The 57,671-nt window shown below is 58.5% G+C and carries 46 protein-coding genes, 1 tRNA gene, 1 pseudogene and 1 riboswitch (1 of these 49 running past the window's edge); of the genes and pseudogenes, 24 read left to right on the forward strand and 24 right to left on the reverse strand.

The window, feature by feature from the left end; genetic code table 11:
* Nucleotides 1-246: 246 nt before the first annotated feature.
* Nucleotides 247-1,296 carry a porin gene (locus G5154_RS16990; protein WP_005344614.1) on the reverse strand — a complete coding sequence of 350 codons (1,050 nt, stop codon included), beginning with the start codon at nt 1,294-1,296 and terminating at the stop codon, nt 247-249.
* 401 nt (nt 1,297-1,697) lie between these two features.
* Here G5154_RS16990 and dinG point away from each other — a divergent pair, with 401 nt between their 5' ends.
* The 3 genes from dinG (at nt 1,698) to G5154_RS17005 (ending at nt 5,648) form a co-directional block, all read left to right on the forward strand.
* Nucleotides 1,698-3,770 carry an ATP-dependent DNA helicase DinG gene (gene dinG, locus G5154_RS16995; protein WP_216979049.1) on the forward strand — a complete coding sequence of 691 codons (2,073 nt, stop codon included), beginning with the start codon at nt 1,698-1,700 and terminating at the stop codon, nt 3,768-3,770.
* A 140-nt stretch (nt 3,771-3,910) separates the two neighbouring features.
* Nucleotides 3,911-4,570: a DUF2057 domain-containing protein gene (locus G5154_RS17000; protein WP_005344612.1), complete on the forward strand. Its 660-nt coding sequence runs from the start codon at nt 3,911-3,913 to the stop codon at nt 4,568-4,570.
* A 181-nt stretch (nt 4,571-4,751) separates the two neighbouring features.
* A complete protein-coding gene (locus tag G5154_RS17005) occupies nt 4,752-5,648 on the forward strand; it encodes a histone deacetylase (RefSeq protein WP_421243973.1) in 897 nt (298 codons plus the stop codon).
* Between the two features lie 136 nt (nt 5,649-5,784).
* On the opposite strand, the gene ylqF is transcribed toward G5154_RS17005, so the two are convergent.
* Nucleotides 5,785-6,735, reverse strand: coding sequence for a ribosome biogenesis GTPase YlqF (gene ylqF / locus G5154_RS17010; RefSeq protein ID WP_005334061.1), 951 nt, complete (start codon nt 6,733-6,735; stop codon nt 5,785-5,787).
* A gap of 323 nt (nt 6,736-7,058) precedes the next feature.
* Between ylqF and G5154_RS17015 the strand changes: the two genes are divergently transcribed.
* The 8 genes from G5154_RS17015 (at nt 7,059) to G5154_RS17050 (ending at nt 15,736) form a co-directional block, all read left to right on the forward strand.
* Nucleotides 7,059-8,456, forward strand: a complete 1,398-nt coding sequence (locus G5154_RS17015) for an alkaline phosphatase (protein ID WP_421251211.1) — start codon at nt 7,059-7,061, stop codon at nt 8,454-8,456.
* 11 nt (nt 8,457-8,467) lie between these two features.
* Nucleotides 8,468-9,859, forward strand: coding sequence for an alkaline phosphatase (locus G5154_RS17020; protein ID WP_421251212.1), 1,392 nt, complete (start codon nt 8,468-8,470; stop codon nt 9,857-9,859).
* 72 nt (nt 9,860-9,931) lie between these two features.
* On the forward strand, nt 9,932-10,618 hold the full coding sequence (locus tag G5154_RS17025) for a hypothetical protein (RefSeq protein WP_421251244.1): 687 nt from the start codon (nt 9,932-9,934) through the stop codon (nt 10,616-10,618).
* Between the two features lie 82 nt (nt 10,619-10,700).
* Entirely contained in the window at nt 10,701-11,438 is a 738-nt protein-coding gene (locus G5154_RS17030) for a substrate-binding periplasmic protein (protein WP_160881551.1), read from the forward strand.
* Nucleotides 11,439-11,683: 245 nt separating this feature from the next.
* Nucleotides 11,684-12,079, forward strand: a complete 396-nt coding sequence (gene rnk / locus G5154_RS17035) for a nucleoside diphosphate kinase regulator (protein WP_005334070.1) — start codon at nt 11,684-11,686, stop codon at nt 12,077-12,079.
* A 193-nt stretch (nt 12,080-12,272) separates the two neighbouring features.
* Nucleotides 12,273-12,863 (forward strand): transcriptional regulator UhpA, encoded by a 591-nt coding sequence (uhpA, locus tag G5154_RS17040; RefSeq protein ID WP_005334071.1) that lies wholly within the window; start codon nt 12,273-12,275, stop codon nt 12,861-12,863.
* A complete protein-coding gene (gene uhpB, locus G5154_RS17045) occupies nt 12,860-14,380 on the forward strand; it encodes a signal transduction histidine-protein kinase/phosphatase UhpB (RefSeq protein ID WP_421251213.1) in 1,521 nt (506 codons plus the stop codon). The genes uhpA and uhpB overlap by 4 nt, the downstream gene beginning before the upstream one ends.
* Before the next feature lie 21 nt (nt 14,381-14,401).
* Nucleotides 14,402-15,736 carry an MFS transporter gene (locus G5154_RS17050; protein WP_421251214.1) on the forward strand — a complete coding sequence of 445 codons (1,335 nt, stop codon included), beginning with the start codon at nt 14,402-14,404 and terminating at the stop codon, nt 15,734-15,736.
* 92 nt (nt 15,737-15,828) lie between these two features.
* Here the strand turns inward: G5154_RS17050 and G5154_RS17055 are convergent, their stop codons facing one another.
* Nucleotides 15,829-16,962 (reverse strand): GGDEF domain-containing protein, encoded by a 1,134-nt coding sequence (locus tag G5154_RS17055; RefSeq protein ID WP_421251215.1) that lies wholly within the window; start codon nt 16,960-16,962, stop codon nt 15,829-15,831.
* A gap of 519 nt (nt 16,963-17,481) precedes the next feature.
* On the opposite strand from G5154_RS17055, the gene G5154_RS17060 reads away from it, so the two are divergent.
* The 3 genes from G5154_RS17060 to G5154_RS17070 all read left to right on the forward strand — a co-directional run bounded on the left by G5154_RS17060 (nt 17,482) and on the right by G5154_RS17070 (nt 20,068).
* Entirely contained in the window at nt 17,482-18,282 is an 801-nt protein-coding gene (locus tag G5154_RS17060; protein WP_005334079.1) for a transporter substrate-binding domain-containing protein, read from the forward strand.
* A gap of 99 nt (nt 18,283-18,381) precedes the next feature.
* On the forward strand, nt 18,382-19,341 hold the full coding sequence (locus G5154_RS17065; RefSeq protein WP_100646278.1) for an amino acid ABC transporter permease: 960 nt from the start codon (nt 18,382-18,384) through the stop codon (nt 19,339-19,341).
* Nucleotides 19,325-20,068 carry an amino acid ABC transporter ATP-binding protein gene (locus G5154_RS17070; protein WP_064338276.1) on the forward strand — a complete coding sequence of 248 codons (744 nt, stop codon included), beginning with the start codon at nt 19,325-19,327 and terminating at the stop codon, nt 20,066-20,068. Before G5154_RS17065 ends, G5154_RS17070 begins: the two co-directional genes overlap by 17 nt.
* 108 nt (nt 20,069-20,176) lie before the next feature.
* Here G5154_RS17070 and G5154_RS17075 read toward each other — a convergent pair.
* Nucleotides 20,177-20,969 (reverse strand): annotated as a pseudogene (locus G5154_RS17075) (substrate-binding periplasmic protein).
* 182 nt (nt 20,970-21,151) lie between these two features.
* On the opposite strand from G5154_RS17075, the gene G5154_RS17080 reads away from it, so the two are divergent.
* Nucleotides 21,152-21,991 carry a sterol desaturase family protein gene (locus G5154_RS17080; RefSeq protein WP_421251216.1) on the forward strand — a complete coding sequence of 280 codons (840 nt, stop codon included), beginning with the start codon at nt 21,152-21,154 and terminating at the stop codon, nt 21,989-21,991.
* Nucleotides 21,992-22,103: 112 nt separating this feature from the next.
* Here the strand turns inward: G5154_RS17080 and G5154_RS17085 are convergent, their stop codons facing one another.
* The 9 genes from G5154_RS17085 to tadA all read right to left on the reverse strand — a co-directional run bounded on the left by G5154_RS17085 (nt 22,104) and on the right by tadA (nt 33,225).
* Nucleotides 22,104-23,519: a basic amino acid/polyamine antiporter gene (locus tag G5154_RS17085; protein WP_421251217.1), complete on the reverse strand. Its 1,416-nt coding sequence runs from the start codon at nt 23,517-23,519 to the stop codon at nt 22,104-22,106.
* A gap of 9 nt (nt 23,520-23,528) precedes the next feature.
* On the reverse strand, nt 23,529-24,431 hold the full coding sequence (locus G5154_RS17090) for a homocysteine S-methyltransferase family protein (RefSeq protein WP_421251218.1): 903 nt from the start codon (nt 24,429-24,431) through the stop codon (nt 23,529-23,531).
* Between the two features lie 292 nt (nt 24,432-24,723).
* Nucleotides 24,724-25,266 (reverse strand): hypothetical protein, encoded by a 543-nt coding sequence (locus G5154_RS17095; protein ID WP_335864892.1) that lies wholly within the window; start codon nt 25,264-25,266, stop codon nt 24,724-24,726.
* A 19-nt stretch (nt 25,267-25,285) separates the two neighbouring features.
* The gene (locus tag G5154_RS17100) at nt 25,286-26,605 is read right to left on the reverse strand and encodes a hemolysin family protein (RefSeq protein WP_270904540.1); all 1,320 of its coding nucleotides are present in this window, start codon (nt 26,603-26,605) and stop codon (nt 25,286-25,288) included.
* Between the two features lie 190 nt (nt 26,606-26,795).
* On the reverse strand, nt 26,796-27,506 hold the full coding sequence (gene phoU, locus G5154_RS17105; protein ID WP_005334097.1) for a phosphate signaling complex protein PhoU: 711 nt from the start codon (nt 27,504-27,506) through the stop codon (nt 26,796-26,798).
* Nucleotides 27,507-27,591: 85 nt separating this feature from the next.
* Nucleotides 27,592-28,410: a phosphate ABC transporter ATP-binding protein PstB gene (gene pstB / locus G5154_RS17110; protein ID WP_005334102.1), complete on the reverse strand. Its 819-nt coding sequence runs from the start codon at nt 28,408-28,410 to the stop codon at nt 27,592-27,594.
* 133 nt (nt 28,411-28,543) lie between these two features.
* Nucleotides 28,544-30,193, reverse strand: coding sequence for a phosphate ABC transporter permease PstA (gene pstA, locus G5154_RS17115; protein ID WP_421213057.1), 1,650 nt, complete (start codon nt 30,191-30,193; stop codon nt 28,544-28,546).
* 32 nt (nt 30,194-30,225) lie between these two features.
* The gene (locus G5154_RS17120; protein WP_139406433.1) at nt 30,226-32,463 is read right to left on the reverse strand and encodes an ABC transporter permease subunit; all 2,238 of its coding nucleotides are present in this window, start codon (nt 32,461-32,463) and stop codon (nt 30,226-30,228) included.
* Nucleotides 32,464-32,667: 204 nt separating this feature from the next.
* Nucleotides 32,668-33,225 (reverse strand): tRNA adenosine(34) deaminase TadA, encoded by a 558-nt coding sequence (tadA, locus tag G5154_RS17125; RefSeq protein WP_371167952.1) that lies wholly within the window; start codon nt 33,223-33,225, stop codon nt 32,668-32,670.
* 249 nt (nt 33,226-33,474) lie between these two features.
* Here tadA and G5154_RS17130 point away from each other — a divergent pair.
* From G5154_RS17130 to aceA, 4 genes are all read left to right on the forward strand, one after another.
* Nucleotides 33,475-33,551: transfer RNA gene (locus G5154_RS17130), tRNA-Pro, on the forward strand.
* Nucleotides 33,552-33,775: 224 nt separating this feature from the next.
* Nucleotides 33,776-33,916 (forward strand): hypothetical protein, encoded by a 141-nt coding sequence (locus G5154_RS17135; protein WP_005334106.1) that lies wholly within the window; start codon nt 33,776-33,778, stop codon nt 33,914-33,916.
* Nucleotides 33,917-34,604: 688 nt separating this feature from the next.
* Entirely contained in the window at nt 34,605-36,212 is a 1,608-nt protein-coding gene (aceB, locus tag G5154_RS17140; protein WP_139406429.1) for a malate synthase A, read from the forward strand.
* A 73-nt stretch (nt 36,213-36,285) separates the two neighbouring features.
* Nucleotides 36,286-37,599, forward strand: coding sequence for an isocitrate lyase (gene aceA / locus G5154_RS17145; protein WP_139406426.1), 1,314 nt, complete (start codon nt 36,286-36,288; stop codon nt 37,597-37,599).
* Between the two features lie 106 nt (nt 37,600-37,705).
* On the opposite strand, the gene hda is transcribed toward aceA, so the two are convergent.
* The 3 genes from hda to upp form a co-directional block, all read right to left on the reverse strand.
* Nucleotides 37,706-38,407 (reverse strand): DnaA inactivator Hda, encoded by a 702-nt coding sequence (hda, locus tag G5154_RS17150; RefSeq protein ID WP_013723920.1) that lies wholly within the window; start codon nt 38,405-38,407, stop codon nt 37,706-37,708.
* A 102-nt stretch (nt 38,408-38,509) separates the two neighbouring features.
* Nucleotides 38,510-39,529, reverse strand: coding sequence for a DUF2066 domain-containing protein (locus tag G5154_RS17155; protein WP_139406423.1), 1,020 nt, complete (start codon nt 39,527-39,529; stop codon nt 38,510-38,512).
* Nucleotides 39,530-39,679: 150 nt separating this feature from the next.
* Complete coding sequence (upp, locus tag G5154_RS17160; RefSeq protein WP_005334115.1) at nt 39,680-40,306, reverse strand: uracil phosphoribosyltransferase; 627 nt, start codon at nt 40,304-40,306, stop codon at nt 39,680-39,682.
* 177 nt (nt 40,307-40,483) lie between these two features.
* On the opposite strand from upp, the gene purM reads away from it, so the two are divergent.
* Together purM and purN are read left to right on the forward strand one after the other, a co-directional pair.
* Nucleotides 40,484-41,521 (forward strand): phosphoribosylformylglycinamidine cyclo-ligase, encoded by a 1,038-nt coding sequence (purM, locus tag G5154_RS17165; RefSeq protein WP_021231046.1) that lies wholly within the window; start codon nt 40,484-40,486, stop codon nt 41,519-41,521.
* Nucleotides 41,518-42,156: a phosphoribosylglycinamide formyltransferase gene (gene purN / locus G5154_RS17170; RefSeq protein ID WP_421251219.1), complete on the forward strand. Its 639-nt coding sequence runs from the start codon at nt 41,518-41,520 to the stop codon at nt 42,154-42,156. The genes purM and purN overlap by 4 nt, the downstream gene beginning before the upstream one ends.
* Nucleotides 42,157-42,378: 222 nt before the next feature.
* On the opposite strand, the gene G5154_RS17175 is transcribed toward purN, so the two are convergent.
* From G5154_RS17175 to G5154_RS17195, 5 genes are all read right to left on the reverse strand, one after another.
* On the reverse strand, nt 42,379-43,140 hold the full coding sequence (locus tag G5154_RS17175; protein ID WP_216954095.1) for a Nif3-like dinuclear metal center hexameric protein: 762 nt from the start codon (nt 43,138-43,140) through the stop codon (nt 42,379-42,381).
* 141 nt (nt 43,141-43,281) lie between these two features.
* Entirely contained in the window at nt 43,282-44,625 is a 1,344-nt protein-coding gene (locus tag G5154_RS17180) for a sigma-54-dependent transcriptional regulator (RefSeq protein ID WP_108614389.1), read from the reverse strand.
* Nucleotides 44,622-45,656 carry a sensor histidine kinase gene (locus G5154_RS17185; RefSeq protein ID WP_337072999.1) on the reverse strand — a complete coding sequence of 345 codons (1,035 nt, stop codon included), beginning with the start codon at nt 45,654-45,656 and terminating at the stop codon, nt 44,622-44,624. The genes G5154_RS17180 and G5154_RS17185 overlap by 4 nt, the downstream gene beginning before the upstream one ends.
* A gap of 106 nt (nt 45,657-45,762) precedes the next feature.
* Nucleotides 45,763-47,184, reverse strand: coding sequence for a sigma-54 dependent transcriptional regulator (locus G5154_RS17190; protein ID WP_421251245.1), 1,422 nt, complete (start codon nt 47,182-47,184; stop codon nt 45,763-45,765).
* A 268-nt stretch (nt 47,185-47,452) separates the two neighbouring features.
* The gene (locus tag G5154_RS17195) at nt 47,453-48,331 is read right to left on the reverse strand and encodes a DUF2726 domain-containing protein (protein WP_421251220.1); all 879 of its coding nucleotides are present in this window, start codon (nt 48,329-48,331) and stop codon (nt 47,453-47,455) included.
* 197 nt (nt 48,332-48,528) lie between these two features.
* Between G5154_RS17195 and G5154_RS17200 the strand changes: the two genes are divergently transcribed.
* The 3 genes from G5154_RS17200 (at nt 48,529) to ppx (ending at nt 52,668) form a co-directional block, all read left to right on the forward strand.
* Nucleotides 48,529-49,044, forward strand: coding sequence for a glycine cleavage system protein R (locus G5154_RS17200; protein WP_005344548.1), 516 nt, complete (start codon nt 48,529-48,531; stop codon nt 49,042-49,044).
* 74 nt (nt 49,045-49,118) lie between these two features.
* Complete coding sequence (gene ppk1 / locus G5154_RS17205) at nt 49,119-51,188, forward strand: polyphosphate kinase 1 (protein ID WP_005344546.1); 2,070 nt, start codon at nt 49,119-49,121, stop codon at nt 51,186-51,188.
* On the forward strand, nt 51,178-52,668 hold the full coding sequence (gene ppx / locus G5154_RS17210) for an exopolyphosphatase (protein ID WP_421251221.1): 1,491 nt from the start codon (nt 51,178-51,180) through the stop codon (nt 52,666-52,668). The genes ppk1 and ppx overlap by 11 nt, the downstream gene beginning before the upstream one ends.
* A gap of 65 nt (nt 52,669-52,733) precedes the next feature.
* Here ppx and mgtE read toward each other — a convergent pair whose 3' ends face one another.
* From mgtE to G5154_RS17225, 3 genes are all read right to left on the reverse strand, one after another.
* On the reverse strand, nt 52,734-54,083 hold the full coding sequence (gene mgtE / locus G5154_RS17215; RefSeq protein ID WP_421251222.1) for a magnesium transporter: 1,350 nt from the start codon (nt 54,081-54,083) through the stop codon (nt 52,734-52,736).
* A gap of 122 nt (nt 54,084-54,205) precedes the next feature.
* Nucleotides 54,206-54,375, reverse strand: a riboswitch (M-box (ykoK) riboswitch).
* A 176-nt stretch (nt 54,376-54,551) separates the two neighbouring features.
* A complete protein-coding gene (gene flgL / locus G5154_RS17220; RefSeq protein ID WP_421243988.1) occupies nt 54,552-55,760 on the reverse strand; it encodes a flagellar hook-associated protein FlgL in 1,209 nt (402 codons plus the stop codon).
* Between the two features lie 4 nt (nt 55,761-55,764).
* Nucleotides 55,765-57,671, reverse strand: partial view of a FlgK family flagellar hook-associated protein gene (locus tag G5154_RS17225; RefSeq protein WP_421243989.1) — the 3' portion only. 97 nt of this gene lie beyond the right edge of the window; the window shows 1,907 of its 2,004 coding nt (coding positions 98-2,004); the start codon falls outside the window, past its right edge; its stop codon occupies nt 55,765-55,767.

Raw genomic sequence — 57,671 nt, forward strand, 5'->3', positions numbered from 1 at the left:
AGCAGGAAGCAGGAAGCAGGAAGCAGGAAGCAGGAAGCAGGAAGCAGGAAGCAGGAAGCAGGAAGCAGGAAGCAGGAGAGATTAACCGAGACAGATGGTTTGCCAAAGCTCACTTAACACAGCAATCCAGCGATTTATCATGGCGCCAATACGTTGTCGCCAAAAAAGAAAATGGCCGAGAAATTATCTCGGCCAATCGTAGCCTGGTCAAAGACTCAAGCCTGGATATTACTCATGTGCAACTTATTAGAAGTTGTACTGCAGAGCAACAGTCCACTCGTCGTCATGCTTCTCGATACCCTGGATCTTGTACTCGGTGTAAGCTTTCAGCTTCGGAGTGAAGGCGTACTGAACACCCAGCAGAGTTTCGTCAACCAGATCCTTGTAAGTAGAACCGGCAGCTTGAGCGTTGGCCTTGCCTTCTTTGAAGTTGTAGCCAGCCAGGAAGGTCCAGGCGTCTACGTTGTAAGATGCAGCCAGCTCGTAGCCACGGCCGTCATCTTTCATACCCAGGCTCTTGTTCTTAACTTGGCTTTCGGTGTAAACACCAGCAAAGTAGAAACCATTGATAGCGTAGTGCGCGCCAACAGCCCACTCGTCTTTCTTACCAGTGTTGCCGTTAACTTTGTTCTGCAGATCAGAGTAGGCATAACCGGCATTGAAGCCCAGGCCGAAGTCGAAGTCGTAACCAGCGGCAGCTGCATAGGCTTTCTTACGCTTAACATCGGAACCGAAGATTGCATCTTCTTTAACTTTCTGACCTACGTCGGTGATCTTGACAGCTACGTCGTCGTTGGTCTGGTAGGAAACCTTGCCTTTGAAACCACCAAAGGTGTTGGAGTAGATAACCTGGCCTTCTTGACGACCGTCATAGAAGTTACCTGCATCACCCCATTCGTTGAAAATATCGGTCGGCTCCAGCACGTCGTAGAAAGCGGTGTCGGTCTGACCAAAGATGATTTTACCGTACTGGGTGCCGTCAAAACCTGCATAGATATGACGAGCGTCGAACTTGCTAGACTTACCGTCGCTGCCCTTGTCAGAGTTTTCAGCAGCTACTTGCCACTCGGTCTTGGCAATACCGGACCATGTGTTGTTCAGAGCAACTTTACCGGACCAACCCAGACGGGAGGAGCCAATCAGCTCGCCGTCGGTATCATCGTGTTCACCGTAGTAGTTAGCTTGTACACGACCGTATACGTCGAAAGTGGTACCGTCTTTGTCATAGATCACTGCTGCGTTAGCGGCGGATGCAAACAGAGCCGGAATAGCAATAGCCAGAATTGTCTTTTTCATAGTTTCCAATGCCTACTGTAATTAAACACTAAGTTAAGTTGTTGTTATTCCCTGTGTTAGCGATGTTCTTTGCATCACTATGCCGCCGAGACTAGCACCGGATTTTTTGAACCGCAATGAAAAAACTTGGAACTTTTTATGGAAACCATAGTCATGGAGACAAAAATGTGAGCCAGATCTCACCTAAAAAGCAGCTAAAAGGGAAACGTTTGCAATCTATTTAGCTGCTTTTTTGAACTTAAACGGTGTGTTTTGTATGCGCATGAAGCCAGATGCCTGATAAACCCCCAAGGTTGTCTAAGTAGCGAGAAACCATTGTGAGAATGGATGTCTCCTCGACCTCTCCAAGGGGTTACGGGTATCCTTGTCTTCCGATTAACTCCCAAGCTGACTTTATCTTTATGCTCTCGACTCGCCTCAAAGCCATCATCCGTCAGACTTATCGCCAGATTGCGGATGAATTACCCGGTTTTGTACCGCGCAAGGAGCAGAATTTTCTGGTAGCCGAAATCGCCAAGACGTTAACCGGGGAGTACGATAAACAGCGCCGCATTCTGGTTGCCGAAGCCGGCACCGGCATCGGCAAATCACTCTCCTATGCACAAGGCGCTATTCCGGTAGCTCGCCTTACCCAGAAGAAGCTGGTGATCTCCACCGCCACCGTGGCGCTGCAAGAGCAGCTGATCCACAAAGACCTCCCCTTCTACCACCGCCACAGTGAGCTGCCGTTTCGTTTCATGTTGGTCAAAGGACGCCAGCGCTACTGTTGCGAGCATCTGCTGGAGCAGGCAGCCAGTGGTGCCGAGATGGCCAACTTTGAGCTCGACTTTGGCAGTCTGAGCAAATCCAAGCCATCTGACAGCGACAAAGATCGCTACCAGGCCCTGTGGCAGGCCTACACCAATGGCAAATGGGATGGGGATCGGGACAACTGGCCAGAGCCCATTCCCGACACTTGCTGGGATCGCATCGCCGCCGACCGTCATACTTGCAACAAAGCGCTGAGCCATCACCAGCACTGCCCCTTTCATCGCGCCCGCAACGACATGGATAGCGCCGATGTACTGGTGGTCAACCATGCGCTGCTGCTTTCCGATCTCACCATGGGCGGAGGTATCATCCTGCCCCCCCCAGATGAATGCATCTATGTACTGGATGAAGCCCATCACCTGCCTACCATTGCCCGGGATCACGGCGCGGCGTCGGCCAGTATCAAAGGTTCACGCCGCTGGCTGGAGAAGCTGGTGCAAAGCGCAGGCAAGCTGGCGCGGACGCTTAATAAGGAAAGCCTGCTCGACCCCCAACTCAAATTGCAGGATGCGCTGGCCTCCATCCAACCCGACTTGAAGGCGGTCGAGCAGTGGCTCGGCGCCAACGATCGGCTGTTTGGCAGTGACCCCCACTATCGTTTCGCCGAGGGGGTGTTGCCGGATCCCCTGCCCATGCTGGCAGAGAACCTCAAGGAGTCGAGCAAGAAAGCGTTGCGGGCGCTGGATAGGATGCAGGGAGCGATCGGTGAAGCACTGAAAGATGGCGAGATCCGCCGTAAGGAGGCAGAACCCCTGCTGGCCGAGAGCGGTTTTCATCTGCAGCGGCTGGAGAGTTTCTGCGCCCTGTGGGAGATGCTGGGGCGCCATATCCCGACAGGCAAAACCCCGCTCGCCCGCTGGATGGCCAAGAGCGATGATGGCGATATCTGGCTGCATGCCTCCCCCATAGAGGTGGGATATCTGCTGGAGGAGTGGCTCTGGTCGAAATGCCTGGGGGCCGTGCTGGTCTCGGCAACGCTCACCGCCCTCTCATCCTTTAGTTATTTTCGCCATCAGGTAGGACTCAAAGAGCATGACGGCACCCGATATCTGCGCCTGCGCTCACCGTTTGACTACCAAAAGGCCGAGCTCTATCTGCCCAAAATGGCGCACGAACCCAACTCGCCTGCTTTTACCAGCGAGCTTGTCAGCGTGCTGCCGCGCATTCTGGCGGGCAAGGAGGCGAGTCTGGTGCTCTTTTCCTCCTACCGGCAGATGAATGAGGTGGCTGTTGGCTTGCGAGCCAAGGGACTATCACTGCTGGTGCAGGGGGAAGCCTCCCGTAGCGCCCTGCTCACCCTGCACAAGCAAAAATGCGATGGCGGTCAGGCCAGCATCCTGTTTGGTACCGGCAGCTTCTCGGAGGGGCTGGATCTGCCGGGTCACTACCTTACCAATCTGGTGATCACCAAGCTCCCCTTTGCGGTGCCCAACTCGCCGGTCGAGGAGGCCACCGCCGAGTGGGTGGAGCAGCGAGGAGGCAACCCGTTCCTGCAACTGACAGTGCCGGAGGCATCGCGCAAACTGATACAGGCCTGTGGTCGACTCATCCGCAAAGAGGCCGATCGGGGGCGGGTCACCATCCTTGACCGGCGATTGCTGACCAAACGTTATGGCAAGGGGTTGCTCGATGCCCTCCCGCCGTTCTCTCGGCGGATCGAGTAATCAAACCACTGTATAAATAAAAAAATCAACAGCAGACCACTCTTTAGTCACCGGAAAGAGCCATTGCCGCAGTAGGCCAAACCTGTAAAAATGAGCCCCTGTTTTCAGTGGGCAATCGCCTGACTGTTCAAGGAGATGAAATGAAACTGACTGTTCTGGTACCGGCGCTGGCTGGTCTGTTGTGGGCCGGTAGCGCCCTGGCTGATGCCCAACTGGAAGTATCCAACCCTTACATCGTGCAGCTGATCGATGGCCAATCCATCAACCCCAAGCTGCTCGACAAAACCAGCACCTTCCCCCTCTCTGCCGGCAAGCACCAGTTGGTCGTCGCCTTTGAAGGCAACTACTCCAGCCGTAACGAAATCAAGCTGGTGACCGCCGAGCCGCTGGTGCTGAACTTCACCGCCGCCGACAATCAGCAACTGGTGCTGGACTATAAAAAGCCCCGTAATGAAGCAGAAGCCAAACAGTTCCTGAAAGATCAGAAAGTGGCGCTGAAAGACAAGGTCACAGGGCAGCAAGTGAGCAGCGAACAATTCGTGATGCCAAAAGTAGAGGGCTTCCAGCTGACCCGTGACTATCAGCAAGAGCTGATCAACATGGGCAAAGCATTCAACCAGCCCAAAACTGTTGCTGTCTCCTCTGCTGCCGTGATGGCAGCCGCCAGCGCACCAGTCGTGGCTGCGCCGAGCAAGGCACAGAGCAATCCGGAAGCCCTGACCCAGCTGCAAAACTGGTACAACAAGGCGGATGCGGAAACCCGCAAAGCCTTCCAGATCTGGGTTATCCAGCAGCAATAAGCCGGGCTGAGATATTGACAGAAAGGGGAGCCAAGCTCCCCTTTTCCATATCCTGTGGCCTCACTCACGACTCGCCTTGATTTACGCGCTTCCTCTTTCTTTTTATATAGAGAGTGCATATATGGGTTCATCTGCTGATTCCATATATAGAAAGCGCCACCTTGCCAGGGAGAATGGCACCATGTCGTTGCGCATTTTCTATCACCCCCTCTACTCCTCCCTGACGTTACCCGAACGCCATCGCTTTCCGCTGGCCAAGTATCAGGGGCTGTTTGAGCAGTTGCAGGCACGGGGTTACCCCCTTGGCGAAGCACCTGCGGCCACCCGGGAGCAAATCTGCCGCATTCACGATGCTGATTATGTCGCGGCGGCCCTGAGCGGCCAGCTTGAAGATCGCGCCATCCGCAAGATTGGTTTTCCCTGGTCACCCATGCTGATGGAGCGCACCTTGCGCTCGGTGGGTGCCACCATTGCCGCCAGCCGCTATGCAATTGAGCAGGGCTGCGGCTTGCAGATCTCCGGCGGCTATCACCACGCCCATCGGGATCACGGCAGCGGTTTTTGTCTGTTCAACGATCTGGTGATTGCCGCCCAGACCTGCCTCGACGAGGGGGGCTGTGAACAGGTACTCATCGTCGATCTCGATGTGCATCAGGGAGATGGCAGTGCGGCCTTGTGCACTGGGCGGCGCGATATCATCACCCTCTCCCTCCATGGGGAGCACAACTTTCCCCATCACAAAGCCGCTTCTCACCTCGATTTTCCGCTGCCTAGCGGCATGACGGACGATGCCTATCTCACTACACTGCAACAGGCGCTCTCACTGGCACTGCGCCTCTATTCGCCGGATCTCATCCTCTATCAGGCGGGCGTCGATGTGCATCATGCCGACGAGCTTGGCTATCTCTCCCTGAGTGATGAAGCGGTTCGCCTGCGCGATGCCATGGTGTTTGACTGTGCACTGCTGCACGGCGTGCCCATCGCTGCAGTGCCCGGTGGCGGCTATCGCCGCGACTGGCAACAGCTGATCCCGCTTCATATGTCGCTGTTTGAGACGGCGCGACAACGTTTTGGCTGATTACATGCCTTTATATGTCGGGCATTTCACCAGATAAAACAGAAGAGGCGACCCCTGGGGTCGCCTCTTCTTGTTTCGTCATCTCGGTCACACAAGCTCGCTCGTTGTCGGGCAAGCTCGGGACGCCTGAGGATAACTATTTCTGACGCTTGCGGGCGTACTTGCGGCGGGCGCGGGCTTGACGCTCCTCTTCCCGCTCGGCCTTCTCTTTGGCTTTTTGCTCGGCTTCTGCGGCGGCTTCGACAATCTCGACGCTCACCATTTCCGGCGTCTCCAGCGAGATGCGGCCAAGCAGTCCAGAGCGGAACTCGTTGATCAGGATCTCGGACGCCTTGTGCAAGTCGGCCAGCCCCCCTTTGCGCATAAAGGCCCGCTGGCGGGCGATCATCTCCAGCAGCTCGATCTCGGTTTCGGGCAACTCGTCAATCTGGTAGCGCGCCTTGATCCGCTCCGGATAGGCCTTGATGAAGTAGTCAGCGGCGAACATGGCGATATCGGCATAGTCGAACACAGTGTCTTTAATGGCCGCGGTGATGGCCAGACGATAACCGCAGGAGGGCGGGTTGAGCTTGGGCCAGAGGAAACCCGGGGTATCGGTCAGGATGACGTTGTTATCCAGCTTGATCCGCTGCTGGGACTTGGTCACCCCCGCCTCGTTGCCGGTACGGGCGATGATGCGCCCGGCCAGGGTATTGATCAGGGTGGACTTGCCCACGTTGGGGATCCCCATGATCATCGCCCGCACGCCGCGCAGCTCAAAGTTGCGTTCCGGCAGCATCTCGTGGCAGAGGGTCAGCAGTTGTTTGATCTTCTCCGGCTCTTGTTGTGTCAACGGCAGCGCCTTAATCCCCTTCTCTTTTTCCATGTGCGCCACCCACAGATCGGTGATCGCCGGATCGGCGAGGTCCGCCTTGTTCAGCACCTTGATCACCGGGGTATCACCACGCAGCTCGGGCACCAGCGGGTTTTCGCTGGAGAAGGGGATGCGGGCATCGAGCATCTCGATGATCACATCGACCTGGGGCATGACCTCGGCAATCTCTTTGCGGGCCTTGTGCATGTGACCGGGGAACCAGTTGATGGACATATCCGTTACTCTCTGTGGGGGCTGCGGGCGGGCGCATGGAACAACAGGCGCTCTGCCGCGGGCATCGAACGAAGGGGGCGCATTTTACCTGCTGCGGGCACATTTTGACAGGTCATTCTAGCCATCACTTCATCAAATCAGCAAACCGCCGAGGCGGAGAAACCTTGCCGGAAGCGACCGGACCAACCGGCTCAATTGATAGATAACACTTTGATATAGTGTAACATTTTCATCACTTTTTCACACAACCGTCACCGATAGTCAGTAAAAGTGTCATCTGCCCCCTCTAGGCTGCGCTCAGGTTTTACAAGGAGCGAACCCCAATGAGAAAAATGGCAGGACTTGCAGTGATGATCGGCGCCGCCCTGGCTGCCGGCTGCAAATCAGACAATGACACGGTGGCGACCAAGCCCGCAACCCAACCCACCAACGTCATCTTCTTCCTCGGTGACGGCATGGGCCTCAACACCCTGACGGCGGCCCGCATCTACGGTGTCGGCGAAGAGGGTGATCTCACCATCGATACCCTGCCAGAGACGGCCTTTATCAAGACCTTCTCCCACGATGCCCAGGTCACTGACTCGGCCCCCTCCATGGCGGCCTACATGACCGGGGTCAAGAGCAACAACGGCGTCATCAGCATGGACGGCGACGCCACCTATGAGAGTGACTGCAGCAAGAGCGCCGGCAAGCCGGTGACTACCCTGCTGGAGCTGGCCAAAGCCGATGGCCGCGGTACCGGTGTGGTAACCAGCACCCGGGTAACCCACGCCACCCCGGCGGCTACCTATGCCCATATCTGCAACCGGGATCTGGAAGCGGATATCGCTGCCCAGCTGGTACCGGGCGGCAAAGGCTACAACAGCGCCCTCAAGGAGGGGCTGGATGTGGTGCTCGGTGGCGGCAGCAGTTTCTTCCTGCCCAAAGCCGACAAGGGCAAGCGGGAGGATGGCCGCAACCTCATCAGCGAAATGCAGGCCAAGGGCTACCAGTTTGCCAGCAATCTGGATGAGCTGAACAAGGCCGAGGCGGGCAAGCCACTGCTGGGTCTGTTTGGTTCCAGCCACATGAAATATGACCTGGACCGTCCCGCCAGCGAGCCGTCACTGGCCCAGATGACCCTGGCCGCCATCAAGCAGCTCAAGGGCAAAGAGAAGGGTTACTTCCTGATGGTGGAAGGGGGTCGCATCGACCACGCCCTGCACGACACCAACGCCAAGCGGGCGCTGCAGGACACCATCGCCTTCGACAACGCCATCAAGGCCGCCATCGACGAGGTGAAAAAGAGCGACCCCGAGCTGAAAAACACCCTGATCGTGGTCACCGCCGACCACGACCATACGCTCGTTCTCAACGGCTATGCCAAGCGCACCGGCAAGACCACCGCCGACAACCCCGGCGTACTCGGGCTGGTGAAGAACTACGAGACTGGCGAGCCAAGCAAGGATAGCGAGGGCATGCCCTACACCATCATAGGTTTTGGCAACGGCTACAACCGGGTGGATGGCCCGCGCAGCAGCGTCGCCCCGCTCGACGACGCCACCGTCTCCGCCAATGACTACCACCAGGAAGTGGTGGTCAAGGTAGGCGAGATCGGCAACGAGACCCACGGCGGCACAGATGTCTTCCTCGGCGCCATCGGCAAGGGGGCTGACAGCTTCCATGGCTCACTCGATAACACCGCCGTGTTCGGCAAGATCAAGGCTGCGGCCAAGCTGTAAGGAGCACTTTCATGAGCAAACAGATGAACACATCCATCAAGCACACGCTGGTCTGCGCCGCCCTGTTCAGTGCGCTGGGCGCAACCTTCCAGGCACAGGCCGCTGATGCCAAAAACGTCATTCTCTTTATCGGTGATGGCATGGGGCCTACCGTGCTCACCGCCACCCGCCTGTTCAAGGTGGGGGAAGAGGGCAATCTGGAGATGATGAAACTGCCGCGCAGTGCCCGCATCAAGACCTTCTCCAACGATGCCCAGACCACCGACTCGGCCCCCTCCATGGCGGCCTACACCACCGGGGTCAAGATGAACAACGAGGTGATCGCCATGAGCAGCGACACCAAAGCCGTCGCCCCCGGCAAAGACGTCAATGGCAACAAAACCGTCAACAATTGCAGCAGCGATAACGGCAAGCCCGTGCCCACCATTCTCGAACTGGCCAAGGCGGCAGGCAAATCGGTCGGGGCCGTCACCACCACCGAGCTGACCCACGCGACCCCGGCGGCCACCTACGCCCACATCTGCCATCGGGATGCCGCTTATGACATCGCCGCACAAGCTGTTCCGGGAGGAACTGGTTTCAACCAGGCGCTGGGGGATGGGGTCGATGTACTGATGGGCGGTGGTGCCAACCACTGGACCCCCTACAGCGCCAGCAACAAGGGCGGTCGCAATGACAACCGCGACCTGACCGCCGAGATGAAGGCACAGGGATACAGCTATGTCACCACCCAAAGTGAACTGGCCAAGGTCACCAGCGGCAAGGTGCTCGGCCTGTTCAGCAGCAAATCCCACTTGGACTACGAGCTGGATCGGGTCGCCAAAGGGGCTGCCAATACCCAGCCGTCCCTCTCCGAAATGACCGCCAAGGCGATCGACCTGCTGAGCAAGAACAGTCAGGGTTACTTTCTTATGGTAGAAGGTGGCCGGATCGATCACGCCCTGCACGGCACCAATGCCAAGCGCTCGCTCACCGACGCGGTGGCACTGGATGAGGCGGTCAAGACGGCGCTGGGTAAAGTGGATCTCAGCAATACCCTGATCGTGGTCACCGCCGACCATGACCACACCATGACCATTAACGGCTACTCCGCCAAGGGCAATCCGGTGCTGGATCTGGTGAAAAATGGCGACGGCTCGACCCAGAACGACGTGGATGGCAAGCCCTTCACCACCCTGGTGTTCGGTAACGGCCCCAACCGCCCCGATGTGCGTTCCGTCCTCACCAGCGATCAGGTGATGGCTAATGACTATCTGCAGGAGACCGGCGTCAAACTGACATCGGAAACCCACGGAGGCGGCGATGTGATGCTGTTTGCCGATGGCGCCGGCAGCAACCGCTTCAAAGGCACGCTGGATAACACCAAGGTGTTTGGCAAACTGCGGGAGGCGCTCGGCCTGTAAGCAGCAGGGGCCTGGGTACATCTGAGCAATTGACTCAGCGGCCCGGGCCCCGGCTCTTTCGAGCGACAGATGATGATGCGACTTTTGCTTTCGTTATGGCTGCTTGGCAGCACCCTCGCCTTCCCTCTGCATGCTGACGACACGCCCCCGGATCTCGCCGCCCGGATCAGCTATCACGACCGGAACACCGGCAGCGATGGCATCGCCAGAGAGAGTGTCTGGCAAGAGAAGTGGCTGCGCGTGGGCAATCAGGTGTGGAGCCAGCGGCTCATTCCCCTCCCCCTTGCCCGTGCCTATCACGCCACTCACGACACCACCCCCGGCCACAAACACTTTACCCACCAGATGGCGGCCCGCTGGGTCAGTCGCAGTGATGAGGGTGAAATTCAGCTGCGCTATGCCGACAGCTGGCACAACCAGCTGGTTGAAGTGCCGGTGGAAGAGTATGGCCAGGTGGCCTTCAAGCCCGACTGGCCGCGGCTCCGCCATCTCGTCAACCCGGCGCTGATCGAGGGGATGACTCCCCTGGATGAGGCCGCCCCCGAGCAGGCCCGCTGGTATGAGAAGCGCGAAGGGCAGCAACGAACCCGGATTCTCTGGTCGAGTCAGTGGCAGATCCCGCTGGTGGTCGAGTCGGCCAGTCTCGACGGCTATCGCAGCTACCGGATGGAGGTGACCCTGCGCAAGCTGCCTGCTCAGCTCCCCTGGCAGCAACTCGCTGATTACGAAGTGCGCGATCTGCGGGATTTCTTCGACTGAGATCCCAACCCCTCAGCGGGCACAACGACAACGTAGGCAGGAATGTTACACTCTGCATATTCGACTCTTGCTCACGACCTTGATGCGCGCTCTCTGCCTGCCCTTTTTAACCCTGCTGTTGTTGCTGGTGAACACCGGTGCCCAGGCTATTGTGCTGGTGGCGGCCGAGCTGCCCCCTTACGTCATTCGCTCCTCTCACGGCAAACCAAGCGGTGTCGCCATCGAGATCATGGAGGAAGCAGCCCGCCGTCTAGGCGAGCCGCTGACCATCGAGCTGATGCCACTTCCACGTGCACTGACCCAGACAATTCACCGCCCCGATGTATTGATGATACCGCCCGTGCGAAGTAGTCAGCGAGAGCACCTCTATCAGTGGGTAACGCCCATCCTCGATGAGCAGTTTTTGATCGTCAGCGATCGCCGGTTTCACCCAAAAGCACTGAAAAGCAGCGATTTGAAAAACCTTGATGTGGGCGTGCTGCGCTACTCGTTTGGTCAACACCTACTCAAGCAACGCATCGGGATCCGGGGAGAGACAGTGGCAGATGAGCAACTAAACGCTCATAAACTCCATCGCGGTCGCATTGATGCCTGGGTCGCCGCATGGAATGTCATCCTGTATGCCCAACAACAAGACAAACGCTCATCACAACAGCTGGTTCGCGGGGAAGTGTTGATGAACACCCAACTGTTCCTGGCCGCTCACAAGGATTTCCCCTTCAAACAGGCGCAGCGCTGGCAAGCCGTAATCGACGAGATGCGCCATGATGGCACACTGGCGCGGATCATCCGTCAGTACAACTATCAGGCTCCTGAGTAGTCACTCAATCGCGGTTGCCAAGGCCGGCCAGAATGGTTATGGTAGCCCTATGAAAATACTCGCTATTTCCTCGCATTTGCTCACACCCTGCTGAGCCCCCGCCTCGCTCCTTCGGCCGCGAGTCGCTTGGGGGCATGGCATTTTCAATCGATTGAACCTGTTGAATCCATTTTTGTAACACTTTGCGTGATGGCCAACCTGCACCCGCCGGTATGGGCCTATCCGCTATTGATAAGGAATATCTTATGAAACAACCTCATCTGGTTATCTCCAGCCTTGATCTGGACCGTATCGAACAACTGCTCGGCAACCATCCGCAGCATCTGGCCCTGCAAGAGGAGCTGGACCGCGCCGAGATCCGCGAACCGGCCGACATGCCGCCGGACGTGGTCACCATGAACAGCAAGGTACGCTTCAAGATGCAGAGCAGCGGCAACGAGTTCTGCCTCACCCTGGTCTACCCGCGCGATGCCAAGGGCGACGAGAGCAACATCTCGGTACTGGCGCCGGTAGGCAGCGCCCTGCTCGGCCTGAAAGTGGGCGACAGCATCGCCTGGCCGGGCCCGGCCGGTCGCACCATCGAGGTAGAAATTTTGGAAGTGGTCTATCAGCCGGAGCGCGCCGGCGAACTGCACCGCTGAGTCCCCCGGGCTGGTCATCTCCCTGTTGATCAGCCCGCTTGCTCGCCCTTGCCAGCTGATCCCGATCAAGCTTTACGCACCTTGCCCCCCGGTTTTTAGCCCCTTTTCCTGCTGCTGCTTGAGCCTGACTCGGGGGGCAGGTATCTTGTTGGCCGCGTCATGGTCATGACGCACCGAATTTCAGGCTGACATCATGATAAAAATTGCCCTCATCGACGATCACCAGATCGTCCGATCCGGTTTTGCCCAACTGCTCAATCTGGAGCCCGACCTGCAGGTGGTCGCCGAATTCGGCTCCGCCAGCGATGCCCTTGCCGGCCTGCCCGGCAGCGGGGCGCGCGTCTGCGTCTGCGACATCTCGATGCCCGACCAGTCGGGACTGGATCTGCTCAAGCAGCTCCCCTCCGGCCTTGCTGTGGTGATGCTCTCGGTGCACGACAGCCCGGCCCTCATCGAGCAGGCACTGCAAACCGGCGCCAAGGGATTTCTCTCCAAGCGCTGCAGCCCGGACGAGCTGATCGCCGCGGTGCGCACCGCCGCCCAGGGGGGGTGTTATCTGACGCCGGACATCGCCCAGAAGCTGGCCAGCAGCAGCCGGGATCCCCTCACCAATCGGGAGCGGGAGATTGCCCAGTTGCTGGCACAGGGGCTGGAGGTGAAGGCCATCGCCGAGCAGCTCGGCCTCTCCCCCAAAACCGTCCACGTCCATCGCGCCAACCTGATGGACAAGCTCAAGGTCAGCAACAACGTCGAGCTGGCCCACCGCATGCTGGATAGCTGGTGATCTCCCGTTTTGCCAGCTATGTCGCCATCGCGCTGGCGGCCTGCTTCATCTTTGCCGCCGGCTGGTTTTGCCTCTGGAGCATCAGCCTGCATCTGGCGGGTGGCCCGGCGCTGGCGGTGCTGCTGTTCCCCTTCGGCCTGCGCCTCGGCTTGCTGCTGCAAAGCCCGGGCCACTACTGGCCGCCGCTGTTGCTGTGCGAAGGGCTGCTGCTCTACTGGCTCAATCTGGAAGTGGGGCTGTCCCACTGGCCTTGGCTGGTCGCGGGCAGTCTGCTGACCCTGCTACCGCTGCTGATTGCCCGTCGCCAGCAGGTGCGCAACGACTGGCAGCAACTGTTGCTGCTGCTCGCCACCGTCACGGCGGCGGCGCTGCTGCAAGCCCTGCTCTGGCATCTGGCCGGGGAAGATGGCCTCTCGGCCCTGCTGCTCAGCCTGACCGGCGGGCTGACGCTGACCTCCACCTGCATGCTGATCTGGCACTACCTCACCCGCGCCACCTGGGTGCCGCTGGGGCCTGCGCTGGTGGATCAACCGGTGGAGTGGCGCTTTCGCCATCTGGTCTGGTATCTGTTGCTGTTCGTATTGAGCCTCTGGCTGCAACTGGGATTGCCCAACTCGCTGGTGCGCTTCACTCCGTTTTGTCTGGCCATCCCCATCATCGCCATGGCGTGGCGCTACGGCTGGCAAGGGGCGCTGCTCGCCACCCTGATGAACACCATCGCCCTGCTGGCCAGTCAGGCCTGGCACGATCACCCCCTCGATCTGCTGCTCTCCCTGCTGGCCCAGAGCCTGACCGGCCTGCTGCTCGGCGCGGGGATCCAGCGCCAGCGCGAACTCAATCAGGCGCTAACCCGCCAGCTCGCCCACAATCGCCAGCTCACCGAGCGGCTGCTGGAGACCGAGGAGAGCATCCGCAAGGAGGTAGCGCGCGAGCTGCACGACGACATCGGCCAGACCATCACCGCCATTCGAACCCAGGCAGGGATCGTGCGCCGCCTCGCCCCCGACAACGCCGGGGTGGGCCAGAGCAGCGCCCTGATCGACACACTGTCGCTCGGGATCTATGACGCGGTGCGCGGTCTGCTCGGACGGCTTCGCCCGCGCCAGCTCGATGACATGACTCTGGAACAGGCGGTACGGGCACTGCTGAGGGAGCTGGAGCTGGAACGTCACGGCATCGTCACCCGTCTGGAGTGGCAGCTGGCGGATGGGGATCTCTCGGATGCCCAGCGGGTCACCCTGTTTCGGGTCTGTCAGGAGGGGCTCAACAACGTGGTCAAACATGCCAACGCCCACTCGGTCACCATTCGCGCCCGGACCAGCGGCGAGCAGTTGCAACTGGTGCTGGAAGATGATGGCCGCGGTTTGCCGGAAAGCCGCCCGCAACAGGGCTATGGCCTGCTCGGCATTCGCGAGCGGGTACAGGCGCTCGGGGGCAGTCTGCAACTCTCCTGCATCCACGGCACCCAGCTGACGGTCAACCTGCCCAGTCGCAGACGGGAGGAGGGTCATGGCTAATCACCACCAGAGGGCCTGCCTGTGCTGAGTTTTATGAGAAGCGCGCCGCCGCAGCCCCTTATCCGGGATCAGGCCGAGATCGACGCCACCTATCGCCATTGGCGGCTGCACCTGCTGCTGACCATGTATCTGGGCTACGCGGTCTTCTACTTCACCCGCAAGAGCTTCAACTTCGCCATGCCGGACATGCTGGCGAGCGGCATGCTGGACAAGTCCGATATCGGCATGCTCTGGACCCTGTTCTACATCACCTACGGCTGCTCCAAGTTCTTCTCCGGCATCATCAGTGACCGCGCCAACCCGCGCTACTTTATGGGTGTCGGGCTGATGGCCACCGGCGTTATCAACATACTGTTCGGCCTCTCGTCGGCACTCTGGATGTTTTCCGCCCTCTGGGTCGCCAACGCCTTCTTCCAGGGCTGGGGCTGGCCCCCCTGCTCCAAGCTGCTCACCAGCTGGTATTCGCGCACCGAGCGCGGGGTCTGGTGGTCGGCCTGGAACACCGCCCACAACGTCGGCGGCGCGCTCATTCCCCTTATCGTCAGCACCATTGCTCTGCAACATGGCTGGCGCTACGGCATGATAGTGCCCGGCCTTATCGCCATCATCGCGGGATTGTTCCTCTGCTGGCGACTGCGGGATACCCCGAGTGCCATGGGATTGCCAACGGTGGGCGAGTGGCGCAAGGACGCCATGGAGCTGGCCCAGCAGACTCAGGATGCGGGGCTCTCCCACCGCCAGATCCTGCGCAAGTATGTGTTGGGCAACCCCTATATCTGGCTGCTCGCCTGCTGTTACGTACTGGTCTATGTGGTACGCACCGCCATCAATGACTGGGGCAATCTCTACATGACCGAGCAGCGCGGCTTCAATCTGATGAGCGCCAACTCGGCCATCTCCATGTTCGAGGTGGGAGGCTTTATCGGTGCGCTGGTGGCGGGCTGGGGATCGGACAAGCTGTTCAACGGCAACCGTGGCCCGATGAACCTCATCTTTGCGGTGGGGATCCTGCTGGCGGTGGGGTCGCTCTGGCTGATGCCCTTCTTCAGCTATGTGATGCAGGCGGCCTGCTTCTTTACCATCGGCTTTTTCGTGTTTGGCCCCCAGATGCTGATCGGCATGGCGGCGGCGGAGTGCTCCCACAAAAACTCGGCGGGGGCGGCCACCGGCTTTGTCGGCCTCTTTGCCTATATGGGAGCAGCGCTGTCGGGCTATCCGCTGGCCAAGGTGATGGAGATCTGGCACTGGAACGGCTTCTTCGTGGTGATCTCGGTGGCGGCGGGCGTCTCGGCTCTGCTGCTGCTCCCCTTCCTCAAGGCGCAGGCACCGAGAGCCGCTCAAGCGAATGCAGATTAGCGGGTGGCAGCTGACAAGCTATATCCGGCAAACAGAAACAGCCAGGGCGCGGATCACCTCGCCCTGATTTTATTCCTGAACCTATTCCTGCATCAGGCAGCCTGACAGACCCGGTTCTTTCCTTCCCGCTTGGCCCGATAGAGAGCGTCATCCGCACGGCTGAACAGGCTGTCAAAGTGCCACTCCCCCTGCCAGTGAGCAATACCCATGCTGACGGTGATATGGATCCCCTCTACCTCGCTGGCCGCAAGCTGAACCCGCAGTGACTGACAACGGGCGATCGCCTCGTCTGCAGTGACATGGCGAAACAACAGCACAAACTCCTCGCCCCCAAAGCGGCCCGCCAATACCCCCTCCAGCTCGCGCAGTGACAACCCGACCCGCTCCAGTACCCGATCCCCCACCTCATGACCATGCCGATCGTTGATCTGCTTGAAGTCATCCAGATCGAGCACCACCAGCGCGCCCTGCTGTGCAGGGCGCCCCCGGGCCAGACGCTCCATAAAACCACGGCGATTGAGTAACCCAGTCAGCGGGTCATGACTGGCCTGATAGCGCAGCTCCAGCGCCCGGTGCTGGTTGCAGAGCAGCAGCACCCCGAAGGTGAGCATGGAGCTACCCACCAGCATGGAAACATAGGGCAACACGTTGAACAGCTGACGCTGGAACGGGCTTTCGATCACCTCGCCCCACACGGTAAACATCCGCATCAGGGTCATGGCGATCAGCACCAGATTGAGGCCAATCAGCACCCAGACCGCCACCTGATAATCGGGTCGACCGTGACGCCAGAGCTGCCAGATGATGAGCGAACTGAGCATGAGGAAAGTGGCGCTGCTGATCATCACCCGCACCGCAATCCGGCCATCGATGGCGACCGACCAGGTCATGATGGCTGCAAACAGCAGGATGAATCCCCAGCAGACAGGCCAGCCCGGCGATTGACGGAAGAAACAACGCTGGGCGACCAGCAGCAACGACACATGAAAAATCAGGAAGACATTGCCCACCCAGGAGCCATAGGGGGTAGGTGTCAGCAGCAGACTGGCAAATCCCGCCTGACCCAGCATGGCAAACAGACTGGACCACCACCAGACCCCGACGCCGGGAATATCGTTGTGGGTAACGCGAATGATGGTAAGAGTGAGGAAACCGAGACAATAGCCACACAAGGCCATGATCATCAAGGTAAAAATATCCAGCTTGAGCAGTAGTGAGGCGTCCATACCAAAGCCATGCAGAGAGGGTAACTGAGTATATGAGAAGCGTTTGCCAAGACCCAGTGCGACTTGATGGTTTTCACAATAAAGCCCGTTCGTTTGCTGACAAACAGAGCAATGCGTGTGATATCCCACCAATGCGTATTCGTATCAGCCCCATAAAAGCCTCTTACGGAGCCCAATAGCACAATGAGAGCTGCAAGCGGCACCCTGGCTTTGTAACAAAATGTCTTGGGGATAATTTGGGCTTGAACCCACTCAATTAGATAGATATGTTGTTTTCGTGTGATTTTATGAATGAAGCCATGAGCAATAAATGTCTCTAACCTGTTGAGTCTTCTGACACAATCTGTTTTTGGTACATTTTTCACTCAACCACTATTCATAGCATCTCATATGGGGCTTTTGTCCCGCTCAAGACATTCATCCTGTCTTGCCTGTTGCCGGATGCAGCAGTCTCTTGTGCCACGGAGTCGCACGGGATCAGGTTCAAGGCCGAACACACCACCGACAGAGACGTCACTTATGATCAAAAAACTGATTCTTTCTACCCTGCTGTTTTGCGGGATCGCCACGGCGGCCCCGACCCCAGCCCCTACTTCCACCCTGGATGCCGTGCTCGAACGCGGCGTGCTGCGAGTCGGCTTCGACGCCGGTTATCAACCCTTCGAGATGACCAACAAGCAGGGCCAGTACATCGGCTTTGATGTGGATCTCGCCAAGATGGTCGCCAAAGAGATGGGCGTGAAGGTCGAGTTCGTCAACACCGCCTGGGATGGCATCATTCCGGCGCTGCTGACCAACAAGTTCGACGTCATCATGGGCGGCATGACCGTCACGCCCCAGCGCAACCTGCGGGTCAACTTCGCCGATCCCTACATCGTGGTCGGCCAGACCATAGTCCTGCGCAAAGAGAAGGCGGGCGAAATCAAATCCTTCACCGACCTCAACGACCCGAAATACAAGATCGCGGTCAAGCTCGGCACCACCGGCGAGCAGGCAGTCAAGCGCCTGATCCCCAAAGCCACCCTGCTGCAGTTTGAAACCCAGGATGACGCCAAGCTGGAAGTGATCAACGGCAAGGTCGATGCGTTCGTCTATGACCTGCCCTACAACGCTATTTTCGCCTCCCAGAATCAGGGCGCCGTGGTGCACCTCGACAAGCCGTTCACCTTCGAGCCGCTGGCCTGGGCCATCCGCAAAGGGGATCAGGACACCCTCAACTGGTTCAACAACTACCTGCGCCAGATCAAGGGCGATGGCAGCTACGACCGTCTCTACAAGAAGTGGTTCGAATCCAACGCCTGGCTGAATCAGCTCAAATAACCTCCGGGGGGCGGCACATGCCGCCCCTGCACCACGCAGCTCCCCACACAATAACGAGAAGAGGTTGTGACTGTGCACACACCCAAACCGACAAGACAGATGGAAAAACAACCCAATCAGCTACTCTGGCATGGGGTTTTCCTGCTGATGCTGCTGGTTGCCGTATTCGGCATCTACAAGGCTGTCCAGTCAGTGGATTACACCTGGCGCTGGGAACGCATTCCCCAATACATCGCCTATCAGGCGGAGCAGAAGAATCTCGCCGAATTTGACGGCACCGTGATGGCGGGCACCAGCGAGGCCGAGAAGGGCAAGCTGTTCCTGCAAGACGATCTCGACCCCAATGTGCGGCAAGCCATTGCCAGTACCGGCGTACAAGTCGCCGAAGGGGATACCGTTTTTCGTGGCGATACCCTCGACACCCAACTGAGCTGGACTGCAGGCCCCATCGCCTGGGGCGTCTGGGTCACCGTCAAACTCTCGCTGGTGGCGGGCATCTTCGCCATCCTGCTCGGCACCCTGGCCGGGCTGGCCCGACTATCCCCCAATCCCGCACTGCGCAATCTGGCGGTCACCTACGTTGAGCTCATCCGCGGCACGCCGCTGCTGGTGCAGATCTTTATTGTCTACTTCTTTATCGGCACCGTGCTGAACCTCGACCGCTTCACCGCCGGGGTCGCCGCGCTGGCGGTCTTTACCGGCGCCTATGTGGCGGAAATCGTCCGCGCCGGTATCAGCTCCATCCACAAGGGGCAGATGGAGGCGGGCCGCAGCCTGGGTATGACCTCCGCCCAGACCATGCGCTATGTCATCCTGCCGCAGGCGTTCAAGCGGGTGCTGCCACCGCTGGCAGGCCAATTCATCAACCTCATCAAGGACTCCTCGCTGGTCTCGGTCATCTCCATCACCGATCTGACCAAGGCGGGGCGCGAGGTGGTGAGCTCCACCTTCAGCCCGTTCGAGGTATGGTTCACCGTGGCCCTGCTTTATCTGGTGCTCACCGGCACCCTCTCCTTCCTGGTACGCCGTCTCGAGGTGAAATATGCGAAAAGCAACTGATCCCATCATCAAAGCGACCGGCGTAGAGAAGTTCTACGGTAGCGAAGTGCATGCCCTGAAAAATGTCAGCACCCAGGTCGCCGAAGGGGAAGTGGTGGTGATCGTCGGCCCCAGCGGCTCGGGCAAATCCACCTTCCTGCGCACCCTTAACCAGCTGGAGACCATCAACGACGGCAATATCGTGGTCGACGGCATCTGCCTGACCGAGCCGGGCGATGTCAACAAGCTGCGGGAAGAGGTGGGCATGGTGTTCCAGTCCTTCAACCTCTTCCCCCACCTGACGGTGCTGGATAACATCTGCCTCGCTCCGCAGAAGGTGCGTGGCCTGTCGCGCCGTGAGGCCGAAGACAGAGCCAAGGCGCTGCTGCTGAAAGTGGGGCTGTCGGTGAAAGCGGCCAGCTATCCCTCCCAACTCTCCGGCGGTCAGCAACAGCGGGTGGCCATCGCCCGCGCACTCGCCATGCAGCCGCGCATCATGCTGTTTGACGAGCCCACCAGTGCGCTGGACCCCGAAATGGTGGGGGAAGTGCTGGATGTGATGAAGGGGCTGGCTCGCGAGGGGATGACCATGGTGGTGGTGACCCACGAGATGGGCTTTGCCCGCGAAGTAGCGGATCGGGTGCTCTTTATGGAGAGTGGCGAACTGCTGGTGGATGAAAAACCGGCCGATTTCTTCGACAATCCCCCCTCCCCGCGTCTGCGCCAGTTCCTGAGTCAGGTGCTGTAGCCAACACGCTCTGCTGGATAAACGAAGAGGGACCGCAGGGTCCCTCTTTTTGTACTTGACGCTGGAGCAGACTCAACCCAGCTGAACCCGAGTCCCCATCTCATCGGCTCAGCGCGGGGACTTTCCCAGATAGCGCTCCACGATCACTTTCACCCCGTCACGTTTCTTGAGCTGATAGAGCTCTTTGTCAAACTGTTCGATAAAGGCCTGTTTGTAGGGATACTCCCCCTTGCGGCTATAGCCGAGGACCCCCTGCTCCTTGCTGAGCACCGGCCCCTGTTTGAGCAGAGACATATCGGCCACCGCCAGTTGTTCTCCCTTGATCATGTTCAGCAGTTCATAAAGCAGGGAAAGGCGGTCATTGATGGTGCAATCGACCCGACCGCGGACAATCTTGAGCAAGTTCTCCCGATTGCTTTTCACCTCCTCCACGTCGATCTGCTTCTCCTTCACCGCCTGCCAGAAGGCATCTCCGCCGACAGCAAAGCCGGCGTTCATACCAAAGCGCAAACCGTGATAGTCGAGCGGAAACCTGGCCTGCGGGGTATTGACCGCAACACTGGCGCCGCACATCACCACCAGCTCCTCGTCGAGCATCGGTTGGGAGTAAGGCCACATCCAGGGACGACTGTCGGGCTGGTAGTAAGGCGGAAAGATGGCGAAGGCGCTGCCCTGTTCCACCATGCTCAGACCGCGCCGCCAGGGCATGGGCTTGAGCACCACCTCATAACTACTCATGTGGGTGGTCACCTCGCGGATAATATCGGCATAGATCCCCCTGACCTCCTCCCCCCTCCTGCCAGGAGTAGGGGGGATAGTTGGCATCGGCCAAAATTTCAACACGGGTTTTGGCCTGGGCCAGCAGGCAAAATCCCAGCAACAGATAAACACAGACACGCATCGCCCAATCCTCTGACGGTCAATCTGCATCAAGCATAGTCAGCGGTCACCATTCATCAGATTGAATTGCGGCCTCACTGCAAACCCGCCAAAGCCATCGGGCAAGATGGCTAGAAAATGTTAATGAAATATTGCTTTCATCCTTTATGCTGAAGAACAATTGCTCTGAATGGATGGCCGCATATGGATGTGCAACTGCTTTTGCTCTACCTCTCCCCGGTTTTTCTGGCCTTTATCGGCTGGGAGATGCTCTATCTGCGCAAACATGGCGCGGCCTTTCCCACTGCCACCTACCAGTGGAAAGATCTGCTGGCCAACGCCGCGCTGGCCCTGATGCACCAAGGGGGTGATGCGCTGGCGGCCATCGCCATTGCTTATCTGTATGACACCCTCTGGGGCTGGCGACTGTTCGATATCGAGCTGAATCTCTGGAGTGTGCTACTGCTGTTCCTGTTGCAGGATCTCTGTTACTGGCTGTTCCACTTCACCAGCCACCATGTTCGCTGGCTGTGGGCCTCCCACGTGGTGCACCACAGCTCGGAGCGACTCAACCTCTCCACCGCCTTTCGCCAGAGCCTGATGTATCCCATCTCCGGCATGTGGCTGTTCTGGATCCCGATGATTGTCATCGGCTTCCCGCCCGAGGCGGTGGTCGCCACCGTGCTGCTGAGCCTGGGTTTTCAGTTTTTCGTCCACACCCAGGTGGTGGGCAAGCTCGGCTGGCTGGAGTGGATCTTCAACACCCCCTCCCACCACAGGGTGCACCACGCCAGCAACGCCAAGTACATAGACCGCAACTTCGCCGGGGTGCTGATCATCTGGGATCGGCTGTTCGGCACCTTTGTCGAAGAAGATCCGGCCGAGCCATGCCGCTTCGGCATCACCAAGCCGATCCACAGCTTCAACCCCCTCACCCTCACCTTCCACGAGTGGCGCGACATGCTGCATGACGCCCGTGGCCTACCCTGGCGACAAAAACTCGCGGTGCTGTTTGGCAAACCGGCTGGGCCTGCCAGCCGCTGAGCCTTCGCCCCGAATAGCAACTCCCGGATAGCAAGCCCCAGATAACCAGTCCCTGATAACAAAGAGAGCGCCACGGTGGCGCTCTGTTTTATGGTCAGTCACATCTTCGATATCAGAGATGGGCGAACGACCAGACGGCGGGGATCAGGCTCAGCAAGGTCACTCCGGCCAACAGCCGCTCGCGGCCACTCAGGCAAAGACCAGCCCCCAGCTGACGGCGACTGTAGAGAAACAGCAGCAGACCCGGCCCGTAGAGCAGAAGCGACAGCAGCAGATACTCCACCCCGGCGGCATAGAGCAGCCAGAAGCCGTAACCGCTCGACACCAGTGCCACCGCCCGCATCAGGCCTTGGCCCTGCCCGCTCTCCCCCTTCCTGCTGAACAAGAGCTTGAGCAAAAACAGGCCGATCAGCAGGTAGGGCACCAGGATCATCGAGGTAGAGATAAGCAGCAGGCTGGTGTAGCCCTTGCCGAGCAACCACACCAGCAGCAGGCATGTCTGCACCGTCAGACTGGTGAGCCAGAGCGATGCTATAGGCGTCCCGTTGCGGTTCTGGCGCCGGAAGATGGCAGGAAAGGCGCCGTGTCGGGCCGCGCTGAACGGCACCTCGGCCGAGAACAGGGTCCAGCTCACATAGGAGGCGAGCACCGAGACGATAAGGCCGACACTGATAAGCAGCTTGCCCCAGGAGCCGGTCATCTGGGCCATCAGCCCTGCCATCGAGGGGTTGGGCAGGGCCGCGAGTTCAGGCCGACTCAATATCCCCAGTGCCAGCACCGAGATAAGCACATAGAGCAGCAGCGCCAGCACCACACCAAGCACAGTGGCCGTGCCCACATCCCGCCGGTTTCTGGCGCGGGCCGACAGCACCGCAGCCCCCTCAATACCGGTGAAGACCCAGAGAGTGATCAGCATGGTATTGCGCACCTGCTCGGAGACCGGCACCGCCAGGGTGCTGCCCTGCTGATCCGCCGCGAAGGTGACCGGGTCGAACCAGTAGCAGGCAAACAGGATAAACAGCAGCAGCGGCAGGCTTTTGGCCAAGGTCGCCACCAGATTGAACAGCGCCGCCTGCTGCACACCACGGGCCACCAGCAGGTGCACCGCCCAGAGGATGCAGGACTCACCGACAAACGCCGCCAGGGTATTGCCATCACCAAACCAGATCTGCTCGGGGGTATCGATAAAGCTGCCCAGCGCCGCAAAGGCGATGACCAGATAGCCCACCACGCCGATGGTGGCGCAGAGCCAATAGCCCCAGGCGGAGAAAAAGCCCACCAGATCGCCAAAACCGGCGCGGGCGTAGCTGTAGATGCCGCCGTCAAGGTCCGGCCTTAACCGCGACAGATAGAGAAAACTCATGGCGAGCGCCAGGATGCCCCCCCCCGTCACGCCCCAGCCGATCAGCACGGCGCGTGCGCCTGCCACCTCGGCCATGTTCTGGGGCAGGCTGAAAATCCCCGCCCCCACCATGGAGCTGAACACCAGCGCGGTGAGTGACCAGAGCCCAATCTTGTTCTCTTTCATGGAAGCTCCTTAGCGCAACCGGCGGCTCAGCGCCTGAATATGCTCGGGGCCGATGCCGCAGCAACCGCCGATTAGGTTCGCCCCGGCTGCGCGCCAGCGCTCGGCCCAGCCAAGGTAATCCAGCGGCCCCAGATCGGCGCGGATCTCGTCCAGCCCATCATTGGCGGTGGCCTCTTTGGGTTGCGGCGGGAAGGCGTTGGCATAGGCACCGAGGCGAATGTCTGCGCGGCCCAGCGCCTGCAATCGGGCGCGAGCAACCTCGAGGGCCCCCTCGATCACCTCGGGCTGACAGCAGTTGAACAGGATGGCATCGACTCCAGCCGCCACCAGCGAGGTCACCGCATCGGCCACCCGTTCGCCGGAGCGCAGTCGCGGCTCGTTGCCCGGCGCCTCATCTTCCAGCGTGAAGGAGACCCAGAACGGCTTGCCATCGTCAGGCAACAGCGCTTTCAGGGCCAGTGGCTCGGCAATCAGGCTCATGGTCTCGGCCAGCCAGATATCCACATAAGGGGATAGCGCCCGGATAAGCGGCGTGGCCAGCTCGTTCACCCGGTCCGCCTTGAACAGGTCGGCACGGTAGGAGCCAAACAGCGGTGGCAGAGAACCCGCCACCTGCACGGCACCCTTCTGCTCGTCAGCCACTTCGCGGGCCAGTTGACCAGCAAGTGCTGCCAGCCCCTCCCCGTCGGCAAAGAAACGCTCATCGCCGATATGAAACGGCACCAGCGCATAGCTGTTGGTGGTTATGACCCTGGCCCCGCTCGCCACATAGGCCTGATGCACGTCACGCACCGTCTCTGGCGCCTCTATCAAGGCCAGCGCCGACCACTCGGGTTGACGAAACGGTGCCCCCCGCCGTGCCAGCTCGCGCCCCATGCCCCCATCCAGCACCCACAATTCCCTGGTTTCCATCTGTCGTGTCTCTTTGTTATGTGCGTTGTTTATTTGCGTATTTATCTGTTTGTTTTGTTGATCTGCGGTTTCGCATCGAATCGCTGCAGATCGTCCTGCTTCATCCTGTGAAGCCTTTTATTATACAGCCATAAAAACATATGGATGTTTAGATGGCCAAAATAAGATAAAACAAAGTGCCACGGGCGGCAATCAGTATCAACAGAAATCAGCATGCGACCGGCGATGTAAATGCAGAAATGCAAGAGGCCACCCGAAGGTGGCCTCATCACTATCTTGATCCGCTGGCGACTTAACGCCCGGCCAGCACTCGCTTGATCTGCTTGACCCAGTCGGAGACCCGACCCTGCTGCGGCAAACCGCGCCAGATCTGCTCCCACTGGGCAGGGCTGAGCGGACGACCGAGGCGACGCTGTACGCCTGCATATAGGTAGTCATGGGCCGTGGTGGCCGCATGCTCGGAGGTGAGGAATTTGGAGACCGGATCGGTCAACCGCACATCCCGCATGCCGAGCAGCGGATAGTCGTTGTGCACCGCCGCCAGCATGGTCTCGCGCATGGCGGACTCGATGTAGCCACGGGCAAACAGGGCGGTCACCGACTCCAGCGATCCCTGATCCGGGCCGTGGTACTGCTCATCAAAGACCGGGCTCGGCTCGGCCATGCCACTTTGTACCACCGCATCGGGATCCGGCTGCGGCACGACCACGGCAGGCTTGGGGGTTACCGGCTTGGCTGCCACTGTGGCTTTGCGCGGCGCACTCTGACTACAGGCACACAGTGCCAGGGCGAGCGCGACACAGGCCAGCGCACGGGAATGAGACTGCATCTTCATGACTCTTATGTCGCTCCTTTTACGATTCCTGAGCTGGCTTCTCGGCCACAGCCGGTTCGACCCGGGTAACCAGCAGCTGATCAATCTTGTAACTGTCGATATCGACCACTTCGAACTTGTAACCGGCGTATTTGACCGAGTCAGTGCGTTTGGGGATCTTGCGCAGCATATACATGATAAAGCCGGCGATGGTCTCGTAGTTCTGGTTCTCGGGGAACTCTTCGATATCGAAGGCGCGCATCACGTCGGAGATGGGGGTGACCCCGTCCACCAGCCAGGAGTTCTCGTCGCGCTGGACGATCTGCTCTTCCACCACGTGGGTCGCCCACTCACCCATGACGGTGCTCATCAGGTCGTTCATGGTGACAATCCCCACCACCAGCGCGTACTCGTTCATCACCACGGCAAAGTCGCCACGATGATTCTTGAAGTACTCCATCGCCTCATAGAGGTTCAGGGTATCGGGGATGATGATGACGTTCTGCACCAGGTTGCCACCGATCAGGTCGATGCTCTGGCCGCCGATAACGCGGATCAGCAGCTCTTTGGCATCGACAAAGCCCTTGATGCTGTCGAGGTTGTGGTCACAGACCAGAAACTTGTTGTGGGGATGCTCGGCGATCTTGGCCTTGATGCTCTCTTCGCTCTCTTGCAGGGTGAAGTAGATGAGGCTCTCGCGGGCCGTCATGGCAGAGGTGACACCAAGGGACTGCAACTCGAACACGTTCTCGATGAGCTGATGCTCCTCGCGCTGGATAACCCCCGCCTCGGCACCGGCATCCATCACCGCATAGATATCATCGGAGGTGATCTCGTCGTTGCGCACCGTGGAGACGCGCATCAGACGGAACAGGGAGTTGGCCAACCCGTTGAAGATCCACACCAGCGGCATCAACACGGTGACGAAGAAGAGCATGGGGCGCACCACCACCACGGCAATCTGCTCGGGCATGGTCATGGCCAGACGCTTGGGCATCAGATCGGCGATCAGGATAAACATGCCGGTGACGAACACGAAGGAGGCACCGGAGCTGATCTCGCCAAGCCAGGGACCCTGGTAGAACTGAGAGACAATCCCCTTGATGGCGGGGTTGAGGGCAGACTCACCCAGGATACCGCCCAGAATGGCGACGGTATTGAGGCCAATCTGCACCACGGTGAAAAAGTTGCCCGGCTGGGCCTGCAAGGCCAGCACCTTTTCGGCCTGGCGATTACCTTCATCCGCCATCACCTGCAATTTGATTTTGCGAGACGCGGCGAGAGAGATCTCGGAGAGGGAGAAGAACACACTGCCGCCAACCAGCAGCATTAAAAAGAACAAACTATCGGCAAAACTCATGATTAACCTATTGCTACACCCGCCTTAGCACAAGACGGCAAACTGGGCCCGGGAGACCGGACCGTGAGCCCATCCGGGACTCACACAGGGGGAGTATTCTATCAGAAAACAGCCAGTTGGGGGCTTTATCTTACTCCGACCAGTTATGCAACAAAAAAGGCGCTTCACGCGCCTTTTTATTCACTTCCGGTTAGCCCTTGCCCAGCAGGGTACCCAGATCATCCGCCTTGGTGTGGCGCACATCCTTGCCTTTCACGTAGTAGACGATGTACTCGCAGATGTGCTGGCAGCGATCGCCGACCCGCTCGATGGCCCGCGCCGCCCACAGGACGTTGAGCACCTGGGGGATGGTGCGGGGATCTTCCATCATGTAGGTCATCAGCTCGCGAATGATGGACTCGTACTCACGGTCTACCTTGTCATCTTCCTTGTAGACCGCCAGCGCCGCATCCAGATCCATGCGGGCGAAGGCGTCGAGCACATCGTGCAGCATCTTGATGGTACGACGGCCCATGTTCTCCAGAGACACCAGCGGCGGCTGCGGCTTGTTGGCGTTGTCGGTCAGCATGCGGGCGATCTTGTCGGCCACGTCGCCAATGCGCTCCAGATCGGTGATGGTCTTGATGATGGCCATCACCAGTCGCAGGTCGGAGGCTGTCGGCTGACGCTTGGCGATGATGCGAGTGCACTCCTCGTCGATCGCCACTTCCATGGCGTTGACCTTGTGGTCGTTGGCCACGATTTTGCGGGCCGCATCGAGATCCTGATCGTGGATCGCTGCGATGGCGTCGGTGAGCTGCTGCTCCACCAGACCGCCCATCACCAGCACCTGGTTGCGCACGCTCTCTAGCTCGGCATTGAACTGACCGGAGATGTGTTTATTGAGGTTCATATTGTCCATACAAATAATCCTTGATTGCTCCGATTATGCCTTAGCCGTTGAACCGACTGCCAATCTGTTTGCTGAGATTCATCCTCTCCTCTCCTTAGCCGTAACGACCGGTAATGTAATCTTCGGTCTTTTTCTTGGCCGGGGTGGTGAAAATGGTGTTGGTATCCGAGTACTCGATAAGCTCGCCCATATACATGAAGGCGGTCTGATCCGACACTCGCGCAGCCTGTTGCATGTTGTGGGTCACAATCACCACGGTGAACTGGCTCTTGAGCTCGTTGATCAGCTCCTCGATGGTCAGGGTGGAGATGGGGTCGAGCGCCGAGGTCGGTTCATCGAGCAGCAACACTTCCGGCTCAATGGCGATGGCACGGGCAATCACCAGACGCTGCTGCTGACCACCGGAGAGACCGAAGGCGTTGTCATGCAGACGATCCTTCACCTCGTCCCACAGGGCCGCACCGCGCAGAGAGCGCTCGGCGGCCTCATCCAGGGTACGGCGATCATTGATCCCCTGCAGGCGCAGACCATAGACCACGTTCTCGTAGATGGACTTGGGAAACGGGTTCGGGCGCTGGAACACCATGCCCACCTGACGGCGCAGGGCAGAAACATCGACGCTCTTGTCATAGATGTTGTGGCCGTGCAGCTGAATTTCCCCCTCGATGCGGCAGATCTCCACCAGATCGTTCATCCGGTTGATGCAGCGCAGCAGGGTCGATTTACCACAGCCTGACGGGCCGATAAAGGCGGTCACCTGCCCTTTGGGGATCTTCATGTTGACGTTGAACAACGCCTGCTTGCTGCCGTAGTACAGGTTGAGATCCTTCACCTCCAGCGCGGTCTGCTCCGGGGTCAGGTTGAGCAGGTCCAGCGCGGTGTGCTGGGTAGACGTGGTCGTTACGTTGATCATCTGTTACCTCAAAATCTATCTGGAGTGGCCGGACAGCTGCCGGCGCCCCTCACGTATTGGTGCAGAGAGATGGCGGCTCGCGCTCGGCCGCCCCTCTGTTATCTCACTCTTGTATCACTCAAGACGCGCCGGATTAATGCTCCAGCGACCGGAATTTCTCGCGCAAGTGGTTACGAATACCGATAGCGGTCAGGTTCAGACCCACGATCACCGTCACCAGCAGGAAGGAGGTGGCGTAGACCAGCGGGCGGGCAGCCTCAACGTTGGGGCTCTGGAAGCCGACGTCATAGATGTGGAAGCCCAGGTGCATGAACTTGCGCTCCACATGCAGATACGGGAAGTTGCCATCCATCGGCAGGGTCGGTGCCAGTTTTACCACCCCCACCAGCATCAGCGGCGCCACTTCACCGGCTGCACGGGCAATCGCCAGAATAAGGCCGGTCATGATGGCCGGACTCGCCATCGGCAGCACGATGCGCCAGAGGGTTTCGGCCTGGGTCGCGCCCAGTGCCAGCGAGCCCTGACGGATGGTGCTCGGGATCCGCGCCAGCCCCTCTTCGGTGGAGACAATCACCACCGGCAGGGTCAGGATGGCCAGGGTCAGCGCCGACCAGATCACGCCGGGTGAACCAAAGGTTGGGCTCGGCAGCGCTTCCGGGTAGAAGAGGCGGTCGATGCTGCCCCCCAGGGTGTAAACGAAGAAGCCCAGACCAAACACGCCGTAGACGATGGAGGGCACGCCCGCCAGGTTGATCACCGCAATGCGAATGATCTTGGTCAGACTGTTCTTACCCGCGTATTCGTGCAGGTAGACTGCCGCCACCACCCCCAGCGGGGTCACGATGATCGCCATCAGGAACACCATGAACACCGTGCCGAAGATAGCCGGGAACACCCCGCCCTCGGTGTTGGCTTCACGGGGATCGTCAGAGACGAACTTGCCGATCTGGTGGAACCAGTGACCCACCTTGGCCAGCAGGCTCATGTCGTTGGGCCATACCACGTCCAGTACCTTGGACATCGGCATGGTCACCAGCTCGCCACGCATATCCTTGACGGTAATGGCGTCGCGGTCCGCTTGGCTACGCAGGGAGAAGAGCTCTTTTTCCAGCACTTGATAGCGATCGTTGAGGGCCTTACGCTCGCTGGCCAGTTCGGCTTTGAGCTGATCGGTCAGCTTGTCATCCAGCTCGGCCTTGCGCTCTTTCAGGCGCAGCCGCTCCAGTTGATAGTTGATGCTGCCGATGTCCCCTTTTTGCAGATCGTTGGCCTGTTCTGAAAGGGCATTGGCTCGCGCCAGCACCCGCTGCAGGGCAGGATGCAGATCAGAGGTGAGCTCGCGGCCATCCTCTTTCACCCCGACGATATAGCCATAGAAGTTGCCGTTGGTGGCACGCTCAACCATGGCCAGCTCAGCCGGCTGGCTCTGGGACTTGATGTCCGTCTCCAGCACCCAGCGAAAATCGAGGTCAACGAACTCACGGTTGCCGGTCTTGACCAGATAGCGGGTCAGCAGCTCGCGCTCTTCCCCTTCCAGTGGCAGACCTGCGGCGCGCAGTCGCTCCACCGGAACCTGCTCGCGATCGTTGATCTCGCCGATCAGTACGCTCTTGTTGCCGCTGGCATCTTCCAGCTGCCACTCATAGATGGGGTGCGGCCAGAAGTAGACCAGACCACGCCAGCCGATCAGCAGCAGCAGACCCAGTACCGCCACCAGACTCAGGCTGACGGCACCGCCGGTCATCCAGATCCAGGGAGCCCCTGATTTAAACCACTTACCCATTTTCGATTCCTTGTCCATTACAGAGTCGCCCCTTACATCGAGCTGTATTTTTCACGCAACCGCTGACGGACAAACTCGGCCAGGGTGTTGAACAAAAAGGTGAACACAAACAGGACGAAGGCCGCGAGGAACAGTACCCGATAGTGGGAGCTGCCCACTTCCGATTCCGGCATCTCCACCGCGATGTTGGCGGCGAGGGTGCGCAGCCCCTGGAACATGGAGAAGTCCATGATGGGGGTGTTGCCGGTAGCCATCAGCACGATCATGGTCTCGCCCACGGCGCGCCCAAGGCCCATCATCACCGCAGAGAAGATGCCCGGGCTGGCGGTGAGGATCACCACCCGGCTCAGGGTCTGCCACGGGGTGGCCCCCAGCGCCAGCGAGCCCTGAGTCAGATGCTTGGGCACCGAGAAGACTGCATCTTCAGCGATGGAGAAGATGGTGGGGATGACCGCGAAGCCCATGGCGATACCGACCACCAGCGAGTTGCGCTGGTCAAACTTGATGCCCATTTCGTGAGTCAGCCAGATGCGCGAATCGCCGTGCATAAAGGCATTCTCGATGAGCGGGCTCAGGGCGAAGGCCCCCCAGCCAATCAGCAGCAGCACCGGGATCAGCAGGATGGCGTGCCACCCTTCAGGCAGCCAGGACTTGCCGCGCTCCGGCAGATAGTTCCAGAGCAGTGCAGTCAGCAGCATCCCCATCGGCAGCAATATCAGCAGCAGGATCACCCCGGGCAACGCACCCTCGATGATGGGCGCCAGCCACAGACCCGCCAGGAAGCCCAGGATAACGGTCGGCAGCGCCGCCATGATCTCGACCGTCGGCTTAACGTATTTGCGCAGCCCCGCCGACATGAAGTAGGCGGTATAGATGGCACCGGCCACGCCGAGCGGCACAGCAAACACCATGGCGTAGAAAGAGGCTTTCAGCGTACCGAATACCAGCGGCACCAAACTCAGCTTGGCTTCAAAGTCGTTGCTGGCGGAGGTGGATTGCCACACATACTGGGGCTCCGGATAGCCTTCATACCACACCTGTTGCCAGAGGGCAGACCAGGTCACTTCGGGGTGTTCGTTCTCCACCGAGAAGAGCTTGAAGGTATTCCCTTGCTGCATCAGCAACAGGTTGTGACGGGGGGATATGGCCAGAGCAGAGAGTTCGCCCCCTTCCACCGTCTCGGTCAGCAGCTTGGTCTCGCCGGTGGCGTGGAAGAAGCTGATGATGCCGTCCTTGTCGGCACTGATGAAGCCTTTGCGAAAGTGCTCGGGAGTCAGCAGATCCACTGCGCCATCACCCTTGAAGTCACGAATTTGGGTGAACTGGCGTTTGCCATCCTTCGCCACTTCGAACCACTGGGAGATGACGCCGTTGTCATTACCCACCAGCAGTGAAGAGGCGCCGGAGAGCAGCTGAACCCGGGTCACATTGGCGTTGGGTGCATTGATCTCCAGCACGTTGCGCAGGGAGATTTCGCTCAGGTTATGAATGTCATAGACGGAGAGACGATTACCCTCGCGCACGAACAGGATCCGCAGATTGGGGGTCAGCAACATCTGATCCACATGGCGCGGCAGGGACGGAATGGTGTAGTTCTCACTGCTCCACTCAATCTCCCCGGAGATGAAGTTCTCCTCACCGCTCATCACAGTCATCACGCCACGACCATCTTCGGTCACGGCGGCGGTCGCCATCTTGTCCTTGGTGGCTTCGAACACCATCAGTTGCAGCGCCTTCCCTTGCGGGTCGATCACCACCGGCTCTTCGCCGAAGGGATATTGCAGGCTGGGCTCAATCACCCGAACATCGTTGGGATAGGAAACCTTGAACGCTGGCTGGACGACCTGCGCCTTGCCATCGGCAAAGCCGTAAGCAATCAGCCGCTGGCCCGGTGCCGGGGTCGCTACCGTGGTGATGTCACCAGCAACCTGAGCCTGACCCAGTGACTGGCCGACCTTGATCTTGTCATCTCCCTGCACCGTAAAGAAGTTGACCTGCCCCTTATCGCTGAAGCGATAGCCGATCTCGTTCTGCTCTTCCACGCCAAGCCAGGCGGTCTTCCCTGCGGCAGGCAGGGTAAACGAGGCGGTCTGCTCCATGGAGGCGCCATTGAAGATGGGTTTCACCACATAGAGCAGATAAAAGAAGATAAGCAGCAGCGCCACCAGTACCAGGGCTCCGCCTGTGGTGACGCCATATTTGGCCAATTTATCCTTGATCCGGCGTTTTCTACTGCCCGCCATGACCAGGTTTAACGATTCCGATGACATGCAAGACCTCAATGTAAGCTAGGCTTCGCGGCATTATATGGCGGTTGCATGACAGTTTTGTTACATCGAGAGTGCTTTAACAGAGGTTGTTAACGGAAAAATGGGCGGGGATCCTTTCGAAGGAAGATGGACGCAATATATTGTTTATAAAGGGATATTTATGAGGATAATCAGCAAGGGCAGCCTGCGCTGCCCCCGAATGATTCAGGAAAGGGTATCGTTTGATTGTTGCAGCGCCAGTTTGGCCGCCTTTTTTTCGGCGCGGCGGCGCTTGAAGAAGGCCGACAACTGAGCCGAGCAGGCATCGGCCAGCACGCCGCCGGTCAGCTCGACTCTATGATTGTGGCGCGGGTCCTGCAAGATCTCGAACACCGACCCCGCGGCACCGGTCTTGAGATCTCGGGCGCCGTAAACCACCCGCTTGACCCGGCTATGGATCAGCGCACCGGCACACATACAGCAGGGCTCCAGCGTCACATAAAGAGTGGTGTCGAGCAGGCGGTAGTTCGCCAGCTGCTTGCCCGCCGCCCGGATTGCCATCACCTCGGCATGGGCACAGGCATCGTGTTCGCTGATGGAGCGGTTCCACCCCTCTCCCACCACCTGACCATCCAGCACCAGTACGGCACCGACCGGGATCTCGCCAATCCCTTCGGCCCGGGCGGCCAATGCCATGGCATGGCGCATCCACTGTTCGTCCTGCTCGGTTTGGCTCTGTGCCTGACTCGGTATTTCTGGGACCTCTGATGGTTTCACGCCCATCCCCTCTTTATATTGTTCAATTGTGCTGTTTACATTCCAGCTATCCATACCTGTCAGATGAATCCATAGATAGCAGGCATGATAGCTCGCAGTGACAGGGCGGCGATTATGCCAAATCTGCACGTCAGACCCAAGCCGCATCCCGACTGAGCAATAAAGAAGCAATCGGCATCTCTATGATAAAAAAGGAGTTGCACCCGTTTGGCCATGCTATTAGACTTCCTCCCCGTCAGCCGAGTCTGACTCCGTCGGTGTGTAGCGCAGCCAGGTAGCGCATCTGCATGGGGTGTAGAGGGTCGGAGGTTCGAATCCTCTCACACCGACCATTTTCCCCGAGAATAGCCCAGTCAAACGACTGGGCTATTTTTTTGCCTCCGATTTATCCTCCTGACAACGCCAGCCTACCAAGAACAAAAAACACTCAGAACCACTTGAATCTTTTTGCCGAACTCATTAAGATGCGCAACTTTCCGCCGGTAGACAACACAGGGAGGTGGAAACACGAGTGAAGGGATCACTTGTCCGGCTTGCGTGCAACACAGGACCAGGCATGAACCAGAACACCGATTTCGCACCCGCCATTACGCTTTATTCCGTTCCTCACGACACCCCTTGCCACACCGAAAGCGAAAATGAACAGGTCATCCAGCTGGATGTGATCGATCTTGCCGAACCGGATGATGACTATTGAGCCCGGCCAGATGGCCGCTCAATCACTGGGGCATCGCCTGTTCAACACACTCAGTTTCACACCCTTGGCGAGAAATCTGCAAAAAACGACAAACTGCTAATTCTATCAAGGATGGCAGTATTATTGACTAATGCGTCTCCCTCTTCCCTCCCCGGCATCCCCCCCGACAATTGATACAAACCTACGTTATTGCGCTTCACTTTCCATCGTTGCAACCGCTGGTGCCAACAGAGCCTGCATCACCACACCAAGTTTAAAACGCACGTTCACCAACTAGATCTAGCAATAGCAAAACATTCATTGCCACATTCAAACGCACTTTATACGGCTGTTTTGGCAAAGCCTGGAGTTAGGTCGGGATTTGTTTTTGCATTTGTAATTTTATTACGTAATAAGTTACAGAACGAGGAGCAAGGTAACGGCCCAAATTAGCCGTTGTCAGATGGGAAAAAGCAGGAGCATAACCATCTGCGTAGAGTTTTTATACCAACCAAATAAAGCAATAAAAAACATCAACTTAACTATATCAAAAAAACAGGCGTTTAAAAAAAACTGTTGACGTAATCAACAATATTTCGCACCTTATCAATCGTGTTATCCCGTTGTTGCGGGAACGTTTCAGGAACAGGGATTCGACTTTAGTCGTAGTTAGTAAGTTCAAAATGTAATTCTCAAAGGAGTGAACCTTATGTCGGCACCGGCTCAGACCCACTGCAGCGCCCGCCTTCGCATCCAGGGCGAGATGCTGCCCGAATACGCGCAAATTCTGACGCCGGACGCGGTGGCTCTGGTCTCCGAACTGGTGGAACGTTTTGCTCCCCAAAGAGGGGAGTTGCTGAAACAACGTGTGGCACGTCAGGCCCGTATCGATGGTGGCGAGCTGCCGGACTTCCTGCCGGAAACCGCCCACATCCGTGAAGGTGACTGGACCATTCGCGGCATTCCTGCCGACCTGCAAGACCGCCGTGTGGAGATCACAGGCCCGGTCGAGCGCAAGATGGTGATCAACGCCCTCAACGCCAACGTCAAGGTGTTCATGGCGGATTTCGAGGATTCACTGGCACCCGCCTGGAACAAGGTGATCGAGGGCCAAATCAACCTGCGCGATGCGGTCAACGGCAGCATTTCTTACACCAGTCCGGAAGGTAAGGCTTATACCCTGAACCCCAATCCGGCCGTCCTCATTTGCCGGGTGCGCGGTCTGCACCTGCCGGAAAAACATGTCACCTTCGATGGCGAACCCATCCCCGGCGGCCTGTTCGATTTTGCCCTCTACTTCCTGCACAACTATCAGGCGCTGCTGGCCAAAGGCTCGGGCCCCTACTTCTACGTGCCCAAGTTGCAGAGCCATCTGGAAGGGCGTTGGTGGAGCGAGGTGTTCGCCTGGACCGAGGACAAGTTCGGTCTGCCCCGTGGCACCATTAAGGCCACCGTGCTGATTGAAACCCTGCCAGCCGTATTCGAGATGGATGAGCTGCTCTATCAGATGAAGGATCACATCGTTGCGCTGAACTGCGGCCGCTGGGACTACATCTTCAGCTATATCAAAACCTTGAAGAACCATCCGGATCGGGTACTGCCTGATCGTCAGGTGGTGACCATGGACAAGCCGTTCCTCTCCGCCTACTCGCGGCTGCTGATCAAGACCTGCCACAAGCGCGGAGCGCTGGCGATGGGCGGTATGGCGGCCTTTATTCCGGCCAAGGATGCCGCCGTCAACGAGCAGGTCTTCGCCAAGGTCAAAGCGGACAAGGAGCGCGAAGCCAACAACGGCCACGATGGCACCTGGGTCGCCCACCCTGGCCTGGCCGATACCGCCATGGCGGTGTTCAATGCCACCATTGCGGCTGGTGCCAAGAACCAGATCGGCGTGCTGCGTGAGCAGGATGCCCCCATCACCGCCGCCGACCTGCTGGCACCCTGTGAGGGCGAGCGCACCGAGGCGGGGATGCGCACCAATATCCGGGTTGCCCTGCAATATCTGGAGGCCTGGATCAACGGCAACGGCTGCGTCCCCATCTACGGTCTGATGGAAGATGCCGCCACCGCCGAGATCTCCCGTACCTCCATCTGGCAGTGGATCCGCCACGGCAAGAGCCTGTCGAATGGCAAGGTGGTGACCAAAGAGCTGTTCCGCCAGATGCTGGCCGAGGAGCTGGAGGTGGTCAAAGCCGAGGTGGGCGCCGCACGCTGGCAAGCAGGACGCTTTGCCGAGGCGAGTGAACTGATGGAAGAGATCACCTGCGCCGACACCCTGATCGATTTTCTGACGCTGCCCGGTTACGAGCGGCTCTGAATCACGGGCCCCTAGCGGGGCTCGCCAATAACAAGTCAATGGAAACGTGAAATCAATGAAAGAGGGAACTGATATGGCACTGACCCGTGAGCAACAGATCCAGGCTATCGAGAAAGACTGGGCGGAAAACCCCCGCTGGAAAGGGATCAAGCGCGGCTACAGCGCCGAAGATGTGGTGAACCTGCGCGGCAGCTTGCAGCCGGTGCACACCCTGGCTCAGCGCGGTGCCGACAAGCTGTGGGGCCTGATCCACGGCGACGCCAAGAAAGGCTACGTCAACTGCCTCGGCGCCCTGACCGGTGGTCAGGCGGTGCAGCAGGCCAAGGCGGGGATCGAGGCGATCTACCTCTCCGGCTGGCAGGTGGCGGCGGATAACAACTTGTCCTCCACCATGTATCCGGATCAGTCCCTCTACCCGGCCAACTCTGTACCGTCCGTGGTGGAGCGCATCAACAACTCCTTCGCCCGTGCCGACCAGATCCAGTGGGCCAACAAGATCGGGCCGCAGGACGAGGGTTTTATCGACTACTTCCTGCCTATCGTGGCCGATGCGGAAGCCGGTTTCGGTGGCGTATTGAACGCCTTCGAACTGATGAAGGGAATGATTGAAGCGGGCGCCGCTGGCGTGCACTTCGAAGATCAGCTCGCTTCCGTCAAGAAGTGTGGCCATATGGGCGGCAAGGTGCTGGTACCGACTCAGGAAGCGGTGCAAAAGCTGGTTGCCGCCCGTCTGGCAGCCGATGTGTGCGGCACCACCACCCTGGTGATCGCCCGTACCGACGCCAACGCCGCTGACCTGCTGACCACCGACGCCGACCCGTACGATGCAGACTTCCTGACTGGCGAGCGCACTGCCGAAGGGTTCTACAAGGTGCGTGCCGGTATCGATCAGGCCATCGCTCGCGGTCTGGCTTACGCCCCCTACGCCGACATGGTGTGGTGTGAAACCGCCAAGCCGGATCTGGACGAAGCGCGTAAATTTGCCGAAGCAATCAAGGCCAAGTTCCCGGATCGCATCCTGGCCTACAACTGCTCCCCGAGCTTCAACTGGAAGAAGAATCTGGACGATGCCACCATCGCCCGCTTCCAGCAGGAGCTCTCCGATATGGGTTACAAGTACCAGTTCATCACCCTCGCGGGTATCCACAACATGTGGTTCCACATGTACGAGCTGGCCTACCAGTACGCCCGTGGCGAAGGGATGAAGCACTACGTCGAGATGGTGCAGGAGCCGGAATTTGCCGCCGCCAGCCGTGGTTACACCTTCGTGGCCCACCAGCAGGAGGTAGGTACCGGTTACTTCGACAAGGTGACCACCGTCATTCAGGGTGGCCAATCCTCGGTCACCGCACTGACCGGCTCCACCGAAGAAGATCAGTTCCACTGATAGGCAGAGCCCTTTGAAATAGCAAAACCCCGGTCTGAAGCCGGGGTTTCTTTTTATCTGCCACTCAAACGAAAGTCAGGTGCACAACCGCACACCGCCGAGAGGATCAGAGCTCGAGGATCTCTTTAACAAAGGGGATGGTGAGCTTGCGCTTGGCGCGAAATGAGGCATTGTCGAGCTGATTGAGAGTGGTGAGCAGGGTGCGCATATCGCGGGAGAGTCGGTTCAGCAGGAAGCGGCCCACATCGATGGGCAGTTTGAAGCCCCGCAGCTCGGCACGCAGCTGCAGGGCACTGAGCTTGCCTTCGTCATCCAGCTCTTCGAGATGGAAACTCACCCCCCAGTCGAGGCGCGAAGCGAGATCCGGCAGCTGCAGCCCCAGTTTGCGCGGTGCGCTGCAGCCGGTGACCACCAGCGTTCCCTCGCCCTTCTCCTGCCAGCGGTTATAGAAATCGAACAGCGCCCGCTCCCACACGGCATTGCCGGCGATCGCCTCAAGGCTGTCGAGACAGACCAGCGGCAAGCTTTCGAGGGCATCGAGCATGCTGGGGTCGAGCTGTTCAAACTGATCGAGGGAGAGATAGGCCGCCGCCGCATCGCGGGCGTTGACCTCGGCACAGGTGGCGTGGAGCAGATGAGAGCGTCCGGATCCCTTGGCTCCCCAGAAATAGAGGAAAGGCGATCCCTGACCGATGGCCGCGTTTTTGAGAGCGGTGATCAGATGAGCATTGTTGCCGGGATAAAAACTGACGAAGGTTTCATCATCCGGTAGTTGTACGGCTAAAGACAGTTGGGCCGGTTGCTTCACTCGTTGGGCTTTGACTGTGACATTTGTGGCTAAGTGTACCATCGCAATGGCAGATAGAGAACCGCCCGGGCAAGCCGGGCGGTCTACAAAAGCCTTATAAAATCAGGGCTGCGACCATTGGTAACGCAAACCGCTGCCATTATCGTCAACCTTGCGCAAACGACTCTCAAGCTGCAGCGCCCGCACCAGCTCGGCCTGATCCCCTTGCAGGGTAAAGTTGAAGGTGACCTGGTCTCCCTCCAGCTTGCCGATCGCCACCTTGCTGACGTTGGCCATCCCCTGCAGCATCTTCTGCACGGCGATCATGCTGTCCACTTCGGAGAGGCCATCCACCACCAGGGTCTGGCTGGTTGCCGGACCCGAAATGCGGGCACCGTAGTTTTTCACCAGCCAGGCCGCCAGGGTATCGGCAAACCCTTGCGCCACTTCGGCCTGAGTGCCGGTGCTATTGCCACGGGTCAGCTCGGTCACTTCACCGGCCGCTTTGGGACCGTAGAGTCCCCAATCGATGCTCCACTTGTCACCTTCCGGTGTCAGCTTGCCCAGCACCACCATCTCGGCGCCATAGCGCTGGCTTGCCTGCAAAATCGGGTCGGCAAAGCGTCCCCAGACGTCGGTGGCACTGACCGCCATGTTGTCATCGAGATCCATCAGCGGAATGCTGATCGGTAGCCCCAGCGCCTGGGCCTGCTCGCGCAAGGCTTGCGCCCAACCATCGCTGGATTGATCTGCCAGCAGGCGACGCTCCCCCTGATCCACCACCAGCCAGATCGCCATCTGGGGACGAGCCGGGCCAAGCAGGGCAAACTGGCTCTCGGAGACCAGGCTGTTGACCTTGTCACTCTTGAACTCGGCTTTCAGATACTTGACGGAGTCCTGATCCTGATAACCATAGCTTTTGACATAGTCGCCCGGGGCCGCCAGCGCCTTGACCACCACCGGCTGGGTGAGGATGTCGCGCTTGCCGGTCACCTTGATCAGCACCTGACCCAGTGCCTGCCCCTGAGCGGCCACCATGTCACCACTGGTCGGGGCCTTGCCCTGATAGAGGTCGGTCACCTGAGCGGCCGAGGCCATGAATGACAAGCCGCAGCAGAGGGCGGTCACAACACGTTTGAACATGAACAGAGTCTCGAAATGGGAGAGTGTGCTTATGGTAGCGGCAAGGCACGTCCTGCGGCAAGGCTGGCACAAGCGGCCACAAACAGCAGAGCCGGCGATGCGCCGGCTCCGATCACCCCTTCCATATGGGAAGCAGGTCAAGGCATAAACTTATTTGGTACCGAAGATCTTGTCGCCTGCATCGCCCAGACCCGGCACGATGTAGCCTTTCTCGTTCAGCCCCTGGTCGACAGAAGCGCAGTAGAGCTCTACGTCGGGGTGAGCGGCTTCCAGCGCCTTGATCCCTTCCGGCGCGGCAACCAGTACCAGCACCTTGATGGATTGGCAGCCTTTCTTCTTCAGCAGATCGATGGTAGCGATCATGGAACCACCGGTGGCCAGCATCGGATCGATGACCAGCGCCAGACGCTCTTCGATGTTGCTGACGATCTTCTCGAAATAGGGAACCGGTTGCAGGGTCTCTTCATCGCGGTAGATACCGACCACGCTGACGCGGGCACTCGGCATGTGCTCCAGCACGCCATCCATCATGCCAAGGCCGGCACGCAGGATGGGTACGACGGTTACCTTCTTGCCTTTGATCTGGTCAACTTCTACTGGCCCATTCCAGCCATCGATGATAACCTTCTCGGTTTCGAAGTCAGAGGTCGCTTCATAGGTCAACAAACTGCCCACTTCTTTGGCCAGTTCACGGAAACGCTTGGTGCTGATATCGCCTTCACGCATCAGACCGATCTTGTGTTTGACCAGGGGGTGTTTGACTTCAACGACTTTCATTATTATCTCCTCTAACCTGCCGCAAAAAAAATCGCGGAATCATACAACAAAAGCCGCCGCTTGTAGAGCATTTCCGCGCAAAAACGCGCAAACGATTTCCTTTCTGGTTTTTCACCGCCACTGTTAGAATACGCCCCGAATTTTACCCTCCACTTCTTTACATGACGGGGAATACTCGTGACTGACAAAACCTCACTGAGCTACAAGGATGCTGGCGTAGATATCGATGCCGGCAATGCACTGGTTGAACGTATCAAGGGCGTGTCAAAGCGCACTCGTCGTCCTGAAGTCCTTGGTGGTCTTGGCGGCTTTGGGGCCTTGTGTCAAATCCCTGCGGGCTACAAGGAGCCGGTACTGGTCTCCGGTACCGATGGTGTGGGCACCAAGCTACGGCTGGCCATCGACCTGAAGAAGCACGACACCGTTGGCATCGATCTGGTGGCCATGTGCGTCAATGACCTGATCGTACAGGGCGCCGAGCCGCTGTTCTTCCTCGACTACTATGCAACCGGCAAGCTGGACGTGGACACCGCGGCCGCGGTGGTCACCGGGATCGGTGCCGGTTGCGAGCAGTCAGGCTGTGCCCTGGTGGGCGGCGAGACCGCCGAGATGCCGGGTATGTATGAAGGGGAAGACTACGACATCGCCGGTTTCTGCGTCGGTGTGGTGGAGAAGAGCGAAATCATCGACGGCAGTAAGGTCGGTGAAGGGGATGCCCTGATCGCGCTGGCCGCCAGCGGCCCTCACTCCAACGGCTTCTCCCTGATCCGTAAAATTCTGGAAGTCTCCAAAGCCGACGTGCATCAGCCGCTGGGTGACACCACCCTGGCCAACGCCCTGCTGGAGCCGACCCGCATCTATGTGAAACCTGTGCTCAAGCTCATCAAGGAGTGCGAGATCCACGCCCTGTCCCACATCACAGGTGGCGGCTTCTGGGAGAATATCCCCCGCGTATTGCCTGCCAATACTCAAGCTGTGATCGACGAGCAGAGCTGGCAGTGGCCGGCGGTGTTCAGCTGGCTGCAGCAGGCTGGCAACGTCACCCGTCACGAGATGTATCGCACCTTCAACTGCGGTGTCGGCATGATCATCGCCCTGCCCGCCAACCAGCTGGAGAAGGCGCTGACCCTGCTCAAAGCGGAAGGCGAGAACGCATGGCACATCGGTCATATCGCCAAGGCAGCAGACGGTGAGGAGCAGGTCGTCATAAAATGATGCGGATCCTCGTCCTAATCTCCGGCAGCGGCAGCAACCTGCAGGCGATCCTCGACCACTGCGCCAGCGGCAAGATTGCCGGTGAAGTGGTCGGTGTCATCAGCAACAAGGCCGATGCCTATGGTCTGGTTCGCGCTAAAGAGGCAGGCGTGGCGACCTCCATTCTGGCCCAGCAGCAGTTTGCCAGCCGGGAAGAGTATGACGCCGCCCTGCTGGCGCTGATGGCAGATTATCAGCCGGACTTGGTGGTGCTGGCGGGGTTTATGCGGATATTGAGCGGCGATCTGGTGCGCAATTTCGCTGGGAGGATGATCAATATCCACCCCTCCCTGCTGCCCAAGTATCAGGGCCTGCACACCCACCAGCGCGCTATCGATGCCGGTGATAGTGAGCATGGCGCCAGCGTCCACTTCGTCACCGAAGAGCTGGACGGTGGCCCGGTGATCCTGCAGGCCCGCGTGCCCATCTTTGAAGGGGACACGGCGGACGAGGTAGCGGCACGGGTACAGGCGCAGGAGCACAGCATCTACCCGCTGGTGGTGCGCTGGTTCTGCGAAGGCAGGCTGCAGATGGTGGACGGCGCTGTGCAACTGGATGGCGCCCTGCTGGGCCCCGCTGGTTACGCCTGCGAGTAAGCAGACGTCTTGTCGAAATGTGAAAAAGGAGGCCGATGGCCTCCTTTTTATTTCCTGAATTTTCCCACCACAGGCACAGGCTTAAACCTGTTCACGACCTGCAGTGAGAAACCGTCAACAAGGTGAAGAGCAGCATAGGAACCGGAGCGTGTAGACATACGTGAGGATTCCGAGCAGCACATGAGCCTTGATCACGGTTTCGTAGCCAGATCGTGGACAGGTTTAGACCGGATTGTCGATATCGATAAAGGTCACATCCAGCCCGTGCACGGTCGCCAGCCACTCCCCCAGCGCCTTGACGCCGTAACGCTCGGTAGCGTGATGGCCAGCGGCGTAGAAGTGCATCCCCATCTCGCGAGCGGTGTGAATGGTCTGCTCGGAGGCTTCACCGGAGATAAAGGCATCGATGCCCTGCTCCGCCGCCAGATTGATGTAGCTCTGACCGCCACCGGTGCACCAGGCCACGGAACGGATAAGCTCGGGGCCGCTGTCGCCACAATAGAGTGGTTCGCGGCCAAGGCGCTCGGCAATCAGTTTGGCAAAGTCGGCGCCGCTCATCGGCTCTTCCAGCTTGCCCACCATGGCGACGCTCTTGCTGTTCCACGGCTCCAGGCCGCGGCGTACCTTGATGTCGAGCAGCTTGGCTAGCTGGGCGTTGTTACCCACCTCGGGATGGACATCCAGCGGCAAATGGTAGGCAAACAGGTTGATATCGTGGGTCAGCAGGGTCTTGAGCCGACGCTGCTTCATGCCGGTGATCTGGGCCGGTTCACCGCTCCAGAAGTAGCCGTGATGGACCAGAATGGCATCGGCCTCGGCAGCCACCGCCGCGTCAATGAGCGCCTGACTGGCGGTGACACCGGTCACTACCTTGCGAATACGTTCGCGCCCCTCCACTTGTAAGCCGTTGGGGCAGTAATCCTTGATAGAGTGCGGTTCGAGCAGATGGTTCAGTACGGTTTCGAGTTTTCGATGAGAGATCATAGGGGTCCCTTATTAAGGCTCGGTCCCCTGCTTTACCAATAAAAACAGGGCCCAGGCTCAAAGCGCCAAGGGCCCCATGATAATCGAGCCGGGCCGTCAAGACCATGACAGCCCCCACACAGTACGGCTTCCCTACATGCCTCAGGCTGGCAGGTCGATCCCCGCCTCCCGCATCTGGGCCAGCTTGTAGCGCAGAGTGCGCGGGCTGATGCCGAGTCGGTCGGCCACCGCCTTGCGGCTGCCGTTACAATCTTGCAGGGTGTCGAGGATGATCTGGTGCTCCTGCTGCTTGAGCTCGCTGCCGAGGCGATCGCCGCCATAGCTGCGCTCCACGCTGACAAACTCCATCTCCTGCTCGTCCAGCTCCTCCAGAATGAGGTGGTCACAATCAATGATCCCGTCGGGGCTGAGGATGAGGGCGCGCTGTACCACGTTATCCAGCTCCCGCACATTGCCGGGCCAGGGGTGGGCCAGCAACCGCTCCCGCGAGGCATCTGTCAACTGTGGTGTCGGCAGCCCCTGCTGACTGGCATGAAGTGCCAGCAGGTGCTCCGCCAGCGGCAGAATGTCGCCGGGCCGCTCACAGAGGGCAGACCAGCGCAGCGGAAAGACGTTGAGGCGATAGTAGAGATCTTCGCGGAACAGACCATCCTGCACCGCTTTTTTCAAATCCCGGTTGCTGGTAGCGATGACCCGCACATCCAGCGGGATCATCTTGCGACTGCCGAGCCGCTCCACCTCTTTCTCCTGCAACACCCGCAGCAATTTGGCTTGCAGCCCCTGATCCATCTCGGTGATCTCGTCAAGCAGCAGGGTGCCCCCCTGCGCCTGCTCGAACTTGCCCGGGCACCCCTGTACCGCACCGGTGAAAGCCCCCTTCTCGTAGCCAAACAGGGTCGCCTCCAGCATGTTTTCCGGAATGGCGGCGCAGTTGATGGCGACGAAAGGCTGCTCGGCGCGGCTGGAGTTATCGTGAATGTAACGGGCCAGCACCTCTTTACCCGTCCCGCTCGGGCCGGTCACCATCACGGTCGCTTCGCTTCTGGCCACTCGGGTCGCCAGCTGGAACAGCTCGGCAGTTTTGGGATCCCCGTAAACCACGGCGCGCTTCTCCACCTTTTGGGCGGGCACATAGCGGCTGACCTGATTGAGCAGCACCTCCGGCGAAAATGGCTTGGCCAGATAGTCGATGGCCCCTTCGCGCATGGCGCGCACTGCGCCATCGATGTTGGCGTAGGCTGTCATCAGCAGCACAGGTATCTGCGGATATTGCTGGCGGATGGTAGCCAACAGGGTGAGGCCGTCCATTCCCCCCATCTGGATATCGGAGATCACCATGTCAAACGGCTGACGGGAGAGGGCCAGCAGAGCCCTCTCGCCGCTGTCCGCTTCACGGCACTCATAACCGCCGAGCAAAAGGGTATCCACCAGCGCTTCGCGCAGGCCATTGTCATCTTCTACAACCAGGATCCGGGCCTGAGTCATGCTACACCTCCAAGCTGCACCGGTTGCTGATGCAGGGGGAACGACAGAGTAAAACAGGTGCCTTCACCGGGAACCGAGGCCACACCGACCTCCCCCTGATGGGCACGCACGACGGATTGCACCACCGCCAACCCGAGGCCAGTGCCTTGGGAGCGAGTGGTAAAGAAGGGTTCGAATACCTGACCGAGCTGATGGGAAGGGATCCCCTTGCCATTGTCGATGACCCGTATCTCCACCCGGGCACCACTGCGCACCGCGCTGACCAGCAGCGAGGTGGCCCCTGCCTGCTGAGCATTTGCTATCAGGTTGTTGATGGCTCCCGCCAGCGCACTGCTGTTGGCCAGCAGACAGAGATCGGGCTCAGGCGCCTCCATGTGCAGCTCGCAGCCCTGTTGCTGACAGAAAGCCTCGGCGCCTGCCTGAACTTCAACCATTAGGCCCTGTACCGAGATGGGGGTGACCACCTGACTGTCACCGTTGCGGGCAAACAGCAGGATATCGTTGATCTGCTTCTCCAGATCCTGCAGACGGGCCATCAGCTTTTGCTGAAACTGAGTGCGGGACTCCGGCTTGAGGGTACGGTTGGCCAGGTTGGCGGCATAGAGCATGGCTGCGGAGAGCGGAGTGCGGATCTGGTGGGCGAGCGAAGCCGCCATATTACCGAGTGCCGACAGCCGCTTCATGTGATTGATGCGATCCTGCAGCTTGCGGGTTTCAGTCAGGTCGTTGATAAAGACCAGCTGACCACGCTGATCAGGCAGCGGCTGGGTCGAGAGCTGCACCCGGCGCCCGTCGCGCAGGGAGATCTCGTGGCCATCATCCTCGCGCGGCTCGAAGCAGCGGGCAATGATGTTACGCCAAAGCTCCCCTTCCAGCGGCTCTCCCAGCAGTGAGATGGCAGCTGGATTCGCGCGGGTGACCACACCAGCCCCATCAAGCAGCAACACCCCGGTGGGGAGCGCCTTGAAGATGGCGTAGAGCTGGCTCACTTCGTGTGACTGGAGTGGCATGTCCTGTTGCTGGATTGTCATAAAGCTGACCTCAAACTGGCTATTGGGTCAGGTTATTCAATTTCCATGCCACTAAATTATATGAATTAAAACAATGAATTGTGCGTTGGCGTCAAGGCTTTGACCCTCAGACGTCCTTGCTCATCCCGTACTTTTTCATCTTCTCTACCAGGGTGGTGCGCCGCATGCCGAGCAGATCGGCGGCGCGGGCCACCACCCCGTCCTGAGACTCCAGCGCCTGGCGGATCAACTCCACCTCGAGGTCGGCCAACATTTCCTTGAGATTGACCCCCTCCTCCGGCAACTGCATGGTGCGGGCAGAGGCGAGAGGATGATCCAGTTCCGGCGGCTCCTGGAATACCGCAGCCAGCGCATCCCGCTCATCCAACTCTGTCAGCCGCTCATCCCGCGGCTCGCTCGGCAGCAGGCGATAACGGCTCGGCAGATCGGCCACATCGACAATCTGGTGCGGGTAGAGGATCAGCAGCCGCTCCAGCAGGTTGGATAGCTCGCGCACGTTACCGGGCCAGGGGTACTGCATCAGTGACTCCAGCGCACGCTGGGTCAGCCGGATAAAACCGTGGTGCTGCTCGGCATGGCGGTTGAGCAGCTCCTGCAGCAGCAGCGGGATGTCATCGATGCGATCCCGCAGCGGCGGAGTCTCGATCGGGAAGACGTTGAGACGATAGTAGAGATCTTCACGAAAGCCCTGACTGCGGATCAATGCCTCCAGATCACGGTGGGTCGCCGCAATGATGCGCACATCAGCCTGAATAGGCTTGCCACCACCCACCCGATCAAACAGCCGCTCCTGCAATACCCGCAGCAGTTTGACCTGCATCGGCATCGGCATGTCGCCAATCTCGTCGAGGAACAGGGTGCCCCCCTGCGCCAGCTCGAAACGACCGCGACGGGCTGCGATGGCGCCGGTAAAGGCTCCCTTCTCGTGACCGAACAGCTCGCTCTCCAGCAATTCGGCAGGAATGGCACCACAGTTGATAGGCACAAAGGGGCCACTACTGCGGGCCGAGAGTTCGTGAATGGCACGGGCCACGACCTCTTTGCCGGTTCCGGACTCGCCGAGGATCAGCACGTTGGCATCTGTCTCGGCCACCTGGCTAATGAGGCGACGAACCTCCTGGATCCCTTTTCCTTTACCCACCAGCAAACGCAGTAACGTCTGCCCCTTGTCGTGAGTCTGTTGACGAGGATGGAGAGAGACAAAGGCCTGACAGAAGTGCAGATGGCGGGTGAGAGATTCATAGGTAAAGGGTGAGAGCGCGACCCCGATGAAGTTGCTGTTGGGCAGTACCTCCTCAACCAGCGAGATAAAGGGGGTACGAGGGAAAGCGGCAAGTAACTCGGGCAAAGTGCGACCAGTCAGCTCACCTACCAGTACCCCTTGCAGTGGGCCGGAAGATTCGATAGCAACATCCAGGTCCCCTTCTGCGACATCCTGCCACAGGATCCCCATAAACGAGAGTACGGTTCCCAACTGCTGGCGCCGCTGCGCATCGGCATCAACAATCAACACGCCCATCTCCACCATATCCATCCCTCGCGACATCCTGAACTAACCTATTGTTTTATTTAGTAATAAAACAGCTACAGACTGTATTTTTGCAAGCACACAAAGTGCCAAAAAACCGACGCATTGTCAAAAATTGTCGTATTCAGGCTAAGTGTATCGACAGAAACGGGAGATTAGATAAATTTTGCCGAGGAATTTTCTGCATTGGCGCCGCGAACAAACGCCACCAATGGCAGAAAAAAAACTGCCCTCGTCAGAGGGCAGCATGTGACACTGTGAAGAGCACTCAGTGGCGATTATGGTGGTGCGGCGCCGCATAGCGACATTCGGGAAAACGGCTGCAAGCCAGGAATAGCCGACCGGCGTGGGGACCTTTTTTCGCTTCCCGCTCCACCAGCGGCGCATCACAGCGGGGGCAGAGCTGCACCTCATGCTCTTCATCATCTTCTACATCGGCAAACAAGCCATCGACCAGCTCCCCCTCACTCTGTGGCGCCTCCACCATCCCCTTGGCCTGAATGGCGGGCTCGTGGAGCGACGCAGGCGAGATCGCCTCGGTATGGGCAGTGCGACCACGCATCCCGGCACCGACATCCACGCCATCCAGCAGCAGAGGGTTGAACGTCGGCTCGCGACGCGCCCCGTGCGGCAGATCGTCGATCAGCGGCTCGCTGGTTTTGACCAGCAGCGGCAGGATCTGTTCGCGCAGCTCTCCCACCAGATAGCTGGCACTTGCCGGGATCTGCAGCAACGGCAGACCGGCGCTGTCGCAGGCGGTTTTCAGAAAAAGATCCCGCGCCTTGCGCTTCTGGTGACGGTGGGAACTGTCATCGAGTTCGATGGCGCAGATAAAAGAGAGATCGGCGGGGTGGCAAAGCAGATAGTCGAAATGCTTGGCGCTGATCTTGTTGAAGTACTGCTGCCATTTGCTTTTGCCGATCCCGGCCAGCGGCGTCAGCACATCGGCCACCCGCACCTTGGCAAAGACCCGGGCCTTGTCACCCACCGCTAGATCCAGCACCCCGAGGAAAGATCGCTCGGCGGGAGTGAACAGGGTCTCCTGCACATCATAGGGCAGGCGCTTTTGCTGTCTGCCTCTGCTCCAGAAGATCGCCAGCACAAGCAGCGCCAGCAATAGTAATCCCGATAGGACAAGGGTATTCATGAGAGCACGATCCAGTTCACAACACGAAAGGGGAATTACTTTACCACAGCCGCCACGAAGCAAGGCAGCAGACAAGCGTATGGAAAGTGTAAAAGTCCCGTCTTTTTATCTATTTGCCCGCAGGCGGGGGTTCATATGACCAGCCACAGCAGGCACAATGGGGATCGAGCAAGAAATCCAATTTCAAGGAGAGCAGGATGCAAAAGCAATTGGTGGTCACCGTGATCGGTTCAGACAAACCCGGGATCGTCGAGAGTCTGGCGGCCGTCATCAGCCGCGAGCAGGGCAACTGGCTGGGCAGCGCCATGAGCGAACTGGCAGGCCAGTTTGCCGGAATCCTCCATGTATCTGTCCCCGACGAGCACTATCGCAGCCTATGCGAAGCACTGGCCCTGCTGCCGGGTCTGACCATCAGCTTTGCCGAAGGGACACCAACCACCGAGCCGGCTCATCAGGTAATGATGACGGTAACCGGCAACGACCGCCCCGGCATCGTCCATGAAGTAGCCAGCATCCTGCGCCAACTCGAGATCAACGTGGCCGATCTCACTACCGGCTGTGAGCCGGCCCCCCACTCAGGCGCCCCGCTATTCTATGCTCACGCGCTGGTTGCCTTGCCCGACGGACTCGCGATGGATGACCTGATCACCGCGCTGGAATCCCTCTCCGACGATCTGGTGGTCGACATAGACGAGGCGTTCAGCGAGCAGTAACAATACCGTCATTTATTTGTCATATATTAACGCCATAACTGCCGCGCAGACGCGACCTGAAACAGAGGCACAAGATGAGCACCGACAAGCTGTATGAAGAGAAAGAGCTGAGCTGGCTCTCATTCAATGAACGGGTGTTGCAAGAGGCAATGGACAAGACGGTGCCCCTCATCGAGCGGGTCCGTTTTCTGGGGATCTTCTCCTCCAACCAGGATGAGTTCTTCAAGGTGCGGGTATCGGACGTCAAGCGTCGCATCCTCATCAATGAAGTACATGGAGGCGACGATGAAGCCAAGGTGCTGCTGCGCGCCATCCAGCAAAAAGTGATGGCGCTCGGTGAAGCGTTTGACAACACCTACAAGGAGCTGTTGATTGCACTCGCTCGCCACAACATCTTCCTGGTCAACGAGAACCAGCTCTCCGATGCCATTCAGAAGTGGCTGCGGGTCTTCTTCAAGGAGAAGGTGCTGCGTCATATCATCCCGATCCTGCTCAACAAGGAGGTCAATCCGGTCAAATTCCTCAAGGATGAGTACACCTATCTGGCCATCGAGATGAAGAAGAACGGTCAGGTGATCCAGTACGCCCTGGTGGAAGTGCCGACCGATGACCTGCCCCGCTTCTTCCAGCTGCCGCCGGAAGGGACCCGCCGCAAGAAGCAGATCATCATTCTGGATAACGTCATCCGCTTCTGCCTCGACGAGATCTTCAAAGGCTTCTTCGACTACGACGAGATTGCCGCCTATGCGGTGAAGCTGACCCGGGATGCCGAATACGACCTCTCCGACCAGCTGGACTTGAGCCTGGTGGACAAGATGAGTGACGGCTTGAAGCAGCGCCTCACCGCCATGCCGGTGCGTTTCGTCTACGAGCGGGAGATGCCCGCCGCCATGATAAGCTTCCTGAAACTCAAGCTGCAGATCAGCTCCTACGACGCCATCATGCCGGGTGGGCGTTACCACAACTTCAAGGATTTCATCGGCTTCCCCAACGTGGGCCGTGACTATCTCGAAAACCCCAAACTGCCGGCCCTCGATTGCCGCGATTTTGACGGCTTCGTCAACGCCTTCGATGCCATCACCAAGCAGGATATTCTGCTCTACTACCCGTATCACAAGTTCCACCACTTCACCGAGTTGGTGCGCCAGGCGGCGTTCGATCCGGCGGTGAGCGCCATTCGCATCAACATTTATCGGGTGGCCAAGAAGTCGCGGATCATCCACTCCCTCATCGATGCCGCCAACAACGGCAAGAAGGTGACCGTGGTGGTCGAGCTGCGTGCCCGCTTCGACGAAGCGGCCAACATCGACTGGGCCAACATCCTCACCGATGCCGGGGTCAAGGTGGTGTTCGGGGTACCGAGCCTCAAGATCCATTCCAAGCTATGCCTCATCACTCGCCACGAAAATGGCGAGCCAGTGCGCTATGCCCACATCGGTACCGGTAACTTCAACGAGAAGACCGCCAAGATCTACACCGACTTCTCGCTGCTGACCCGCAATCCGGATATCACCGCCGAAGTAGAGGGGGTGTTTGAATATATCGAGTACCCCTATCGGCGCTACAAATTCAACCACCTGCTGGTCTCCCCCATCAACAGCAGACGTCAGCTCTATCGTCTCATCGACAACGAGCTATCCAACGCCAAGGCGGGCCAGCCGAGCGGCATCATCCTCAAGATCAACAATCTGGTGGACCGGGATCTCATCAACCGGCTCTATGCCGCCGGTCAGGCGGGCGTGCCGATCCAGATGATCATCCGTGGCATGTGCGCCCTGCGGCCGGGCGTGCCGGGTTTGAGTGACAACATCAAGGTGATCAGCATCATCGACCGCTTCCTCGAGCACCCGCGGGTGATGGTGTTCCACAACAAGGGCAACCCCCAGCTCTATATCTCCAGCGCTGACTGGATGAGCCGCAATATTGACGGCCGGATCGAGGTGGGCACGCCCATCTATGACGAGCGGCTCAAGCAGCGCATCATGGATATTCTCGAGCTACAACTGAGTGATACCTGCAAGGCGCGGGTGATCGATGCCGACCAGAAAAACGAATATGTGAAGCGGGGCAATCGCCGAAAAATCCGCTCTCAGGTCGCGATTTACGACTATCTCAAACGTATCGAGTCAAACAATGGACAATAGCCTCTACGCCGCCGTCGATCTCGGCTCCAACAGTTTTCACATGGTGATCGCCCATCTGAGCGAAGGGCGTTTTCGCATCGTCGATCGCATCAAGGAGCGGGTGCGTCTGGCCGAGGGGATGGACGAGCAGAAGCGCATGAGCCCAGAGGCGATGGAACGCGGCCTCGCCTGTCTGTCACTCTTTGCCGAACGGCTCACCAATATCAAACCGGATCAAATTCGTATTGCCGGTACCTACACCCTGCGCCGCGCCAGTAACGCCCGTGAATTCGTCAGCGAAGCGGCCAAGGTGCTCAACCACCCCATCGAGATCATCAGCGGGCAGGAAGAGGCGCGCCTCATCTATCAGGGCGTCGCCCATACCCAGCATATTGAAGGTCAGGTACTGGTAGTTGACGTCGGCGGTGGCAGCACCGAGCTCATCATCGGCGAGGGGTTCGATCACAAGGCACTCACCAGCCGCAAGATGGGCTGCGTCAGCTTTACCCAGAGTTTTTTTGCCAGCGGCAAGCTGAGCGAGAAAAACTTCAGCAATGCGGTACTGGAGGCGCAGCACCAGCTCGCCCCCATCGTCAACCAGTACCGCAAGCTGGGTTGGCAGAGCTGTCTTGGCAGTTCAGGCTCGATCCGCACCGTGCGCGACGTACTGCAGGGTGAGGGGCTGACTGACGGCAGTATTACGCTGGAGGGGCTGGAGCGACTTAAAGCCCTGATGATCGAGCGCAAGCGGGTCGATAACCTCAAGCTGGTCGGGCTCACCGAAGAGCGTCAGGAGGTGTTTGCCGCCGCGGTCGCCATCCTGCTCGGCCTGTTTACCTCGCTGCCCATCGAGCGGCTCGACTACTCTGATGGCGCCCTGCGTGAAGGGCTGCTCTACGAGTTTGAGGAGCGCTTGCAGCACCACGATATCCGCGAGCGCACTGCGCAAGCCCTTGGCACCCACTACCGGATGGACAAAAAGCAAGCCGCCCGGGTAGAGCAGAGCGTGCTGACCCTGTTTGACGCCCTACAAGAACCCTGGCAGATGGAGGTAGACCCCTATCGCGCCATCCTCGGCTGGGCGGCGCGGCTGCACGAAATTGGCCTTGCCATCAACTACAGCGGCATCCATCGCCACTCCGCCTATATCCTGCAACACACCGACCTGCCCGGCTTCAACCAGGACGATCAAGCTCTGCTGGCGGCGCTGGTACGCTTTCAGCGCAAGGGGCTCAAGCTCTCCGAGCTCCCTTCCCTGCCCAACCACGACATGCAAACGGTGCTGCGCTGCATCCGCATTCTGCGCCTTGCGGTAGCAGCCCATCACAGACGCCAGGACGACCTGCTGCCTGAGTGGAGAGTCTCAGTGCAAGGCGATCAGCTGGTTGTGACCCTGCCGATCGACTGGTGCGAGGAGAACCGCCTTCTGATGCAGAATCTGGAGAAGGAGCACCGTTATTGCCAGGAGCAGGGCTGGCCCCTGCTCTTTCAACTGGCCTGAGCCCGCAGATACGCAGATAGCAAAGAGGCAGCCATCGGCTGCCTCTTTGCTTTGCTGTTTCCCCGTCAGGCCACCTGCAACTGCGGGAGCAGCAGCTTGGCAATCTCGAAGTAGATGATAAGACCAGTGCCATCCACCAGGGTGGCAATAAAAGGAGCCGATACCACAGCAGGATCGATACGGAAGCGACGCAGTACCATTGGGATGATGGAGGCAACTGTGGCGCTCCAGAGCACGATGGCGATCACCGTCAAGGTCACTACCATGCCAATTTCGGGACCGACACCGAGGCTCCATGCTCTAACCCAGGCCGCCATTGCAATGGCACCTGAAATGAGCAGACCTGTAGAGAGTTCTTTCTTCAGCACGGTACCGAGGTTACGCAGACTCACCTCCCCGACCGCCATGGCACGTACTATGGTGGTGGTGATCTGGGTACCACTGTTGCCCCCTGTGCCGATCAGCAGCGGGATAAAGAACGCCAGCGCGATGACCGCCTCAAGCTGCTCTTCGAACGCTCGCAACACGGTGCCGGTGTAGGCTTCCGCCACAAACAGGATGAGCAACCAGCCCACTCTTTTACGCCATAGCTGCCAAGGTGTCGCCTGTAAGTAAGAGGTATCGAGCGGGGATGAGCCCCCCTGCATCTCGGCATCCTCGGTCGATTCTAGTTCCAGAATATCGGCCGCATCATCAACATGGAAAATACCGACCAAGCGCCCCTGATCCTCTACTGGCAGGACCGAAAGGTCGCGATCGATCAGCAGGCGTGCAGCCAGTTCCTGATCCGCCCGGGCATTGATCCGGACGGTTTCGCGATCCATCAGCGTAGTAACACTGGCCTCGGGGTCGGCAATCAGCAAGCTCTTGAGCGAGATACTCCCCTGCAGACGACCGTCTACATTGACCACATAGATGTGGCGAAATAGCTGGGCGTTGTCCCAGGCGTCGTGGATCAGCTGCTTGGCCTTGCCAACGGTATCCTGTTCGCTCACCGCCAGATACTCATAGCGCATGTTAGCCCCAACGGACTCAGACGGCCAATCCAGCAGGGAGTAGTACAACGCCTGCGCCTGGGCCGGGAAACGGGCCAGCAGCATGGTGCGTTCCTGGCGACCCAGCTTGCGCAGGATAGCCACCATTTCGCGGCGGGGGATCGCCTCTTGCAATACGCTGACGATGCTGCCATGTAGCCGCAGCAAAAGGCGACCGGCACACTCTGCGGAGAGAGAGGCGATCAGTTCTGCCCCTTCTGACGCAGGCAAGGTGTCAAAGATGCAGTTGAGCTCTTCCGGACGCAGGGTTAGCAGCTGATCGGCACGCTGAACCGGATCCAGGTTGTGTTCCAGCCAGCTTTGCAGACTGGCGAGATCGAGTAGTTGATGACGGTTGAGAATGGTGTGTGTTTTCTTCATCACAAAGAACCTCATGTGATTTCAGGCAAGCCTGAATGCTTCCGGAAATAGCCGGATGCAACGACAAGAAAACAGCAATTTGATTGACGAGTAATAGGCAGGAAATGACGCCGTTCGGCGTGTCATCATCCCCACGTACCAGCTTTAGCACTGTATAACGTATCCGGCATGCCGGAAGCCACTTGGGTTTACACCTTAATCCGATGAAAACTGTCCTGATCTTGGGCGTCTCTGGACGTCGTGAGATCAGTGGCCTGTGTTTATACAGGAGCCTCGCCTAACGAGATGCTGCAAATAATATGCACAACCCTCTGTTGTGCGGGCGGCATGATTATCCAATCCCACCGGGAGGTCAACCCCGCCTCAACCATGAAACCGAGTATGGCAACAGCTTGTTACAATTGTCCGACAATACCAGGGGAACTCTGCCGGAAACCCACAGTAAAAAGGCCCCATAGGGGCCTTTTCTTAGCGAATATAGTCAAATAATGTCAGACGACTTATTTTGCTAAACGAGAGTTGTGAGGCACTCAAGGCAGCATCTTCTTTGGACAACGTTGAAATCACCTCATAGAGATCGGCCTCCGACACCTTGGATCTCGCTTCGGCGTTGAGAGTGCTCAATCCCTCGTTGGACCCCATCACCTGCTCCAGACTATTCATACGGCCACCCAGCTCACCCAACCCGTGATCGATATTCAAACGAGCATTTTTCATATGAACAGTGGCATCAGCCACTTTTTGCTCAAAGCTCTCCGCGGAAATATTGGGGTCACGCAGAGCAGTAATAAAATCCGACATCCCGTTCAACACGTTGTCATTTTTGGGAGGATTAAGAGCAAACTGCTGGGCTGCGCCACCTGCAGGCTGGTCCAGTGTCAATTCGAGACCATTGAACGGTATTTTGGTACCAGGAGTGTAATTGCCCGTCTGCAGAGTATTGCCACCGGCATCTTTGATATCATAGGTATCAGGTGGGCCAATGGTGGTAGAAACAGTGTAGGTGTTGCTGGGCAGTGTCGGGTCATAACTTGCTTTATAGAAATTATCAAAATCCCCCTGATCACCGACCCCGACGTTGATATTTGCACTGGTGGCACTGGCGGTTCTTCTGGTCGCTACGATTTCAAACAGATCCTGTCCAGAATCATTGGCAGCAATTTGCACTGTGGGTGATACCTGAATATTTCGCTGGCCAGGATCACCCTGATAAATGTATTTGCCGTTGGCGTCTCTTATATAGGGCTGTGTCTTGCTCTGATTGCCACCGAAAATAAATTCACCCGATGAGTTCTTGCTGTTCATCAGGTCAAACATTTGCTGCTGCAACCCTTCCAGTTCGCTGGCGATGGCCTTGCGGTCATCAAGGCTGATGGCACCATTATTGGACTTCTGGATCAGGGTCTGGGCACTGAGCATCGCAGTATTGAGAGAATCCAATACCGTCTCTTCATGTCCCAGGCTGTTCTGCAGCAAACTGCCATTCACACTGTACTGTTTGAACAACTCAATCTCTTTGTTCAATGCCATCTTCTGGCTCATGCCTGCTGGATCTTCACCAGCAGTCTGAAACTTGTTGCCGGTTTGCAACTGCTGATAGGCCTTGTCCAGCCGCTCGTTGGTATTGGTCAGGGAGTAAAGATTCCGATCGTAGATCATGTTGGTGGTGATGCGCATGACGTTACCTCACGGACGAAAGCAATGTATCGAAGATGGTTTTGGCCGTACTGACCACCTGGGCGGATGCCGCATAAGATTGCTGGAAACGGATCAGATTGGCCGCCTCCTCCTCCAGATTGACCCCGGAGACGCTCTCATAGATCCCGGTACTCTGGATCAGCTTGGATTCATTGGCTTTAAGCTGAGTTTTTGCCTGGCTCGTATTGTTGCCCACTTCCATCACCAAGCCTGAGTAAGCCTGGTTGAAAGTCATCTTGTCGTTGGTCGTTCCCCCGTTGGTACTCTTGCGCACCAGATCCTTGTTTTGCAACTCCGCCATAGCCAAGCCATTACTGTTGTCAGCAAAACCATTGGTATTGTAACTGAGCTGGAAGCTGTCGGTTTGTACTACCGTGCCGGTAATACTGAACTCGTAGCCCGGGCTCTGTTTAGGGTTGCTATAGACCGCGGGTCCGCCCGGAAAGGGGCTGACGATAGATGCCATCAAATTCTGCCCTTTGCTGGCTGCCGGAGCGATTCCTATCAAGGTAGTCCCATCACCGGCATATACCTCATAGTTGCCGTTGTTGCCGATCTTGACGATCTGGGGCGCGGCGGGATCCAGGCTATTGGTACCAAAACCGGAACCCGTTCCGGTATTGAAGACACCATCCAGTTTAATGTCCGCACTGCCGATGTTGTTGGTTGTCTTCTGCACTTTAAGCGGTGCAGCCAGGGCCAGGTCTTCCGGCCGGGTGATCTGCTGAGCAAGCCCGGCAGCAGCCCCCTTTGCCGGTTGCAGTAGCAGCTTGTCTCCTGCCGCCGGTGTGCCGGTAAGATCGATCGAGATCCCGTGACCAGCCACTTCAAACGTCGCTGGCGGCGTGGTGCCTGTTGCCACAGAAGTTCGATTTCCTGCTTTGTCCAGCGAGAACACCTCATATCCGGTCGCACTGCTAAAGCGTACTTCATAATCGAAAGGGGTCACTGAGCTTCCTTTGCCTGCGACGAAGCTGACATTCGCCCCGACCGACCCCGTGTTGTCGCCATAAGGCAATCCCTTGCTGGTTGGCAGGGTGAAAATATCGCTGCCCAACTCGTTGTCCAGATCCATCCCGAGACGGTTTTGCTGATTCATGGCATCTGCCATCGCAACGGCCAACTGCCCCAGCTCACGCTTGGTCGGCTCCAGGTCGGTACGCGCCTTGAACAACCCTCCTATGGCTCCCCCAAACGTATCGTGATCAATGAGTGCCTGATTGTCGCCAAGGGTCAGTTGCAACTCCTGATCACGGGAATCAGGGTCTCCTGCCACCACCTTGAACTGGGCAACGCCTCCATCCAGGATCAGCGAATGACCAGTACTCATATTGACCAGCATGCTGCCGTTGGGTTGAGCAACGGTGCGAATATCCATCTTCTCGGAAAGCTGTCTTATTGCCTCGTCACGCTGATCAAACAACATCAGGTTCTCTTCGGGTGATCCCTGAGTGCGAATGATCGCCTGGTTGAGATCATTGATACTGGTCAACAAGCTGTTGACCTGCTTGGTTTCATCTTCAATACGGGTATTGAGGGTATCGCTGTGCTTGTCGAGCTGGGCCGATAGTGTGTGAAATCGGTTTACCATACCACTCAACTCCGTCATCACTACCTTGCGGCCCCCGATCTCGGCGGGCGATTCATTTGCCGAATGAAAGGACTTGAAATAAGAGGTAATGGTCTCACCCACACTGTTGCTGGTGTCTCCCAGCAGGCGATCCACATCGGCCAGCTGTTCGTAATGGGTCAGAGATGCGTAAAAGGCAGAGGTATCGCGACGCACCTCTCCCTGCATATAGCTGTTGATCACTCGCTCGGTCTTGATATCACCGGTACCAAGACCGATGGCATTGGTATACACCAGCGTACGCTCGCGCACATAGCCCT

The organism is Aeromonas sp. 600527, assembly GCF_049175415.1.
In the GTDB taxonomy this organism is placed as follows: Bacteria; Pseudomonadota; Gammaproteobacteria; order Enterobacterales; family Aeromonadaceae; genus Aeromonas; species Aeromonas veronii_A.

What these genes read in the sequence shown, in the direction of transcription:
- G5154_RS17060 (WP_005334079.1), top strand. Translation starts at nt 17,482, where the DNA reads ATGATCAAAAAACTGATTCTTTCTACCCTGCTGTTTTGCGGGATCGCC.
- G5154_RS17015 (WP_421251211.1), top strand. Translation starts at nt 7,059, where the DNA reads ATGAGAAAAATGGCAGGACTTGCAGTGATGATCGGCGCCGCCCTGGCT.
- upp (WP_005334115.1), bottom strand. Translation starts at nt 40,306, where the DNA reads ATGAAAGTCGTTGAAGTCAAACACCCCCTGGTCAAACACAAGATCGGT.
- pstA (WP_421213057.1), bottom strand. Translation starts at nt 30,193, where the DNA reads ATGGGTAAGTGGTTTAAATCAGGGGCTCCCTGGATCTGGATGACCGGC.
- G5154_RS17190 (WP_421251245.1), bottom strand. Translation starts at nt 47,184, where the DNA reads ATGGTGGAGATGGGCGTGTTGATTGTTGATGCCGATGCGCAGCGGCGC.
- G5154_RS17000 (WP_005344612.1), top strand. Translation starts at nt 3,911, where the DNA reads ATGAAACTGACTGTTCTGGTACCGGCGCTGGCTGGTCTGTTGTGGGCC.
- aceA (WP_139406426.1), top strand. Translation starts at nt 36,286, where the DNA reads ATGGCACTGACCCGTGAGCAACAGATCCAGGCTATCGAGAAAGACTGG.
- G5154_RS17185 (WP_337072999.1), bottom strand. Translation starts at nt 45,656, where the DNA reads ATGACAATCCAGCAACAGGACATGCCACTCCAGTCACACGAAGTGAGC.
- G5154_RS17025 (WP_421251244.1), top strand. Translation starts at nt 9,932, where the DNA reads ATGATGCGACTTTTGCTTTCGTTATGGCTGCTTGGCAGCACCCTCGCC.
- phoU (WP_005334097.1), bottom strand. Translation starts at nt 27,506, where the DNA reads ATGGACAATATGAACCTCAATAAACACATCTCCGGTCAGTTCAATGCC.
- G5154_RS17195 (WP_421251220.1), bottom strand. Translation starts at nt 48,331, where the DNA reads ATGAATACCCTTGTCCTATCGGGATTACTATTGCTGGCGCTGCTTGTG.
- purN (WP_421251219.1), top strand. Translation starts at nt 41,518, where the DNA reads ATGATGCGGATCCTCGTCCTAATCTCCGGCAGCGGCAGCAACCTGCAG.
- ppx (WP_421251221.1), top strand. Translation starts at nt 51,178, where the DNA reads ATGGACAATAGCCTCTACGCCGCCGTCGATCTCGGCTCCAACAGTTTT.
- uhpA (WP_005334071.1), top strand. Translation starts at nt 12,273, where the DNA reads ATGATAAAAATTGCCCTCATCGACGATCACCAGATCGTCCGATCCGGT.
- tadA (WP_371167952.1), bottom strand. Translation starts at nt 33,225, where the DNA reads ATGGGCGTGAAACCATCAGAGGTCCCAGAAATACCGAGTCAGGCACAG.
- G5154_RS17135 (WP_005334106.1), top strand. Translation starts at nt 33,776, where the DNA reads ATGAACCAGAACACCGATTTCGCACCCGCCATTACGCTTTATTCCGTT.
- G5154_RS17100 (WP_270904540.1), bottom strand. Translation starts at nt 26,605, where the DNA reads ATGAGTTTTGCCGATAGTTTGTTCTTTTTAATGCTGCTGGTTGGCGGC.
- G5154_RS17030 (WP_160881551.1), top strand. Translation starts at nt 10,701, where the DNA reads ATGCGCGCTCTCTGCCTGCCCTTTTTAACCCTGCTGTTGTTGCTGGTG.
- G5154_RS17020 (WP_421251212.1), top strand. Translation starts at nt 8,468, where the DNA reads ATGAGCAAACAGATGAACACATCCATCAAGCACACGCTGGTCTGCGCC.
- G5154_RS17085 (WP_421251217.1), bottom strand. Translation starts at nt 23,519, where the DNA reads ATGAAAGAGAACAAGATTGGGCTCTGGTCACTCACCGCGCTGGTGTTC.
- G5154_RS17120 (WP_139406433.1), bottom strand. Translation starts at nt 32,463, where the DNA reads ATGTCATCGGAATCGTTAAACCTGGTCATGGCGGGCAGTAGAAAACGC.
- G5154_RS17175 (WP_216954095.1), bottom strand. Translation starts at nt 43,140, where the DNA reads ATGATCTCTCATCGAAAACTCGAAACCGTACTGAACCATCTGCTCGAA.
- G5154_RS17200 (WP_005344548.1), top strand. Translation starts at nt 48,529, where the DNA reads ATGCAAAAGCAATTGGTGGTCACCGTGATCGGTTCAGACAAACCCGGG.
- G5154_RS17070 (WP_064338276.1), top strand. Translation starts at nt 19,325, where the DNA reads ATGCGAAAAGCAACTGATCCCATCATCAAAGCGACCGGCGTAGAGAAG.
- G5154_RS17090 (WP_421251218.1), bottom strand. Translation starts at nt 24,431, where the DNA reads ATGGAAACCAGGGAATTGTGGGTGCTGGATGGGGGCATGGGGCGCGAG.
- G5154_RS17155 (WP_139406423.1), bottom strand. Translation starts at nt 39,529, where the DNA reads ATGTTCAAACGTGTTGTGACCGCCCTCTGCTGCGGCTTGTCATTCATG.
- flgL (WP_421243988.1), bottom strand. Translation starts at nt 55,760, where the DNA reads ATGCGCATCACCACCAACATGATCTACGATCGGAATCTTTACTCCCTG.
- dinG (WP_216979049.1), top strand. Translation starts at nt 1,698, where the DNA reads ATGCTCTCGACTCGCCTCAAAGCCATCATCCGTCAGACTTATCGCCAG.
- G5154_RS16990 (WP_005344614.1), bottom strand. Translation starts at nt 1,296, where the DNA reads ATGAAAAAGACAATTCTGGCTATTGCTATTCCGGCTCTGTTTGCATCC.
- aceB (WP_139406429.1), top strand. Translation starts at nt 34,605, where the DNA reads ATGTCGGCACCGGCTCAGACCCACTGCAGCGCCCGCCTTCGCATCCAG.
- ylqF (WP_005334061.1), bottom strand. Translation starts at nt 6,735, where the DNA reads ATGTCCATCAACTGGTTCCCCGGTCACATGCACAAGGCCCGCAAAGAG.
- G5154_RS17065 (WP_100646278.1), top strand. Translation starts at nt 18,382, where the DNA reads ATGGAAAAACAACCCAATCAGCTACTCTGGCATGGGGTTTTCCTGCTG.
- ppk1 (WP_005344546.1), top strand. Translation starts at nt 49,119, where the DNA reads ATGAGCACCGACAAGCTGTATGAAGAGAAAGAGCTGAGCTGGCTCTCA.
- G5154_RS17055 (WP_421251215.1), bottom strand. Translation starts at nt 16,962, where the DNA reads ATGGACGCCTCACTACTGCTCAAGCTGGATATTTTTACCTTGATGATC.
- mgtE (WP_421251222.1), bottom strand. Translation starts at nt 54,083, where the DNA reads ATGAAGAAAACACACACCATTCTCAACCGTCATCAACTACTCGATCTC.
- G5154_RS17095 (WP_335864892.1), bottom strand. Translation starts at nt 25,266, where the DNA reads ATGAAGATGCAGTCTCATTCCCGTGCGCTGGCCTGTGTCGCGCTCGCC.
- G5154_RS17180 (WP_108614389.1), bottom strand. Translation starts at nt 44,625, where the DNA reads ATGACTCAGGCCCGGATCCTGGTTGTAGAAGATGACAATGGCCTGCGC.
- G5154_RS17005 (WP_421243973.1), top strand. Translation starts at nt 4,752, where the DNA reads ATGTCGTTGCGCATTTTCTATCACCCCCTCTACTCCTCCCTGACGTTA.
- rnk (WP_005334070.1), top strand. Translation starts at nt 11,684, where the DNA reads ATGAAACAACCTCATCTGGTTATCTCCAGCCTTGATCTGGACCGTATC.
- G5154_RS17080 (WP_421251216.1), top strand. Translation starts at nt 21,152, where the DNA reads ATGGATGTGCAACTGCTTTTGCTCTACCTCTCCCCGGTTTTTCTGGCC.
- pstB (WP_005334102.1), bottom strand. Translation starts at nt 28,410, where the DNA reads ATGATCAACGTAACGACCACGTCTACCCAGCACACCGCGCTGGACCTG.